The following is a 54,567-nucleotide window of genomic DNA, read 5'->3' as shown; positions in this document are numbered from 1 at the left end:
GAGCATCGACGTTGTCCGCGGCGATCTCCCCGGGCTCGCTGACTCCGAACAGGCCACCGTCGGGATCCTCGCGATCCATGGCTTCCTCTTCGAGATCGAGCTCTTCCTCGTTGTCGTTTTGATTGTTTCGGTCGTCCGTGCTGAGATCTTCATCAGATCTGTCATCGCGACGGCGCAAATCGGAGTCCGACATTATCGCAACCTAACTCCGGGACAATTGGCGGGCAATTGCCTTATGGGCCTTCAGCTCAGCCGTGCGGGAAGGCGCAAAGCCGTCAGCTCGGCTGGAGCCGGCCGTCCACGATCTCGAACTCGCGATGCCCGCCGCCGTCGGCGACGACCGCGCGAATGAGGTCGGCGACGCTGCCCGGCCGCAGCGGCTCGGCGGCCGGGCCGAGCGGATGGTTCAGCCACGGATCGGCGAACGGCACGCGCACGTCCGCCAGCGGCAGGCGCTCACCGGCCCGCCACAACCGCAGTCCCACCCGGAGTGCGTCGATCTGGCTGACCCGCCAGCGATAGGCGACGTCGTCCACCACGATGTGCCGGACGCGCACTGTGGACATCACCACTCCCGTCATCGCCTGGACGCTCAGATTACGACGCGACGTCGGTGATCTCGCACAGCGCCGCCAGGCTCCGCCGCAGCCGGCGCGCCTCGTCCCGGCCGAGATGCGCCTCCCACTCGGCTTCGATCCGGCGCACCACCGGCGTGCTGAGCTCGATCAGCTCCTCCCCCTTCGCCGTGATCGTGACGAGCCGGGCTCGCGCGTCGCGGGGATCCGGCGTCCGGCGCACGTAACCCGCCCGCTCGAGCTGGTCGACGATCGACCCGAGGGTCTGCTTGCTGAGCTGTGCGGCCTCGGCGAGCTCGGCCATCCGGGAGCCGCCCGGGGCGATGCGCTGAAACACCCGAGCCTGGTTGATCGGCAGGTCGTGGCCGTGCGCCCGCAACTCGGCCAGCACGGCCGACTCCATGAACCGGTAGGGGATGAACAACAGCAAACCGAGATTGAGTTCCGCCACCTCGCGATAATATAGTCCGAACATCGGACTATCGCGGAGGCGTGCCATGAACGACGAGGATTATTGGGCCGCCGTCCGGGAGCTGCGCCTGCGGATCGCCGATCTGCTTGAGTCGCTGACCCCGGCCGAGTGGGACGCGCCCTCGCTGTGCGCGGGCTGGATGGTCCGGGACGTGGCCGGCCACCTCGCGCTGGTGCCGACCATCACCACGTGGCAGATGGTGGCGGCCGCGCCGCGGGCCGGCTTCAATCCAAACCACATCAACACGTTGCTGGCCAAGCGAAACGGCGCCGCCGAGCCGACGGCGATCGTGGCCCGGATCCGCGAGCAGGCCGGCACCCGCAAGACCGCGAAGGCCCTCGACACGCGCAACGCGCTCTTCGACCTCGCGGTGCACAGCCAGGACATCGCTCTGCCGCTGGGCCGCGAGTTCGCGGTGCCCGCCGAGGTGAGCCGGGCCGGCCTCGAGCGGGTGTGGGAGATGGGCTGGCCGTTCCGGGCCCGCAAACGCCTGACCGGGCGCACGTTGCGGGCCACCGACATCGAGTGGACGGCCGGCAGCGGCCCCGAAACCTCCGGCCCCGCGCTGGCCCTGCTGCTCCTGCTCACCGGGCGCACCGCCCTGATGGCTTGACCTGGAGCGCGGTCCAGATCGTAGCTTCAGGGCCATGGAACACACTCGACTCGGTGCGGCCGGGCTACGGGTCAGCCGGCTGTGCCTGGGCACGATGACGTTCGGCCGGGAGATTGATGAGGCGCGGAGCCACCGGTTGCTGGATCGCTTCGCCGAGGCCGGCGGCACCTTCGTCGACACCGCCGATGCCTACAGCGAAGGGCGGTCCGAGGAGATCGTCGGCAGCTGGCTGGCGCAGCGGCCGCGGCAGGACGTGGTGGTCGCCTCCAAGGTGCGGTTCGGCAGCGGCGCGAACGGCCGGGGGCTGAGCCGCAAGCACATCATCGACGCGGTGGACGCCAGCCTGCGGCGACTGGGCACCGATCACCTGGATCTCTATCAGCTGCACATGTGGGACTACGGCACGCCGCTGGAGGAGACGCTGCGGGCGCTCGACGATGTCGTACGCGCGGGCAAGGTGCGTTATCTCGGGATCAGCAACTTCAGCGGCGCGCAGGTGCAGCGGGCCGCTGATTTGAGCCGTGCCGCGGGCTGGGAGCCGCTGGTGTCGTTGCAGCCGCTCTACAACCTGCTGGACCGCGACGCCGAGTGGGAACTGGTTCCGGTGTGCCTGCAGGAGGGCATCGGCATCGTGCCCTACAGCCCGTTGCGGGGTGGGTGGCTGACCGGCAAGTTCCGGCGCGGCGCCGAGCCGCTGGGTGACGACACCCGGATCGCGGCCACCAACCGCGCGGGCGAGCCGACCTGGACCGAGGCCTGGGGCAACTACGACAACGACCGGACCTGGGACGTGGTCGAGACGTTGGTCGCCGTCGCGCGCGAGGCCGGCTGCTCGCCGGCTCAGGCGGCGCTGAACTGGCTGCTGCACCGGCCCGGCGTCACCGCGCCGATCGTCGGTGCGCGCACGCCGGAGCAGCTCGACGAGAACCTCGGCGCGCTCGACGTCACCCTGGATCCGGCGCAGCGCGAGCGCCTCGACCGGGTGAGCGACCGGCCCGGGCCATACCCGTATCAACTCCTGGCCGATCTGCGCCACGTGTAGGCCCATAATCAGCGGATGGCTGTGACCCGCGACGACTCGTACCGGGATGTCGGGGTCTTTCTCGGCATTGTCTTCGCTCTGCCCTGGCTGATCTGGGTGGTGGAGCAGGTCACCGGGATCCGGGTGCTGTTCTTCGCGGCGATGTTGTGTGTGGCGATCGCGACTCTGGTGGCGGTGCGGTGGGTGTGGCGCCCGGCGAACATCGCGCAGGCGACCGCGCTGGTGCCGGTGCGGCCGGTCGGCCGGCTCGTTCGCTACTGCCTGCTCGCCATCGGGATCTTTCTGGTGATGGCAGTGCTGGCGGTGACGCTCAATGCCGTGACCGGTGTCTTTCCGGCCGACCTGACCGGCTTCTCGGCGTTGCGCGATGCCTATGCGCCGGACACCGCCGGGCAGACCGGCTTTCCGTGGGATGTCGCGTTGCGGGCGCTGGCGGCCAACCTCGTCCAGTTCGTGCTGATCCTGCCGCTGGCCTTCTGCGAGGAGTGGGGCTGGCGTGGCTATCTGCTGAACCGGCTGCGCGACCGGCTCGGCACCTGGCCCGCGATGATCGCGATCGGGGTCGTCTGCGGGGTGTGGCACCTGCCGTTCTACGTCGGGCCGTGGTTCTCGATGGGTCCGGACGAGCGGCAGTCGATCATCCCGTTCATCATCTTCACCACGCTGTTCGGGGTGCTGCTCAGCCTGCTGCGGCTGGCGCACGGCTCGATCTGGCCGGCGGTGGCCGCGCACGCCGTGAACAACACGGTCGTGTTCGGGTTCGTGCACGTGGTCACCGCGGATCAGGCCGAGGTGCCGTCGATCAACGCCTGGCTCACCGGGTTGAGCGGCTGGCAGGGGTGGCTGATCATGCTGGTCACGATCGCGATCCTCGCGTACACGGGCGTGGTCCGCCGCGCCGTCGCGCGGCCGGCCACGGCGGTGCGCGCCTAGCGAGTGCGCGCGGCGACCATAATCAGCGGATGTCGCGATACACCGCGCTGCTGCGGCGGCTCGGCAACCAGCGTTGGTTCGCCCTCGGCGGCCGCCTGCTGACGCCGCTGGACCGCCGGATCCAGAAGCTCAGCCGCGGCCGCTGGACGGTGGTCGGCCGGCACACGCTGCCGTCGCTGCTGATCACCACGACCGGCCGCAAGTCGGGTCTCCCCCGCACCCAGCCGCTGCTCTATGCCACCGACGGCGACGCGCTCGTGGTGATCGGCTCCAACTGGGGTCAGGCTCACCACCCGGCGTGGTCGGCGAATCTGATCGCCCACCCGGCCGCCCGGGTGGCGATCGGCGCCCGCGAGTTCGGCGTGCACGCGACCCTGACCAGCGGCGCCGAGCGGGACCGGCTGTGGCGGCTGGTGCGGGAGATCTGGCCCGGCTACAACGGCTACGCCGCACGCGCCGGGGGCCGCGAGCTCCGCATCTTCCGGCTGACACCCGACGACGAGTAGGTTCAGACCCGTGATCCCCGCTGCCGCCTTCGCTTGCTGGATCACCCCTGCTCTGCCGCTCTACGGCAACGACCACGACCGTGGTGACTTCGCTCCCTGACCCGCAGCCGTTTCTGAGAAGCCATCTCCGAAATCGCACGGGAGCGATGCCTCATGTCCGCTGTCTCCGTCCTGCGCGCCCCACGGGTCGCCGTCCTGCTCCTCTCCAGCCAGATCGGCCGCCTGCCCCTCGGCGCGGCGCCGCTGGCTCTGCTCCTGCACGCCCGCCAAACCCAGAGCCTGTCCGCCGCCGCCCTGCTGGTCGCCGTCTACACGGCCACGATGGCCGCCGGCACCCCGGTTCTGGCGCGCGCCATCGACAAATGGCGACAACCCCCCATCCTGTACGCGTCGGCAGCCCTGTCCGGCGTCGGCTTCCTGCTGGTGGCGGCCGGCCGCCCGCTGATCGGAGCGGCCCTGGCCGGCCTCGGCACCCCGCCCCTGGAAGCCTGCCTGCGAGCCCTGTGGCCGGACCTGGTCGCGCCGTCCGCGGTGCCCGCCGCCTACACCCTGGACATCGCCGCTCAGGAGATCATCTTCGTGGCGGGCCCCCTGGTCACGCTGGCCGCCGCCGCGCTGGCCGGCCCTTCGGCCGCGCTGATCACCATCGGTCTGCTGCAACTCGGCGGCGTCCTGGTCTTCGCCCGCGTCGAGCACACCCGCAACTGGCGCGGCGTCCCGGCGAAGAGACACTGGGCCGGCCCGCTGCGCGCGCCGGCGTTCGTCGCCCTGGTGGCGGGCGTGGTCTGCGTCGGCGCGGCGGTCGGCAGCATCCCGGTCGCCCTCACCGGATACGCCGAGGCCGCCGGCAACCGTTCGATCGCGGGCTGGCTGCTGGCCCTGCAAGCGGCCGGCGCTCTGCTCGGCGGCCTGCTCTACACGAGGGTGCGCGGCCGAACGATGCCCGTGCTGGCGGGCGCGTTCGTGGTCGGCTTCCTGCCGCTGCTGGCGACCCCGCGCCCGGCCGCCATGGCCGTGCTCGTCCTGATCAGCGGACTCCTGCTGCCGCCGGTGCTGACCGCGGTCTTCCTCGCCGCCGACCGGCTGGCGCCCACCGGAACGACGGTCGAGGCGTTCGCCTGGATCTTCACCGCGTTCGCGGTCGGCAGCGCCTCCGGATCGGCGCTCACCGGCCCGCTCACCGCCGCCGACCCCCGCTACGGCTTTGCCCTGGCGCCGGTCACGGCTCTGCTCTCCGTCGCCGCGCTCGCCCTGGCGGGCAGGCGCTTAAGGTGAGAAGCATGGGAGAACTCGACGGACTCACCGCCCTGGTCACCGGCGGCGCCTCGGGGATCGGGCTGGCCGTGGCCACCGCGTTCACCGCCGCGGGCGCCCGGGTCGTGGTGCTCGACCGTGCCAAGGACCGGCCGGGCAAGTTGCCCGGAGAGATCGGGTTCGTCAGCGCCGACGTCACCGACGACGCCGCCGTCCGGGCCGCCGTCGACCAGGCCGTGCGGACGCTCGGCGGCACGCTGGACGTGCTGGTCAACAACGCCGGGATCGGCGCGCAGGGCAGCGTGGAGAGCGCCACGGACGACGACTGGCACAGCGTGCTCGACGTGAACGTGGTCGGCACCGCGCGGGTGTCCCGGGCGGCCTGGCCGCACCTGCGGGCGTCCGCGCACGCGTCGGTGGTCAACACCGCGTCCATCGCGTCCACCGCCGGGCTCCCGCAGCGGGCGGTGTATTCGGCCAGCAAGGGCGCGGTGTCGGCGCTGACCCGGGCGATGGCCGCGGACGGCATGCCGGACGGCATCCGGGTCAACGCGGTCAGCCCCGGCACCGCGGACACGCCCTGGGTGGGCCGGTTGCTGGCCAGCGCCGACGATCCGGCCGCTGAACGGGCCGCGTTGGAGGCCCGCCAGCCGCACGGCCGGCTCGTCTCGGCCGACGAGGTGGCGCACGCCGCGGTCTATCTGGCGTCGCCGCGGGCCGGGTCGACCACCGGTGCGGAGATCGCGGTGGACGGCGGGATGGGCGGCCTGCGGCTCCGCCCCAGGTCATGACGAGTCCCCGCGCATGAGGATCGACGCCCACGTCCACATCTGGGATCTCGACCGGCATCCGCAGCCGTGGACCGACGAGCTGCCGGTGCTGCGGCGCTCGTTCCCGGTCGAGGAGCTGACCGCGACGCTGCGGGCCAACCAGGTGGACGCCGCCGTCGTGGTGCAGGCGCTCGACCTCCGCGCGGAGACGCTCGACCTGCTCGACACCGGGTTCGCCGTGGTCGGCTGGGTCGACCTCACCCGCGACGATGTCCCGGCCCAGCTGAAAGAGCTCAAGGAGCGCGGAAAGCTGGTCGGGGTCCGGCACAACCTGCAGGTCGAGCCGGACAAGCACTGGCTGCGCCGGCCGGAGGTGCGCCGCGGGCTGGCGGCGCTCGATGTGCCGTTCGACCTGGTGATCTCGCCGGAGCAGCTGCCGCTGGTCACCGAGACGGTCGCGGCGCTGCCGGAGACCCGGTTCGTGCTCGACCACGCCGGAAAGCCGCCGATCCGGTCCGGGGACCTGTCGGCCTGGCGGGTGGACGTCGCGGCGCTGGCCGCGTACCCGAATGTCGGGGTCAAGATCTCCGGCCTGGTCACCGAGGCGGATCACGCGCGGTGGGCGCAGGGAGACCTCGCGCCGATCATCGACCACGTGTACGCGAGCTTCGGCCCCGCCCGCACGATGCTCGGCTCGGACTGGCCGGTGTGCCTGCTGGCGGCCGACTACCCGCGAGTGCGAGAGACCACCGCCGCCCTGCGCAGCCGCCTGAGCGACACCGACCGGGCCCGGCTGGACGGCGGCACGGCAGTGGAGTGGTACCGATGAGAACCCGCCCGGTCGCCGGCCTGACCGTCACCGAACTCGGCCTCTCCGAGCGACGACTCGGCGCGACGCTCAACGCCAAGCCCCGCCACGAATACGTGCTGTCCACAAAGGTCGGATGGATCCTCGAACCCAACCCCGCGCCCACCGGCGTCGACCACAGCTTCCTGGTGCCGGACACCCTGACCCGCCGGGCCGACTTCAGCCGCGACGGCACCCACCTGCCGGACGCGGCCCTGCAGTTTCCGCTGCGCAGCCCCGAGGTGGCGTCCGTGGTGTGCGGCATGCGCACCGCGGCGCAAGTCCGGAATTCCTTGCAGCGCATGGCTTCGAAGATCGGCGAGTCGACCTGGAGGACCCTGGGATGATGGTGATCCGCTACGCGATCGGCGGCGAGGTGTTCGTCGGTGTCGAAACCGACGTCGGGGTGCACCGCGCCGAGCAGGGAACGATCGCCGAGCTGCTGGCTTCCGACTTTCGCAGCGCGGTGGAGGGCGCGCTGGACGGCCCGGTCGAAACAGCGGAGATCGAGCTGCTCGCGCCGGTCGACGGCCGCACCGAGGTCTGGGCGGCCGGCGTGACGTACGAGCGGTCCAGCGAGGCCCGTCAGGAGGAGAGCGAGGTCGCCGACGTCTACGCGCGGGTCTACGCCGCCGAGCGCCCCGAGCTGTTCTTCAAGAGCGTCGCCTGGCGCGTCGCCGGCCCGGGCGCTCCGATCGGCATCCGCACCGACTCCGCGATCGACGTGCCCGAACCCGAGATCGCCGTGGTCATCGACTCGACCGGCGCGATCGTCGGCTACACCGTCTGCGACGACGTCTCGTCCCGCAGCATCGAGGGCGAGAACCCGCTCTACCTGCCGCAGGCGAAGATCTACGCGGGCTCCTGCGCGCTCGGCCCGGGCATCCGCCCGGCCTGGGAGATCCCCGACTGCTACGACCTCGGCATCGCCTGCGAGGTGACCCGAGAGGGCCACGTGGCGTGGTCGGCGGCGACCTCGACCAAGATGCTGCACCGCACGTTCGACGACCTGGCCGGCTACCTGACCCGCCAGCTCACGATGCCGGAGGGCGCGATCCTCAGCACCGGCACCGGAATCGTCCCCGAACTCGACTTCACCCTCCGGCCCGGCGACACGGTGGCGATCACTGTGGACGGTGTCGGCACCCTTTCCAACCCCGTGGAGGTGGCTCTGCATGACGATTCTCGGTCATGACCCGCGCACCGGCGCACCCGTCGGCCAAGGCGTCACTCCGACCTCACCGGAGCGCCTCGAGTCACTGCTCGCCGCCGCTCAAAAGGCTTTCCGGACCACCACCCCTCGGGTACGCGCAGAGCTGCTGACCGTGCTGGCCGATCAGCTCGACCGCGCCGCCGACGACCTGATCCCGTTGGCGGCGGCCGAGTCCGGGCTGCCCGTGCCCCGGCTGACCGGCGAGCTGGCCCGCACCAGCGCCCAGCTGCGCCTGTTCGCCGACGTGGTCACCGAGGGCTCCTATCTGGAGGCCATCCTGGAGGACGCCGACCCGGCCGCCACCCCGCCCCGCCCAGTGCTGGCCCGCGTCCTCGAACCACTCGGCCCGGTCCTGGTCTACGCCGCCAGCAACTTCCCGTTCGCCTTCAGCGTGCTCGGCGGCGACACCGCCTCGGCGCTCGCGGCCGGCGCGCCGGTGCTGGTCAAGGCGCACGGCTCGCACCCAATGCTGTCCGCCGCGGTGGCCGACGTCGCCTCCGGGGTGGTCGCCGACCTCGGGCTGCCCGCCGGGGTGTTCGGCATCGTCTTCGGCGACGAGCAGGGCGTCACGGCGCTGCGCGACCCGCGGATCAAGGCGGCCGGCTTCACCGGCTCCACCGCGGGCGGCCGATTCCTGTACGACATCGCGAACGCCCGCCCCGATCCGATCCCGTTCTTCGGCGAACTGGGCAGCGTCAACCCGGCCGTGGTGACGCCCGCCGCGCTGGCCGCCCGCGCGGACGAGATCGTCTCCGGTTTCGTCGGTTCGTTCACGCTCGGCACCGGCCAGTTCTGCACCAAGCCGGGGCTGCTCTTCCTGCCCGCCGGCCACGGCCTCGGCCCGGCGCTGCGCTCGGCGGTCACCGCCGTGGCCCCGGCGCCGATGCTCAACGAGCGGATCGCCGGCCAGTTCGCGACCGGCGTGGACGCGCTCGCCGCGACGCCCGGGGTGACCGAGGTGGCGGCCGGCGACCCGCCACCGGCCGAGGGCTGGTGGGCGTCCCCGCGCCTGTTCGAGACGACCGCCGGCGAGCTCAATGCCGATCTCACCGCCGAGCACTTCGGCCCGGCCGCCCTGATCGTCGAGTACAAGGACGAGGACGACCTGCTGCGGGCCCTGGACACGGTGGAGGGCTCACTGACCGCGACCGTGCACGGCGAGGAGGACGACCCGTTCCCGCTCCCCCGCCTGCTCACCCTGCTGTCCGAGCGGGCCGGCCGGGTGATCTGGAACGGCTGGCCCACCGGCGTGGCGGTCTCCAGGGCGATGTCGCACGGCGGGCCGTGGCCGTCCACCACCAACTCGGCGCACACCTCGGTCGGCGCGACCGCGATCCGCCGCTGGCTGCGCCCGATCACCTACCAGTCGTTCCCGGACGACCTGCTCCCACCGCCGCTGCAGGCCGCGAATCCCTGGCAGATCCCCCGCCGGTCGTAGCGCCCGCTCAGACCCGCACGACGGTCTCGGTCGCGTCGTTCCACCGCCACGGCACGTGGTCCCCGCTCAGGTGCACGCCGCCGATCCACCGGTCGATGCCGTTGAGCGTCACGTGGTCCGCGTCGCCCGCGAGCACCCGCGCTCCGGTCTCGGTGAGGAGCAGCGTGGATCCGCGGTCCACCCGCAGCAACGGGTCCCGGGCGTGTGCCATCCGGTCCATCATCAGGAACGCCCAGCTGTCCCCCAGATAAGGACGCGTCTCCCGGGCGGACGCGTGGACGAACGCCGAGCCGGCATCCGGCGCGCCGTCCGCGACCGCGGCCAGGATCCGCCGTTCGGTGAGCGACAGCCCGTCGCGGGTCGACGGGTACTCCCGGCTGAGCCGGTCGAACGCCTCCCCCAGGAAGCGCAGCTCACCGGATCGAGTCGCGGCGATGACGGGCAGGCCGTCGGCGGCCGACGCGCGGAAGGCGGCCCACGCGTCCGTGGCGAGTTCAGGGCCGCGGGGGTCAGCCGGGCGCACGCGTTCGTGGCGGGCAGCTCGCGCAGCTGCGCGGCGGTCAGTTCACCCAGACCGCCGAACCGGGCGATGCCGGCGTGTTCACCGATGCAGATCAGCGTGATGCGCTGCGCCGGGACGCCGAGTTCGGCGAGACGGGCGAGGATCTGGATGATCTGCAGCTGGTCGTACAGGTCCGCCTCGAACCACAGCACGTATTCACCGTCGCGATTGGCTTCCAGGGTGCGATCCCGCTCGGCGAACATGGCCGAGCCCTCTGCCCGGTCGTCCACCTGTAACGCGACCAGGAAGGTGGCTCGGATCCGGCGCAGTTCCGCGGGTTCCACGTCCGGCACCGGCCCCTCGTGAAGCCTCGGCCAGGATACGGCCTCACTCGAGCTCGACCCGTATGTCGTCGCCGAGTCGGGTCAGCGGATGGCGTTGAGCAGCGGCCAGGTCTTCGCGCCGGCCTGGCCGAGGCCTTTGAGGCCACGGCGGCGCTGGAAGTCCTGAAGCACCAGCCCGGTGCGCGGGCCGAAGTCGCCGTCCACGGTCAACGCCCGCCCGTCGAGGACGGCATGCTTGTTGGCGGCCGCGAAATTGAGCCGCGCCTGGATCCACTTGATGGCGGCGTGCTCGCGGCTGCCCGGCCCGATCGGACGACCGGGATAGGGCATGTCGAGCACACCGATCGCGAGCGGTCGGGCGAAGTCGGGTCGGCCGACCGCCACGATGCGGGACGAACGCACCTTGCGCAACACGTTGCCGCCGGAGCGGGAACCCGGTTGGTTGGTGTTGCCCTCGATGGTCTGCAGCCGGCCCTGGCCGAGATTCTTCTCGACGATGCCGACGTGCGAGACCGGCTTGACCGCGGAACTGAAGTCGAACCAGACGACGTCACCGGGCTCGGCGTCGCGCACGGCCACGAGTTCGCGGTGAAGGCGATACCACGGGTACGCCACCCGCGCCGCCGCCGTCTTCGGCATCTCATCGCCGAGCCCGGCCTGGCGGAACACCCACCACACGAATTGCTGGCCCCAGGCGATGTGGTTCACGCCGTAGGCGCGGCCATACTTGTTGTCTTTCCCGGAGCCTTCCTGGTAGCCGATCTGCGAACAGGCGATCCGGAGGACTGCGGCCGCGGTCCCGGTCGCCTGCGTGCGGCCTTCATCCGTACCGGATTGCCGGGCCTCTTCGTCCTTGATCTCGGGTTCGCCGTCGTCGGCGGGGAACTCGTCGGGCTGTTCCGGCGTGAGTGCTGTCTTCTCGCCGGTCAGAGCCTCGACCTCCGCACCGGTCAGGAACTCGTCGGTCGCTTGTGCGTCTTCGGAAACGGGCAGTGGTGTGCGTGCGATGTAGAGGTCGCCGCGCGTGCCGAACTCCCACTTGCTCGGGGTCTGCTTGGGCGTGCGCTGCCGCACCTGCGAGTAGACGTAGTCGTAGAGCTCGCGGATCGAGACCCAGCCGTCCCCGTCGTGATCGGCGTCGCCGCTGCGGATGCCCTCGACCAGCGCGCCGGTGAACACGGACGGGGACGGGTCGCCACCGTCCCTTAGTCGCGGGCCCTCGAAGGCGTACTCCATGGCGGTGGACGCGGTGATCACCACCCGGCCCCGGCCGTCGCCGAGCTGCGGGCGGAATTGGTCGCCGACGTCGACGCCGCCGGCGGCGCGGGCGACCATGCCGCGCTCGAACGCCCCGCCATAACAGCAGTCCAGGAGCAGAACCACGCTTCCGGCGCGGCTGCGCTGGATGAATCGGTTGATCCAGAAGGAGTCGACGGCCGTGGAACCCAGCCGGTCGGGCCGGGTGTCGGTGGCGGCGAGATGCAGCTCGCCGGTGTCGTCCTTGATGCCGTGACACGAGAAGTGCAGCAGCACCAGATCGGTCCGGTCGCGGTCGGCGAGCAGCCCTTCCACTTCCTGGCGGGTGGTCGAGGACGTGGGATTGTGCAGCACCTGAACGTCGAAGCCGCCAAGCTCGGCGTCACCGAGCGCACCGGCCAGCGCTTCGGCGTCGGCCGCGGGAGCGGCGAGCCGGTGCAGCGCGGGATCGTCGTAGCGGTCCACCGCGACGATGAGGGCCAGCCGCCGATCGCCCATACGACTCAGCCTGTCACCTCGGCGGGTGGACACGCCAGGCTCAGCTAGCGCGGTCGTTGATCGCTCTCTGAGCCGCCTCGAGCACGACCGGGTCCGTGCACCCGCGGGCGTATCCCGCGATCCGCCGGCGCATCTCCCAGCCGAGCACCCGGCGGCCCACCAGCTCGGCGATCGGCCGCAGCACGGCCGGCCGGCACCGGAACGAGTATCGCCAGGTGGCGACGCTGTGGCCCGGCCGGTCGGGGGCCGGCGCGAATCGCCACCCACCGGCAAACATCGCGAAGAACCACGGCCCGCGCACCATCTTCATGCCGACGTTGGAGGGCGGCTGGAACGAGACGTACTCACTGATCATCGAGAAGCCGAACCGCTGCCGGGTGAAGGTCCGCACGCCCTTGTCCGGGTGGACGGCGCCGTCCACGAAGTGCTGGTTCCGCACGAACGGATCCCATCGATAACGGACCGGCGCCGTCGTCTGCGACACGGCAAAGGCCAGGTCCGGGGGTACGGGGACGACGACGGACGCTTCCACGACGGGCATCCCGCCATTATCAACCGAGCCGGTAAACCGGTGGACCCGCGCCTTTCGGGGCCGCAGGCTGCGGGGATGAGTCGACCACCTCATCGGCACCGATGGGCGCAGGCCGGACGAGGTGGCCGAGGAGATCTGGCAGATCAGTCGCCGACGGTCTTGAAGAGCGCGGCGATCTCGCCGTTGTTGAGGCGGCGGAAGCCGCCCGGGCGCATGTCGCCCAGCCGGATCGGGCCGACCGCCGTGCGGATCAGGCGCAGCACCGGGTGGCCGACCTCGTCCATCATCCGGCGGACGATGTGCTTGCGGCCCTCGTGCAGCACGATCTCGATCTGCGCGACCTTGCCCAGCGTGTCCACCAGCCGGAAGCTGTCGACCTTGGCGGGCCCGTCGTCGAGCTCCACGCCGGACTGCAACCGGCGGCCGACCGACCGCGGCAGCGGGCCCTCGACCTCGGCCAGATAGGTCTTCGAGACACCGAACGAGGGGTGCATCAGCTTGTGCGCGAGCGCCCCGTCGTTGGTGAGCAGCAGCAGGCCCTCGCTGTCCGCGTCGAGCCGGCCGACGTGGAAGATCCGCTGCTCGAACGTGCCGAGGAAGTCGGCCAGCTCGTTGCGGCCCTTCTCGTCGTCCATCGAGGCCACCACGCCGCGGGGCTTGTTCATGGCCAGATAGACCAGCTTGGTGTCGGTGATCACCCGCTGGCCGTCGACGTGGATCTCGGCGGTCGAGGGATCGACCTTGTCGCCGAGCTTGGCGATCTTTCCGTTCACGGTGACGCGCCTGCGGAAGATCAAGTCTTCGCAGGCGCGACGGGATCCTAGACCGGCGGTCGCCAGCACCTTTTGCAGGCGCTCAGCGGTCACCGGATCAGCCTGAGGCATCGAGCACTTCTTCCACATCGTCGGGCAGGAACGGGGCCAGCGGGGGCAGCTGGTCGACCGAGTCGAGGCCCAGTTTCTCGAGGAACAGCCCGGTGGTCCGGTAGAGATGAGCCCCGGTTTCGGGCTCGGTGCCGCACTCCTCGATCAGGCCGCGCGTAGCAAGCGTACGCATCACGCCGTCACAGTTGACACCCCGGATGGCCGAGATGCGCGAGCGGGTGACCGGCTGCTTGTAGGCGACCACGGCCAGTGTCTCGAGCGCCGCCTGCGTGAGCCGCACCGATTGCCCGTCGAGCACGAACTTCTCCACGTACGGCGCGTATTCCGGCCGGGTGTAGAGACGCCAGCCACCGGCGGCCCGGCGCAGGTCGAAGCCGTGCCCGGCGGCCGTGAATCGCGCCGAGATGTCCTCGAGCATCGACCCGACGCGCTCCACCGGCTGCTCGACGATCTGGGCGAGCTGCAGCTCCGCCACCGGTTCGTCCACCACGAGCAGAATGGCCTCCAGGGCGGCCCGCAGCTCCCCGTCGTCCATCGGGATGACCTGGGACGGGATCGCGGCGACCGCGGAGGCCGGCTCTTCCGGAGCAGCGGCGGGTTCTTCGGGAGCGATGGCCGGCTCTTCAAGAGCAGCGGCCGGCTCCTCGGGAGCGATGGCCGGCTCCTCGGGAGAGGCGACCGGCTCCTCGTAGAACGGCAGGTCGACTTCGTCGTCGTCGCTCACGTCGTCGTCGGCGGCCAGGTCGAAAACGTCGCCGGCGTCGTCACCGTCCGGCGGCAGCGGCGCATCGACCGGCGAGCCGTCGACGTCGTCCTCGTCCTCCGCCTCGACCGCCTCGGAGATCGCCGGCGGCACCTCGAGATCGGGCTCCAGGTCGACGTCGTCGTCCGGCACGTCGACCGCGCTGTCCACCGTGCCCGGCTCGTCGGACTCCCCCGGCAGCGGATCGAGACCCTGCTCCTCGTCGGCCTCGTGCTCGGCCATCGCCTGCGCCTGATATTCCCGGTCGGGCTCTCGCGGCGCCCGCTCCCACGGCGGCACCCACGACGCCGCCTGCGAGGCCAGGGAATCGGATCGCTCGTCGGTCACGCTTCTTCTCCGTCCGGGTCTTCCGAAAGTGCGGCGAGGGCGGCGATGTCCGCGTCGGTCACCGACTCCGCGGCCGGCGCCTCCGGCTCGGCCACCGGCGGACTGCCCTCGTAGTCGTCGATGTCCAGGTCACCGCCCGCGTCGTCGCCGCCGACCCAGCGCACCGTCAGCTCGTCCAGCGACACCGGCTGCTCGAACTCGACCAGCCCCTCGCGATAGAGCTCGAGCAGCGCCAGGAACCGGGCCACCACCTCGAGGGTGTTCTCGCAGTCGGCGATCAGCAGCCCGAACGTCGCCGACCCGGCGCGCCGCAGCCGGTCACGCAACAGCGCCGCGTGCTCGCGCACGCTGACCCGCACCTGATGGATGTGCGCGATCGACACCTCGGGCGGGCCGGGCTTGGGCTGGAACTGCTTCAGGGCCAGTTTGAAGAGGCGTTCCGCCCCGATCCCCAGGACCAGATCGGGGAGCGCTTCGGCGTACCGCGGCTCCATCGAGACCGCGCGCGGCCACCGCCGCGCACCGGTCCCCTCCAGATCGGCCAGGTGCGAGGCCGCCTCTTTGAAGGCCTTGTATTGCAGCAGCCGGGCGAAGAGCAGGTCGCGTGCCTCCAGCAGCGCCAGGTCCTCCTCGTCCTCGACGTCCGCGGCGGGCAGCAGCCGGGCCGCCTTGAGGTCGAGCAGGGTGGCCGCGACCAGCAGGAACTCGCTGACCTCGCCGAGATCCCAGTCGTCGCCCATGGCGCGGATGTAGGCGATGAAGTCGTCGGTGACCGTGTGCAGCGCCACCTCGGTGACGTCCAGCTTGTGCTTGCCGATCAGCTGCAGCAGCAGGTCGAAGGGCCCGGTGAAGTTGTCCAGCCGCACGGTGAACCGGCCGTCAGCGGCGGAGTCGTCCACCTCGGTCGGCGTGGCGGGGGAATCTGATGGCACGTGCTGACCGTAGACCACGGGTCCGATCGCCTGATCAACGCTCATGTGCCCTCCCCTCAACGCAGTGCCCCTCACCGCCTTAACGGGACAAAAGGGTCAAGGAAACGCTATTCCCAGATGAACAGGAAGATCGCGCCGAGCAGATCGACCGGCCAAAGCAGCAGCGGGTAGCTGAGCGGGAAGAAGCAGCAGGCCAGCAGGATCACCACGCCGAGGTTCTTCTCCTGGAACCAGAGGCGGTAGCCCTGCATGCCGGACCCGGGCCGGCGCTGTGCCGACCAGAGCAGCCCGAACCCGTCCAGCGGCGGGATCGGCAGCAGCGCGAGCAGCCCGAAGGCGAGCAGCCCGACCGCGATGCCGAGCACGATCTGCACGTCGAATCCCGCCTCGAACTGCCCGCGCAGCACGTCCGACGGCCGCAGGAAGCTCAGCCCGAACGCGTCCGGGAAGGCCAGCCGGTAGCCCAGGAAGACCAGCTGCGAGGCCAGCACGCAGAAGATCGGCCCGGCCGCGAAGACGAGCGCCGCCCGCCCACGGCCATGGGTGCGCGGCACCTCGTCGACGTCGACGATCTTGCCCCAGCCGGCGCCGCCGACCGCCGCCGCGACCGCACCGAACGGATCGATGTCCTCACGCAGGTGTGGCCGCAGCGAGGACTGTCGATCGGTGATGCCCACCCAGCGGCCCATCAGCCGGATCGCGACGGCACGCAGCAGCAACGCCAGCAGGAAGCCGATGAGAAGCCCGGCGAACGCCGCCGGCTGGCCGAGCGCGAACAGCAACTACCGCTCGTCCTTCGCCGCGATGACCTCACGCGCCAGCTGACGGTAGTTGCGCGCGCCGGACGACGCCGGGTCGAGCGACGTGATCGGCGCGCCGGCCACCGTGCTCTCCGGGAACTTGACCGTCTTGGTGATCACGGTCTGGTAGACCTTGTCGCCGAACGCCTCCACCACCCGCTGCAGCACCTGGCGGCAGTGCGTGGTGCGGCTGTCGTACATGGTCGCCAGGATGCCCTCGAGCTCGAGGTCGAAGTTGAGCCGCTCGCGCACCTTGTCGATGGTGTCGAGCAGCAGGGCGACGCCGCGCAGCGAGAAGAACTCGCACTCCAGCGGGATCAGCACGCCGTGCGCGACGGTGAGCGCGTTGATCGCCAGCAGGCCCAGCGAGGGCTGGCAGTCGATCAGGATGAAGTCGTATTCCTTGCGGACCGTGCGGAGCACCCGGGCCAGCGCCATCTCGCGCGCGACCTCGTTGACCAGCTGGATCTCGGCCGCGGACAGGTCGATGTTGGCGGGCAGCAGGTGCAGACCGGCCACATCGGTCTTGATGATCACGTCCTCGGCGGTCACATCGTCCTGCATCAGCAGGTTGTAGATGCTCAGGTCGAGGTTGTGCGGGTTGACGCCGAGGCCGACCGAGCAGGCGCCCTGCGGGTCGAAGTCGACGAGAAGCACCTTGCGGCCGTACTCCGCCAGGGCGGCGCCCAGGTTGATCGTCGTCGTGGTCTTGCCGACGCCGCCCTTCTGGTTCGCCAGGGCGATGATGCGGGCCGGGCCGTGCCGGTCGGTGGGCATCGGCTCGGGGATCGGGCGGCGCACCGTGTATGCCGTCGGGTCGGCGGGACCCAGGTCGGCACCGAGGTCCATCGAGCTCTGCTGCTCGCGGAGCGCCGAGGTCCAGGCTTCCGCCTGATTACTGCCGTGCCCCATGCCGCTCGCCCCCTCCCGACCCGCGCCGAGCCGATGCCCGACTGTACGCCAAGGACACCTCACGTCCCGGCTGCCTGCCCGGCGTGTCGCGCCTACGGATGCCTATGTCCTAACGAGCCCGCGGATGGGAAGTCGCGTACACCTCACGCAGCCGGTCCACGGTGACCAGTGTGTATATCTGCGTCGTGGTGACCGAGGCGTGCCCGAGCAGCTCCTGCACCACCCGGACGTCCGCGCCGCCGTCCAGCAGATGGGTCGCATAGGAGTGCCGCAGGGTGTGCGGAGACACCGCGTGCGGACCCTCGGTGGGCAGGCCGGCGGTGGCCGCCGCGCGGTGCAGGATGGTCCAGGCGCTCTGCCGGCTCAGCCCGCCGCCGCGGGAGTTGAGGAAGACTGCCGGCGCGCGGGGCACGAGCGCCGGACGCGCCCGAACCAGATAGGCGTCCAGCGCATTGCGGGCGTATCGCCCCAGCGGCACCAGGCGCGTCCGCCCGCCCTTGCCGTGCAGCACCACGGCGTCGGTCTCGAAGGAAAGGTCGTCCACGGCCAGCCCGACCGCCTCGGAGATCCGCGCGCCGGTGCCGTAGAGGAACTCCAGCAGCGCCCGGTCGCGCAGCACGAGCAGGTCGTCGCCGGCGGGCGCGGCCAGCAGCCGCTCCACCTGGTCCAGGTCGAGGGCCTTGGGCAGCCGCTTCGGGGTCGCGGGCGGCTTGACGTCGCGGCTCACGTCCTCGGCGGCCAGGCCCTCGCGGGTGGCGAAACGGTGCAGTCCGCGTACCGCGCTCATCGCTCTTGCGGCGCTCGCCGCCGACAAGCCGCCGGCGCGCAACGCGGCCAGGTGCGCAGTGAGATCGGCGCCCGACACCGCGGCGAGATCGTCTATGCCGATCTCCCGGAGGAAGTCGACATAGCGATCCAGGTCCCGCTGATAGGACGACAGCGTGTTGCGCGACAGCCCCCGCTCGACGCTGAGGTGGTCGAGATAGGTGCGGACGGCCTTACTTGAGGACGTCATTCAGGCTGAGGGTCGACATGCCGTGCGCCTCGGCGACCGGGCCGTAGACCACGTGGCCGTCGTGCGTGTTGACGCCCAGGGCCAGCGCCGGGTCGCGCCGCACGGCGTCCCGCCAGCCCCGGTTGGCCAGCTCCAGCGCATAGGGCAGGGTCACGTTGGTCAGCGCATAGGTGCTGGTGTGCGGCACCGCGCCGGGCATGTTCGCGACGCAGTAGAACATCGAGTTGTGCACCCGATAGACCGGGTCGGCGTGCGTGGTCGGCCGCGAGTCCTCGAAGCAGCCGCCCTGGTCGATCGAGATGTCCACCAGCACGCTGCCCGGCTTCATGCGGCTGACCAGCTCGTTCGGCACCAGGTTGGGCGCCTTCGCGCCGGGCACCAGCACGGCCCCGATCACCAGGTCGGCGTCGAGCACGGCCTTCTCGATCTCGTAGGCGTTCGACGCGATGGTCTGCAGGTGGCCGCGGTAGTCCGCGTCGGCGGCCCGCAGCCGGGCGATGTTCTTGTCCAGAACCAGCACCTCGGCCTGCATGCCGAGCGCGATGGCGGCGGCGTTCATGCCGGAGACGCCGGCGCCGATGACCACGGTCTTCGCCGCGTAGACGCCGGGGACGCCGCCCATCAGCACGCCGCGGCCGCCGCCGGAGGCCATCAGGTGGTAGGCGCCGACCTGCGGGGCGAGCCGGCCGGCCACCTCGGACATCGGGGCGAGCAGCGGCAGCGAGCGGTCCGGCAGCTCGACGGTCTCATAGGCGATGCCGGTCACCTTGCGGTCGACCAGCGCGTCCGTGCACTCCTTGGAGGCGGCGAGGTGCAGGTAGGTGAAGAGCACCTGGCCGGCGCGCATCCGCCCGTACTCCTCGGCGATCGGCTCCTTGACCTTGAGAATCAGGTCGGCCGTGCCCCACACGTCGTCGGCGGTCTGCCGAATGATCGCCCCGGCCGCGACGAAGTCGGCGTCCGTGATCGAAGAGCCGTCCCCGGCGCCCGCCTGCACGAAGACCTCGTGCCCGGCGCGCGTGAACTCGAAGACCCCCGCGGGCGTGATCGCCACCCGGAACTCGTTGTTCTTGACCTCGCTGGGAATGCCGACCTTCACGAGCGATACCGTCCTCTCCGTCTCGCCGAGCGCCATTGCACGGCCAGGATGCTCGCAATATAGCTTCCCAACCAGCGGGACCGGTTTCCGGCGAACGGGTGGAAGATCACAAACCCGTTTCCGGGTACGCCCACAGCCGGTGCACGCCATCCACCCGACAGCGGCCCACGGCCGGCGCCCCCTCTCCACGCCGGCGCCGCTTTTGTGCCGGCGCCCCGTTTGTGCCGGCGCCCCGTTTGTGCCGGCGCCCCGTTTGTGCCGGCGCCCCGTTTGTGCCGGCGCTTTTGTGTCGGCGTCCCGCTTCAGGGTTTGCGGCCGACCGCTCCCCAGACGTTTATGTCACGGCGGGCCGGCACCTCGACGCCCGCCTCGGGCCGCCACTCGGTGATCGGCACGATGCCCGGCTCGACCAGCTCGAGCCCGGTGAAGAAGGCCGCGAACTCGTCCTCGCGCCGGGTCCAGAACTCGGCTTTCCCGGACCGCTGCAGGCTCTCGTAGCCGGCCCGCTCCTGCGGGGAGTTGAAGTCCAGCGTGGCGTGCGTGACGGTCAGGAAGCTCCCCGACGGCAGCGCCTCGACCAGTTCCGCGACCAGCGGCTGGGCCGCGCCGTCACCCGGGATGAAGTGCAGCACCGCGAACAGCATCAGGCCGATCGGCTGGGTGAAGTCGAGGGTCTCGCGCGCCTGGCGCAGGATCCGGCCCGGCTCGCGGAGGTCCGCCTCGAGATAGGCGGTCTCCCCCTCCGGCGTGCTGGTCAGCAGCGCCCGGGCGTGGGTCATCACGAGCGGGTCGTTGTCCACATAGACGACCTTGGCGTCCGGCGCGACGCGCTGCGCGACCTCGTGGGTGTTGTCCGCGGTGGGCAGCCCGGTGCCGATGTCCAGGAACTGCCGGATGCCGGCCTCTTTGGCCAGGAAGGTGGTGGAGCGCTGGAGCATGGCCCGGTTGGCGCGGGCGGCGGTGCGCACCGCCGGGAACGTCTCGGCGATCCGGTCACCGGAGGCCCGGTCGGCGGCGAAGTTGTCCTTGCCGCCCAGCCAGTAGTTGTACCGTCGCGCCGGGTGCGCCACCGAGGCGTCGATGGCGGGGTGCGGCGGGCGGTCGTCAGTGGTCACCGGTGCACTATAAGTGCAGTGAGCGACGCGGGTCGATCCGGATGATCAATGATCTTCCGCCCTGCTCCGCGGTCAGGATTTGCGGCCGACCGCACCCCAGATCGCGATGTCACGGCGGTCCGGCAGATCGGTGCCCGGCTCGGGCCGCCACTCGCTGACCGGCACGATGCCCGGCTCCTCGATGGCCAGTCCGTCGAAGATCGCCTCGAACTCCGCCCGCCCCCGCAGCCACACATCGGACCGCCCGGACCGCCGCATCTGGTCGTGCGTGGCCCGGTCCTGCGGCGCGGCGAAGTCCATCGTGGCGTGCGTGGCGGTCAGATAGCTGCCGGCCGGCAGCGCTTCGAGCAACTTCCTGACCAGCGGCAACGCGGCGCCGTCACCCGGGATGAAGTGCAGCACCGCGACCAGCATCAACGCGACCGGCTGCCCGAAGTCGAGCGTGTCCTTGGCGGCGTCCAGGATCCGCGCCGGATCCCGCAGATCCGCCTCGAGATAGGCGGTCTCGCCCTCCGGCGTGCTGGTCAGCAGCGCCTGCGCGTGGGCCATGACCAGCGGATCGTTGTCCACATAGACGACCCGCGTCTCGGGCGCGACGGCCTGCGCGACCTCGTGCGTGTTGTCCGCCGTGGGCAGGCCGGTGCCGATGTCGAGGAACTGCCGGATGCCGCGCTCGGCGGTGAGGAACCGGGTGGCCCGCTGCAGCATCGCCCGGTTGGCCCGCGCGCCGATCTTGACACCCGGGAAGTGCCGGACGAACTCGTCCCCCGACTCCCGATCCGCGGCGAAGTTGTCCTTGCCGCCGAGCCAGTAGTTGTATCGCCGGGCCGGATGCGGCACGGAAGTGTCGATGGGCGGAGGCGGCGCGTCCAGTTCGTCCGTCACCGGATCATCGTCACACGCATCCATAGTGGATGGAAGCCCCCTCTTGATCTTCAGGTCACCGCCCTTGGAGACCGTTCCGGAGGGCGATGTCGCTTTCGGCAGGTCTTGTCACAATCGATGGTTCTCATTCGGTCGCCACGCGGGAAACATGGCGTTCATGGCGGCGTAACAATCTGCTTCTGTGCGGCCACCCGCCGCTACCTACCGAACCTCACGCCGCCAGGACGATGGGAGGCAACGATGCCAGCCAATCGCGCTGTGGTTTACCAGGGCCCGGGCCAGGTCGAGATCCGGGACATCGACTACCCGACGTACGAGATGAAGGACGGACCCGGCGTCAACAAGGAGAATGTCGGCCGACGGACCCCGCACGGAGCCATCCTGAAGACCGTCGCCAGCAACATCTGCGGCAGCGACCAGCACATGGTGCGCGGGCGCACGACCGCGCCGGCCGGGCTCGTGCTGGGTCACGAGATCACCGGCGAAGTGGTCGACGTCGGGTCGGACGTGGAGTTCGTCAAGGTCGGCGACATCTGCTCGGTGCCCTTCAACATCGCCTGCGGACGGTGCCGCAACTGCAAGGAGGGCAAGACCGGCGTCTGCCTGCACGTCAACCCCGATCGGCCCGGCTCGGCGTATGGCTATGTCGACATGGGCGGCTGGGTCGGTGGGCAGGCGGATTACGTGCTGGTCCCGTACGCCGATTGGAACCTGCTCCCGTTCCCGGACCGGGACCAGGCGCTCGAGAAGATCCTTGATCTCGCCATGCTCACCGATATCTTCCCGACCGGCTATCACGGCTGCGTGAGCGCGGGCGTGACCACCGGCTCGACCGTCTACATCGCCGGCGCCGGCCCGGTCGGCCTGGCCGCGGCCACCTCCGCGTGGCTGCTCGGCGCCGCCGTGGTGATCGTCGGCGACCTGAACGAGGAACGGCTCGCGCAGGCCCGCAGCTTCGGCTGCGAGACGGTGAACGTGGCCGACGGCGACCCCGCGGAGCAGGTGCACCAGATCCTCGGCCGGGACGCGCCCGCGATCGGCCAGCCGCTGGTCGACTCCGCGGTGGACGCGGTCGGCTTCGAGGCCCGCGGGCACGGCGCCGACTCCGAAACCGAGATGCCGGCCACCGTGCTGAACTCGCTGATGGAGGTGACCCGGGCCGGCGGCGCGATCGGCATTCCCGGCCTCTATGTCACCGGCGACCCGGGCGGCGTGGACGAGGCGGCGAAGGTCGGCTCGCTCTCGCTGCGGCTCGGCCTGGGCTGGGCGAAGTCGCACTCGTTCGTCACCGGCCAGTGCCCGGTGATGAAGTACAACCGCGGGCTGATGATGGCGATCCTGCACGACCGCGTGCAGATCGCGAAGAACGTCAATGCCACGCCGATTCCCCTGGATCAGGCCCCGCAGGGCTACCAGGACTTCGACCAGGGCGCCGCCCGCAAGTACGTGCTGGACCCGCACGGCATCGTGGGCAAGCGGTCCGCCTGACCGGACCGCCGCACGGGCGCGGCCGGGATCGCAATCTCGGCTGCGCCCGGGACCGTTGATGGGCACACTCTCGGTGTGAAGATGACCGTCTGGGTCGACGACTGGCAGCTGCAGTGCTGCGGTGACCCGTTCGACGTGGGCGGGTCGGTGTCGTGGACGACGCGTGACAGGTGCCCGGCACCGGCGAGCGCACCTCGGTCCAGCGGGCGGACGGCTGGGTCTCCGACCGCGACGGCCTGGTCTTCGCCGGATATCTGGCCCATCTGGAGATCCCGGAGGTGCGGCGATGACCGAGCAGCAGTGGCGTGATCCGGCGTGGCTGAGCGAGGCGCACGACTGGATCGCCGAACGGCTCAGCGAGCTGGGTCTCGAGCGGACCGGCCCGATCGAGCAGCCACACGTGCGGCCGTGGTCGACCGTGCTGCGCATCCCGACGCTTCGCGGCGACGTGTGGTTCAAGGCCAATGCCGGTTCGCTGGCCCACGAGGCGGGCGTCGTCGAGCGTCTGGCCGCCCGCCGGCCCGGCGTGGTGCCACCGCCGCTGGCCACCGACGTCGGGCGCGGCTGGATGCTGATGACCGACGGCGGCGAGACGCTGCGCGTGGTCACCGCCCGCGAGCGCAGCCTCGATCGGTGGCTCGACGTGCTGCCGCGTTATGCGAGTGTGCAGCTGGACTCGGTCACCGACGTGGCGGACCTGCTCGCGCTCGGCGTGCCGGACCGCCGGCTGCCCGCCCTGCCGGAGGCCTATGCCAGGCTGCTGGACGAGATCGGCGCCGAGCCGCGCTTCCACGCCGCGGCGCCGATGGTGGCCGAGCTCTGCGAGACGCTGGCCGGCTGGGACCTGCCGGCCACCATCCAGCACGACGACCTGCACGACGGCCAGGTCTTCGTGCGCGACGGACGCCATCTGATCCTCGACTGGGGCGATGCCTGCGTCTCGCACCCGTTCTTCACGCTGGCCGTGACGCTGCAGGGCCAGCTGGCGTGGGGCCTGGACGACATCGAGGACTCGGTCGACCTGACCCCTTTCCAGGACGCCTATCTGAAACCCTTCACCGAGCACTACCCGGGCGACCTGGCCGCCGCGGTGCCGCCCGCGCTGCGCCTGGGATGGGCCTGCCGAGCGATCAACGGCCACCTCCCCGGCGACAACGCCTCCACGATCACCCGCCTGCGCATGTTCCTCGACGGCCACCCCTGAACCTCCTCCCGTGAGCCGTTGCCGGCCCGGAAAGCCTCCCACCGATCGCCTAGATCCACTGTGGAATTCAAGGCTATTCCGCAGGGCCGGAAGGCGATTTGATGCGCGACCTTGGTCGCTGGCGGGCAGACTCTCGGCGTGGACCTGATGGTGTGGGTGGACGACTGGCAGCTGCGGTGTGAATGCACCGTGCCGTTCGCCGTGGGGACCGACGTGTCGTGGCTGGTGAGTGAACCTCTCCGGGTCTGGCTTCCGGATCTGTTCGGCGACGGCGCGCCGGTCATCGATGTCGACGACGACCACCACGGGGACGACGCGCGGCCGCTGGCCGGCACGATCGTCGCCATTGAAGAGGTGTACAGCGACCCGGGCTTCAGGACGGCCGTGACGGTGGCGGACGGACGACCCGACGTTCCCGACGGCCAGACCTTCGACGGCTATCTGGTGCGGCTCCGGGTCCGCGATCAGCCGACGGCAGCAGTCCGGGGTTTCTGACTACAGGTTCGCCTCCAGGGTGGGGCGGAACGTCTCGATCGAGTTGGCGTGCCCGCGCACCGGCGAGCGGTCGTCGTTGCCACCGATGTTGACGCCGATCACCTGGCCCAGCGCGTTCACCACCGGCGCACCGCTGGTGGCCTGGAGTTCGATCGGGTCGTCGTACTCGAACTGCAGGTAAGGCACGGTGTCCGCGTCCTGCTCGACGGCGGGGAACAGCCGCTCCGGGCTCGAGTCGCCGTCCTCCGCCAGCAGGAAGACCCGATCGCCCGGCTCCGGCGGGTCGGCGGCCAGGTCCAGCACCGTGACGCCGGGCGCGGCGGTGACCTCGAAGGCGGTCAGATCACGCCGGATGTCGGTGGTCGAGGAGACGGCGTCCGGGATGTCGACCATCGCCGTCGAGGTCACCACCACGCTCTCGTCGTCCACGCTGGTCGCCGTGACACCGGTGACGACGTCGTTCAGCTCGGCGCCGGTGTACTCGCGGCTCATCCCGCCGGACTCCCCGAGCAGGTGGTGCGCGGTGAGCATCAGCAGGCGGCCGTCACTCCAGCGCACGATGAACGCGGTGCCCGCCGCGATCCGTCCCTCGGTCGTGTCGAAGACCGGCCGGAGCACCGCGTTACGCCCGATCGTCGGCGGATCCGGCTCGGCGGGGGCGGCAGCCGGGTCCGTCGCGCCGTCCGCGTCGGCGTCGTCACGACCGATCGAGGGCAGCAGGCCGCACCCCGCGACCATGGTCGCAGCCAGGATCACGGCCAGCGAAAACGACTTCTCTCGACGCATGGTCGCCGACGATAGCGACCCCGCGCCAACAGCTCATCGGGCCGCTGCCGAGGACCTTGGTCGATGCCCCACTTCCGTCTACATGGACGAAAGTTACTACCAAAGACATCTATCTTCGGTACGGCGATGCGATTAGCGTTTGCAGCACGTAACAGACCCGACACACACCGGTGAGGTGCCTCTCGTGTCCGCCGCCCGCCTCAGCGCAGTCGCGCTCGCCGCCGTTCTGACCGTCACACTCGCACCGGCCCAGCCCGCCACCGCTGCCGGCGGTCCACAGCCCACGGTCACCGGCCCGATCCGCGCCACCTCACCCGTCGGCGACCCCGCGCACGGTTATCCGTTCCTCGCCACCGACGTGGACTTGGCCGCGGCCGGCTATGTCGAGCAGGAGTTCTTCCTGTCCGGCGAGGCCACCCGCTATGCGATCACCGGCACCGGCACGGCCACCGAGATCAGCGCCGGACATGCCTATGCCACCAGGGTCGTCGTGCGCCGGCCGGTGAGCGCGCGCAAGTTCAACGGCGTGGTGATCGCCGAGTGGCTCAACGTCAGCAACCAGTGGGACCAGGAGGTCGACTGGTTCCAGACGCACGAGCACCTGATCCGGTCCGGCTATGCCTGGGTCGGCGTGTCCGCCCAGCGTGCGGGCGTGCACTCGGCGACCGGGCTCAAGGCGTGGGGCCCGGACCGCTATGGATCGCTCGACGTCACGGCGGGCGGCACGATCGTGGACGACTCGCTGTCCTACGACATCTTCAGCCAGGCTGTGGGCGCGGTGCGCCGGCCGGGTGCCACCGATCCGCTGGGCTCGTTGCCGCCGCCGCGGTTCGTCATCGCCACCGGTCACTCGCAGTCCGCGGGCCGGTTGGCGAGCTATTACAACGGCGTCCAGCCGCTGTCCAGCGCTGTCGACGCGGTGGTCCTGCACGGTGGCGGCGGGGTGTTGCGCACCGATCTGGACACCGAGGTGTTCCGCATCAACTCCGAGGGGGACGTGGCCAGCGGCATCCTGTCCCCCGCCGCCCGCGCCCAGCCGGATTCGCCGGTGCTGCGCGCCTGGGAGGTGGCCGGCGCCTCACACGGCGACTGGAAGCTGATCACCGACTACGGCCCGCTGCGCAAGCGCGACATCGGCTCCTACCCCGGCGGCTACCCGGGCGAGCCGCAGACGTGCGCGCTCCCGTCGCTGTCCCGCATCCCGCAGCACATGGCGCAGAACGCGGTCTACGACCACACCGTCGCCTGGATCAGCCGGGGAATTCAGCCGCCGACGGCGCCCAAGATCGAGACCACGGGCACGATCATCGCCCGCGACGAGCTGGGACTGGCGCTCGGCGGCATCCGGCTGGCCCAGCACGAAGCGCCGCTGCGGGTGAACTCCGGCTCGAACACCGGCCCCGGCTTCTGTTTCCTGGACGGCAGCTCGGTCCCGCTGACCGACGCCCAGCTGGCCGCCCTCTACCCACACGTGCCGGCCTACGTGACCGAGGTGGCCCGCACCACGAGGGCCAACGCCCGAGCCGGCTACCTGGCGCGCTCCTACCAGCAGGACCCGGCATGGTATTCCGACATCCGCGACCTGATCAACGAATACGCGGCCGCCGACCGCATCCCCGCTCCGATCGCCGCCGCCCTCCGAGACCGCCTGGCCGCCGCCGAACGCTCCACAACCGACCTGGCCGCCATCGCCCACCTGACGCTGCTGACCGCCCAGGCCCAGCGCATCACCGACCCGCCCACCCGCGCCGCCGTCACCCGGGTCGGCACCGCCTTGATAGCCGTCCTGGCAGCCCCCTGACCGGTGCCGGACGCTCCAGCGAAACCGCAACATCAGCCCGACCGACTGCTCCAGCGAAACCGCAACATCAGCCTCGGCCGACTGCTCCGGCGGAGCCGCGACGTCAGCCTCGGCGGAGCACCAGCGTCGCGAAGCCGAGGATGTTGCGGTAGCCGCGCAGCCACTGGTCGCGGTGTTCGCGGGCGACGATCAGCGCCTCCTTGGCGTCTGGGTGGCCTGGGTTGTCCAACGCCCACTCGGTCAGCGAACCCACCCACGACCACTCGTAGTTGTCCCACTCGGACTCGTCGCTGACGTGGGCGTAGATGGACGTCCAGCCCTCGGTCTCGGCTCTGTCCACCAGGCCGGCCAGGTCGGTGAAGTCGTCGGGCGTCGCGTCGAGCGCGGCCAGCGCCGGGGGCGTCGGCGGCACCTGCCAGAAACCCTCCCCGACCATCAGCACGCCGTCCGGCCGCACGTGTCGCCCGGCCAGCCGCAGCGTCTCGGCGAAGCCTCCGAACGCGTGCGTCGAACCTATGCAGAACACCAGGTCGTAGTCGCCGTCCGGGACGTAGTCGCGGGCGTCGCGCTCGTGCAGCGTCAGGCGGTCGGCGAGGCCACGTTCGGTGGCTGCGAGTTCGGCGCGCTCGAGCGCGTAGGCGCTCAGGTCGACGCCGTCGGCGTGGCCGTCGGGATAGTGCGCGAGCGCCTGCATCGCCCACGCCGCCTCGCCGCAACCAAGGTCGAGGACGCGCGCGTTGGGCCGCCGGTCGGCCCGGTGCAGGAGCCGGTTGACGTTGACACCGAAGATCGGCGCCGCGATCGGGTGATGCGAATGCGCGATGCTGCTCAGCCGTTGCCTGTCCACGGCTGCATTCAACACGACCGCGGCGCTGGCCCCGCCGCCCGGCGCGGGCAGCCAGGAGAGGTGCCGCATGCAGAAAGGGTGCGCGGTGACTCTTTCGTGAATCAGGTCTACAGCGCCCGCAGAGGTCACCACGAGCGGCCACGGGTGCCGCAGCGTGCCACGGAATGCCCCAGGTGCCGCGGCGCGCCGCGGAATGCCGCCGGGTCAGGCCGGTGGGGTGTCCGCCGGACGCAGCGTCGCCCATCCGTCGTCGCGGGCCCGGCTCGCCGCCAGCAATCCCGCCACCGTCGACGAGTTGGTGATCTCGCCGCGCAGGATCATCGCTACCGCCTCGTCCAGGTCGAACCAGACGATCTCCAGGTCCGCTTCCTCGTCGGTGCGTTCGTGCCGCTCCTCCTCCGGCACCGGCGTCAGGTCGCGGGCCAGGAACATCCGGATCGTCTCGTTGCTGAAGCCCGGCGACGTCTCCAGATCGACCAGCAGGTCGAAGCGGGCGGCCGTGTAGTCCGTCTCCTCGGCCAGCTCGCGCCGGGCGGTGAGCAGCATCTCCTCGCCCGCCACGTCGCGCAGGCCGGCCGGCACCTCCCACAGGCGCCGGCGCACCGGGTGCCGGTATTGCCTGATCAGCACCACCCGGCCGATGTCGTCCAGGGCGACGACGCCGACCGCTCCCCTGTTCTCCACCACGTCGCGGGCCGCCGTGCCGCCACCGGACATGGTGACCTGCTCGGTGTGCACGCTGAAGATCGGGCCGGCGTATCGCTCGACCCGCGACAGGGTCTCGTGCTCGAAGGCGGTCACGACGCTGTGCTGCTACCGGCCGGGGTGCCTACGGCCCTGGCGGAGAACCCGGGCCCCTCCGGGGCCGTGCTGCCGGCGCCGTCGAGGGCGGCGGCCTCGGCCAGCGGGCCGACCGGCAGCTCGTCGGCCGCCGCGTATTCCACCGCGGCCCGGACGAACGCGGTGAACAGCGGGTGCGCCCGGGTCGGGCGGCTCTTCAGCTCGGGGTGCGCCTGGGTGGCCACGAAGAACGGGTGCGTCTCGCGGTCGAGCTCGATGAACTCGACCAGCCGGCCGTCCGGCGAGGTGCCGGAGATGCGCAGCCCGGCCTTGGTCAACTTGTCGCGGTAGTCGTTGTTGACCTCGTAGCGGTGGCGGTGCCGCTCGGAGATCTCGGTGCTCTCGTAAGCGTCCGCGACCACCGAGCCGGGGGTCAGCGCCGCCGGATAGGCACCCAGGCGCATCGTGCCTCCGAGGTCGCCCTTGCCGGCCACGATGTCCTGCTGGTCGGCCATCGTCGAGATGACCGGGTGCTTGGTGAGCTCGTCGAACTCCAGCGAGTTGGCGCCCTCGAGCCCGGCCATGTTGCGGGCCGCGTCGATCGTCATGCACTGCAGGCCGAGGCACAGACCCAGGATCGGGATGCCGTTCTCCCGGGCGTACCGGGAAGTGTTGATTTTGCCCTCGATGCCCCGGATGCCGAAGCCGCCGGGGATGACGATGCCGTCGACGCCCTTGAGGGCGGAGGCGGCCCCGGCCGCGGTGTCGCACTCGTCGCTGGGCACCCAGCGCAACTGCACCTTCGCGGTGTTGGCGAAGCCGGCCGCGCGGATCGCCTCGCTCACCGAGAGATAGGCGTCCGGCAGGTCCACATATTTGCCGACCAGCGCGACCGTGATGGTGCGCCGCGGGTGGTGCACGCGCTGCAGCAGGTCGTCCCAGCTCGACCAGTCCACATCGCGGAAGGACAAACCGAGCCGGCGCACCACATAGGCGTCCAGGCCCTCGCGGTGCAGCACCTTCGGGATGTCGTAGATGCTCGGCGCGTCCGGGCAGGCCACCACGGCCTCGCGGTCCACGTCGCAGTAGAGCGACAGCTTGTGCTTGAGCTTCTCGGGGATCTCGCGGTCGCTGCGGCAGACCAGCGCGTCCGGCTGGATGCCGATGTTGCGCAGCGTGGCGACCGAGTGCTGGGTCGGCTTGGTCTTCAGCTCGCCCGACGGCGCCAGATAGGGCACCAGCGAGACGTGCAGGTAGAACACGTGGTCACGGCCGATCTCGTGGCGCACCTGGCGGATCGCCTCGAGGAACGGCAGCGACTCCATGTCGCCGACCGTGCCGCCGACCTCGGTGATCACCACGTCGGGGGTGCGGCCGAACTCGTCCGGGTCGGCCATCGCGAAGATGCGCTCTTTGATCTCGTTGGTGACGTGCGGGATCACCTGCACGGTGTCGCCGAGGTATTCGCCGCGGCGCTCCTTGGCGATCACCGCGGAGTAGATCTGGCCGGTGGTGACGTTCGCCTTCTGCGACAGCGACCGGTCGAGGAAGCGCTCGTAGTGGCCGACGTCGAGGTCGGTCTCGGCGCCGTCCTCGGTGACGAAGACCTCACCGTGCTGGAACGGGTTCATCGTGCCGGGGTCGACGTTCAGATAGGGGTCGAGCTTCTGCATCACAACCCGGAGCCCGCGCGCGGTCAGAAGATTGCCGAGGCTGGAGGCGGTGAGGCCTTTGCCCAGCGAGGAGGCGACGCCCCCGGTGACGAAGATGTGTCGGGTGTCGCGCGCTGTAACGGCCAAAGCCTGCTCCCGTGGTCGGTCTTAAAGCGGTCTTGCAGACCGGCGCGGCAAGCGCCATCCACGGGATTCCACGGTAACACCTCCGGCCCGGGAAGCGCGTTCGGGCTGCTCGTTCAGCGTGTCTGCGGCGGGACGAGCCAAACTGGGCCCGCCCGGGCCATCCGACTCGCCGTCCGGCCGGGTGCGGTCCGCCGCATGATCGAGAACACGCAGCGTGGTCAGCACGGCCGTCGGCACGGCCGCCGCGGCCGCCGCCCCGGCCACGGTCAGCGCCGTGCCGCCGAGCGCGCCCGCGATCAGCGCCGCCACGGTGATGCCCGCGCCGGCCGCCCGCAGCGCCGGGTGCAAGCCGAACAGGCGGTTGAGTCCGCCCCACGGGGAGAACTGGCAGAACGCGAGCATCAGCGCGCCGACCACCGCGAGCACGGTGAGTGGGCTGTCCACCAGGGACAGACCGTTGGCGGTGGCGGCGCGCTGCATCGCCGGGCCGGCCGTGCCGTCGCCCAGCGCGGTCAGGAACCGGCCCAGACTGCCCTGCTCGGGGGCGGGCCGGCGCAGGTCCATCGCGGCGAACCCGATGGTCACCGCGAGCCCGGCCAGGGTGGCCCAGGCGAACCGCGGGAAGGTGAGCCAGCCGCCGGCGCTGATCGCCGCCGCCACGCACACCCCGGCGGTCACCGCGATCGCGCCCGCCGGGTCGGCGCCCAGATAGGGGCTGCCGACGATGACCACGGCCAGGCCGCCGATCAGCGTCACGATCACCGGGCGCCAGGGTTTGCGGATCCACTGCGCGAGGCAGCCGGCCACCACCAGCATGCCGGTGACGAACACGCCGAGGCCGACGCTGCCGACACCCGCGTAGCGGCCGCCCTGCGCCGCCGAATAGCCGGCCACGCCGTTGAGCTGCAGGCGTGCGCCGCTGATCAGGTCGGCGCCGACCACCACCGCGCCGATCAGCGCGACCGCGGCCATCGGCCACAGCGTGCGCCGGAAGCGGGGTGCGACCCGGACGACGGCGGTGCCGATCGCGGTCAGGCCGACCGTGATGGCGCCGAAGGCCAGCCCCGGATGGGACGAGCGCCACCACGGTGTCGCGTCCGCCAGCAGCGCCGCCGGCAGGAACAGCGCGGCCGCGATCAGGGCGACCTCGACGGCGGCGACCAGGGGTCGCGGCGGGGCCGCCGGGCCGCGTGGGCCGGCGTGCCGCCGGGCCCGCACCATAAGTGGCACGACCAGCAGGAACAGCACCAGTTGGGTGGCCGCGAGGGCGGTGAAGAACAGGTCGGTGACGCCGCGCTGGGCGGTGGCCCGGCCGTCCGCGTCGTGCGCGCCCCGGACCGCGTCCTCCAGGTCGGCGGGACGGCCCGGCACGGTGGTCGCGGACCGGCCGCCGAACACCTTCTCCGGCTCGACGCGGCCCACCGCGGCGAGCACGGTCGGCGCCAGGTCGACCAGTTGCAGGTAGCCGTCGCGGCCGGTGCCGGCCGAGGTGAGCCAGCCGCCGTCCCAGCCCTCGCCCTCGGCCATCGCCACGTGCAGGCGGGAGCTGGTGGACGTGTCGGACAGCCCGGCCACCACCACCAGGGAGCGGTTCGGGCGCCCGGCCACCACCCGGCCGAGCAGCGCGTCGGCGCGGGCCACCGCGGTCTGCCGGGCGGTGCCGGAGCCGGCGACCGTGCCCAGGTCGACGATGCTGAGCACGCAGTCGTCGAGCAGTTCCTTGGGGTCGGCCGGCAGCTCGGCCTCGTAGCGGTCGACGCGGCCGAACGGGCGGGCCGCCGCGATCGCCGCGCCGGTGCCGACCGCGACCGTGCAGCGCACCGACTCGGCCAGCGCGCCGGGCACCGCGCCATAGGGCAGCGTGTCCTGGTTGGTTCGCACGATGCCGCGCTGCTGGCCGATGTTCGCGCCCAGGTTGTCCGGCTCGGTCAGGTCGGGCGCCATCACCGGGCACTGGCCGCGCACGGTGGCGGTGTCCCAGGCGGCGTAGTTGCCCGCGCCCAGCGTGAGCCAGCCGTCGGCCGGGCAAGTGACCCGGTGCGCCGAGCGGACCGACAGCCAGCCGACCGAGCCGCGGCCGGCCAGTGCCCACATGTTCGGGGTGCGTTGCGGGTCGAGGTCGTCCCAGCGCAGGCCCGCCGCGCCGGCCACCACCACATAGTCCAGGGGCTCCTTCGCCGGGCCGGTCGCCGGGCGGATGGCCAGCGCCATCAGGCTGGCCGCGGCGGCGAGGACGACCAGCGCGTACGGCAGCCAGGCCCGGACCCGGCGCGCCGGGATGCCGGTGCGGCGCACCCGGCGGATCCGATCGAGGAAGCTCTTCACCCCTGGGTCACTTCGGCGTATGCCGCCAGCACATCCGCGACCGTGCCCTCCTCGGTGGGCCACTCGGCGGCGCGCTTCGGACCGCGGGCCGCGTATTCCGCGCGCAGCTGCGGGTCGGCGAGCATCCGCTTCATCGCCGCGTCGAGAGCGTCCACGTCGGACGGAGGGATCAGCACCGCGGCCTCGCCGACCAGCCCGGGCAGCCCGCCGACCGAGGTGCAGATCAGCGGCACGCCGGCTCGCAGCGCCTCCTGGGCGAACAGCTGCCGCGCCTCCCAGTCGCTGGTCACCACCGCGAGGTCGGCGCCGGAGAGCAGGTCGGGCACGTCGTCGCGGTGCCCGAGCAGGAAGAACCGGGCGCGTTTCTCGCTGGCTCGCTGCGCCAGCGACATGTAGCTCGGACCGGAGCCGGCCACCACGGTGATCGGCGCGGGCATCAGGTCACGCCATCGGGCCGACGCGTCGACCAGCAGGTCGTAACGCTTCTGCGGGTGCAGCCGACCGACCGACAGGATCAGTGGCACGTCCGGCGCCAGGCGGAACTCGGCCCGGATCGCCGCGCGGGTGCGTTTCGGCGGCGCCATCGCGGGCGCCGACACGGCGCCCAGGCGGGCCCGCCCGCCCAGCTCCTGAGCCCGCTCCACGAGGTCTTCCGAGGCGCCCAGAACCAATGCCGCGGTGCGCGCGACAACCCGCTCCACCAGCGCCGACGCCTGCGCCCGCAGCCCCTTGCCGAGCACCGCGTTGTGCAGCGTGACGACCAGCGGCGCGGCCGGCCGGGCCAGCGCCGCGACGAACCCGGCCCGCAGCCCGTGCGCGTGCACCACGTCGAGGGTGTGCGCGGCGAGCGTCCGCTTCAGGGCGCGGACCACGGCGGAGTCCTGCGGCCCGGGGCTGGCCGGGATCTCCATCGGCACGAACTCGGCGCCCGCAGCGGCGAAGCCGAACAGCTCGTCGGTCGCGGCCGGCCCGCAGACCAGCACCGTGCACCCACCGGCGATCAGGCCGCGGACCAGCGAGGAGACGTGCTGCCCGACACCACCGGTGCTGGACCCCAGCACCAGCGCCACCGAACCGCGCCACGGGCCTCGCGCGTAACTCACGCCGACTCCTTCCGCCTCCGTCTGATCAATCCGCGGACCTTGCGCACATCCCGGGCGTCGAGCGCGAAGGCCACCAGCGCGAACGCCACCAGGACCACGACGCCGCCCAGCATGCCCTGGATCAGGCTGCGCACCGCCCCCGGGGTGTCGCCGGCCAGCTGCCCCACGCCGGTGACCGTGGCCCACCCGGCGAACGCGGCGACGACGGCCGCCACGATACCGGCCGCGGACGCCCGGCCGAGCCCGGCGAGCGCATCCGGGCCCGCGTGGCGGCGCACCGCGGACACCAGCAGCAGTCCGATCGCCGACATGCCGAGCGCGTTCGCCAGGCCCAGGGCCAGCACCTGCCGCTGCTCCCCCAGCAGCGCCGACAGCGTCACCGCGGCCACGGCGGCCACTCCCCAGCCGGTCGCCGTCGCGGCCGCCGCGGCCACGGTGGCGCCCCGTGCGTAGAGCGCCCGGGACAGCAGCGCGAACAGCGCGTACCCGAACAACCCGGCGGCGAATCCGGCGATCCCCGGACCCGCCTCCGTGGCGCCGATCAGATAGGCGGCCGGCTCGGCCAGCGCGGCGAGCGCGGCCGCGCCGAGCCCGGCGAGCAGCATCACCGAGCGCGCGGTCGGCGCCAGCGCCGCGCGGAAACCGGGCAGGTCGGCCGCGGAAAGTGTCGGATAGACGGCAGTGGCGAGCGGCACCGCGAGCACCGCCCAAGGCAGCAGAAACACCGTCTGCGCGGCGTTGAACGCGGTCAGCCCGCCGCCCACCGCCAGCGCGATGACCACTGCCAGCATCACCTGCTGCGCGCCGACCGTGACCGCGCCCGCCCAGCCCAGCCGGATCGCCTGGCGGCCCTCGTCGCCGGGGAACGCGAACCGCGGCCGCAGCGAGAGCCGCAGCCGGCTCAGCGGGATCAGCAGGCACAGGGCCAGCACCACGACGCCGAGCGTGGTGCCCACCGCGAGGACCCGCTCGCCGGTGTCGCTGAGCCCGGCGAAGTCGGTACGCGCGCCGTCCACCGCGGCATAAGTCAGGTATGCCGCCATCACCGTCACGCTGGACAGCAGCGGCGCGATCACCGGCCAGGCGAACCGGTGGTGCGCCTGCAGCACGCCGGTGAGCACGATCCCGATGCCGTAGAGCGGAAGCTGCGGCGCGAACACCCGCAGCATGCTCGCGGCCACCTCACGGTGTTCCGCGGGCACCCCGGGCAGCAGCCCCGAGATCGGCCCGGCCAGCAGCGCGACCAGCAGCGCGAGCGGCACCAGCACGGCCAGCACCCAGGTGAGCAGCGCGGACGCCACCGCGTTCACCCGGTCGCGGTCGCCGGCGGCCACGTGCGCGGCCAGCAGCGGCACCACGAGCGACGCCAGCGCACCGCCGGCGACCAGCTCGAAGACGATGTTCGGGATGGTGTTGGCGGCGTTGTAGATGTTGCCGAGCGGGCCGGAACCGACGGTGTGCAGGAAGACGAACGTGCGGCCGAACCCGGCGATCCGGGCGACCACGGTGAGGACGGCGATGACCGCGGCGGCACCGGCCAGCCGGCCGGCCCTCACGCCTTCAGCCGGCCCAGCTCGTCGACCCGGCGCAGCCACGGGGTGTCCTGGATGACCTGGGTGAAGCTGACCTTCTCGCTGGCCATGGTGAGGCCGGCCAGCACGGTCAGCGCGAGCGCCCGCCCGGCCGGCCCGGTGCGCGCGGCCAGCGCCACGCCGAGCAGCGCGCCCAGCGCGTTCGCCCCGGCGTCGCCGAGCATGATCTCCTCGCCCAGGTCGGCGGGCAGCAGCGCGGCGCCGGCGCCGACCGCACCGGCCGCGACGCCGCCGCCCCGGCCCAGGGCGAGCGGCGCGCCGATCGCGACGCCGGCCTTGAGCGCCCGGCCGGGCCGCAGGTCGAGCAGGTTCAGCAGGTTGGCGGTGCCCGCGATGACGCCCGCGCCGAGCAGCACGTCGATCGTGGAGGTGCGGCGGAGCAACGCCGACGCGACGAGCGCGCCCGCGCCCACCCCGGCGATCTTCACCAGGCCGGAGGTCACCCGGCCCTCGCGCAGCGCGCCGAGGTGCCCGGCGAAGCCCTTGGCGGCCTTCTGCTCGGGCCGGTTGCCGGCGACGTCGTCATAGAAGCCGACCGCGCCGGACGCGGCGCCCGCGGCCAGGGCGGCGAACGCCACCGCGGGGGTCGACGCGCCGGCGGCCGCGCCGAGGGTGGCGCCGGCAGCCAGTGCCGGACCGCCGGCCAGGGTGACCGTGCGGCCGTGGAAGTTGGTGCGCTCCAGCGCCGAGGCCCGCGGATCCTGCCGAATCCAGCCGAGCGCCGCGCGGGCGGTGAGCGCGCCGATGCCGATCGCGCGGAGGAAGGCCATGGGCGAAGAGTCTAGGGACCGGGCGCTATGCCGCGGCCTTGGGCACCAGCGAGGCGGCGCCCGGAGCCACGCCGTACTGGCCGGTCTTGCCCTGCGCGACCCGCTCGATGGTGGCCAGCGCGGTGGCCAGCTGACCCTGGGTGGAGCTGGCGTTGTCCACCGTGGAGATGTATTGCACCAGGGTCGGGTCGGCCCGCACCTCGGCCACCAGGGTGCCGTCGACCGCGCCGTCGCCGGCCACCACCGTGGGCCGGTCGGCGCTCGCGAACTGGCTGGTCAGCGTCACCGCGGCCGCGCTCTTCTTGGCCGCGTTGGTGTCCGTGGCGGGCAGCGCGGAGATGATCACGGTGGCCTCGGCGCCGCCGGCCGCCTTGTCGTCGACGGTGATGTAACCGGGCTCGGAGAACGCCGTCAGCACCGCGGTCAGGTCGGCCGCGGTGACCGGGCTGGGCTGCTGCTGCAGGGCCAGGGCCAGCAGCGCGCTGGAGGTCTCCACACCGTTGCTGTTGTTCGGCAGCCCGGCGGCCGGCACGGTCGGCTGCGACGCCTGCTCGGCCAGGTCGAGCAGCTCGACGTCGTTCAGCGGGTCGAAGAACTTCTCCTGCACGTCCACCTTCGCGGTGATCGTGGCGCCGGCCACGGTCAGCATCGCGATCACCTGATCGGCGTACTTCTGCGTGTTCGGCAGCGCCAGCACCAGCAGCTTGCGCCCGGTCAGCTTGCCGTTGAGCAGCGCCGGGGACACCTCGGTCGCGAAGTCCTGCGCCCGGTTGAGCTCCTCGCGATATTGATTTTGCTGGTCGCGGAGGTTGCTGTTGTCCCGGCCGACGGACTGCACCTGTTCCTGCAGGCTGTCCGCGACCGGGCCGTTGAGCGCCGCGGTGCCGACCACCAGGCCGATGGCCAGGGCCAGGAAGACCGCCGTCAACGACACCACGTGGTAACGGAAGTTGATCACGGCTGCAGGATCCCCAAAACTAGAGCTAGAAGAGGTGGCCGAGCTGGAACACGAGATTGTCCCACCACTCGGACACCACGGCGAGGTAGGCCTTCGCGACCGTGGACACCGCCACCGCGGAGGCCATCGCCGCGATCGCGGCCAGCACGAGCAGCAGCAGCGACGAGCCGCTGATGTTCTGCCGGTAGAGCCGGCTCACGCCCTTGGCGTCGACCAGCTTGCCGCCGACCTTGAGCCGGGTGAGGAAGGTCGAGGCCATGCCGCCGCGACCCTTGTCGAGGAACTCGACCAGGTTGGCGTGCGTGCCGACGGCGACGATCAGCGACGCGCCCTTCTCGTCGGCCAGCAGCATCGCGAGATCCTCGCTGGTGGCCGCGGCCGGGAAGGTCAGGGCCGCCACGTCGAGCTGGCGGACCCGCTCCAGGCCGGGGGCGCGACCGTCCGGATATGCGTGCACCACGACTTCGGCGCCGCAGCGCAGCACGTCGTCGGTGACCGAGTCCATGTCCCCGATGATCATGTCGGGGCTGTAGCCGTTTTCCACCAGCGCGTCGGCGCCGCCGTCCACGCCGATCAGCACCGGCTTGAACTCGCGGATGTAGGGCCGCAGCACCTCGAGGTCGGCCTTGTAGTCATAGCCCCGCACCACGATCAGCACGTGCCGGCCGGCGATGCTGGTCTGCACGTTGGGCACGCCGACACCGTCGAGCAGCAGGTCGCGCTCCTGCTTCAGATAATCCATGGTGTTCGCCGCGAACGCCTCGAGCTGCACCGACAGACCCTCGCGCGCGTCGGCCATGGCGGCCGCGACGGTCTCCTTGTCCTGCCGGATGCCGGTGGCCACCACCTCGCCGTCGATCAGCACGGTGTCGCCGTCGATGCTGACCAGATCACCCTCGTGCACCCGGTCGAGCAGCTCCTCGCCCAGGTCGTCGATCAGCGTGATGCCGGCGCCGACGAGCACCTCCGGACCGAGGTTCGGATAACGCCCCGAGATCGACGGCTTGGCGTTGAGCACCACCAGCACCCCGACGGCGACCAGCGAGTCGGCGGCCACCCGGTCGATGTCGACGTGGTCGATGACCGCGATCTCCCCGGGGCGCAGCCGCCCGACCAGGCGTTTGGTCCGGCGGTCAACGCGGGCGGTGCCGGAAAGGGCTCCCGGTTCGACCGTCCGGGTCCGGCGCAAGGTGGGAAGTCGCATCGTTAACCATCTTGACACGCGACATCACCTCGCCTCTGTCCGACATGCGCGATCTCACCCCCAAAAGGGGTAAATCGCCTCAGCTGCGTTTCTCCTTGCCCGCCACCGCCAGCAGCTCCTCCGCGTGCGCGATGCCCAGGTCCGAGTCGGGCAACCCGGCGAGCATCCGGGACAGCTCGCGCGCCCTCTCAGTCTCCTCCACCACCCGCACACCGCTCGTGGTGATCGCGCCACCGGTGTCCTTCGCGACCACGAGATGGCGATCCGCGAATGCCGCGACCTGCGGCAGGTGGGTCACCACCAAAACCTGATGGGTACGCGCCAAGCGCGCGAGCCGCCGCCCGATCTCCACCGCCGCCTGTCCGCCCACCCCGGCATCCACCTCGTCGAACACCAGCGTCGGCGGACCACCCGCCCCGGCGAACACCACCTCGATGGCCAGCATCACCCGGGACAGCTCGCCACCGGAGGCGCCCTTCTGCAGCGGCAGCGCGGGCGCGCCCGGGTGGGCCAGCAGCCGCAGCTCCACCTCGTCGGCGCCGTCCGGCCCCGGGCCCTCGCCCCGCGCCGCGACCACCACCTGCACCTTGGAATGCGGCATGGCCAGCCCGGCCAGCTCGACGCTGACCTGGTCGGAGAAGCGCCCGGCGGCCTCGGCCCGAGCCGAGGTGAGCCGCCCGGCCAGGTCGAGCACTTGCGCCTCGAGCCGCTGACGCTCGCGGTCGAGCTCCTCGAGCAGCTCGTCGGAGGTGTCCAGCAGGGACAGCCGCTCGCGGGCATGGTCGGCCCAGGCGATCACGCCGTCCACGTCGTCCGCGTATTTCCGCATCAGCCCGCGCAGCGCCGCGCGGCGCTCATAGATCACCTCGAGCCGGGCCGGATCGGCGTCCAGCGCGCTCAGATAGGCCGACAACTCGGCGGAGACATCGCCCACCAGGGTCGCCGCCTCCTCGATGCGCGCGGCCAGGTCGCCCAGCGCCGGGTCCACCGTGGCCTGCGCCTCCAGCGTGCGCCGGGCCGAGCCGAGCAGCTGAGCCGCGTCCGGCGCGTCCTCGGTCACCTCGACGCCGCCGGCCAGCGCGACCGACGCCAGCGCCGCGGCCGTCCGCAGGCCCTCGGCGTGCTCCAGCCGCTGCACCTCGGCGCGCAGCTCGTCGTCCTCACCCGGCTGCGGGTCGACCCGGGTGATCTCGTCCAGCCCGAGCTTGAGCAGCTCGGCCTCCTGGGTGAGCTCGCGGGCGTTGCGCCGGCGGTCGGCCAGGTCGTCGACCGCGGCGCGCCACCGCAGATAGGCCTCGCGATAGGTCTCCAGCAGCTTCTCGTGCTCGGCGCCGGCGAACCGGTCGAGCGCCGCCCGCTGCTCGGCCGGGCGCAGCAGCCGCAGCTGGTCGGACTGGCCGTGCACGGCGACCACCTGCTCGCCGACCTCGCTGAGCATCGCCACCGGCATGCTGCGTCCGCCGACGTGCGCGCGGGACCGCCCCTCGATGGTCACCGTGCGGCTGAGCAGCACGGTGCCGTCGTCGTCGATCTCGGCGCCCGCCTCGGTGATGCGGGTGGTGACCGCGCCGGCCAGCGGACCGGCCAGCCGCAGCCGGCCCTCGACGACCGCCCGGCCCGGGTCGGCGCGCACCCGCCCGGCGTCGGCCCGGCCGCCGAACAACAGGCCGAGACCGGTCACCACCATGGTCTTGCCCGCGCCGGTCTCACCGGTGATGACGTTCATCCCCGTCGTCAGGTGCAGGGTCGTGTCGTCGATGACGCCGAGCCCGGTGATCCGCAGTTCCTCCAGCACAGGGCAGAGGGTAGTGGTGGCATGTGACAAATGCCCACCGGGCCGGTCTATCAGCGTCGATTTCCGCGCCAGCCGTCCACCGGCAGGGCGAACTTGGCCACCAGGGTGTCGGTGAACGGCCGCGGGGCCAGCCGGACCAGGCGTACCGGCAGGTCACCGCGCTCGACCGTGACCCGGGCGCCGGGCGGCAGGTCCCAGGTGCGGCGGCCGTCGCAGCAGAGCACCGCGAACGACGTGTAGGGATCCACCGTGATCGAGAACGTCGAGCTCGGCGCGGTCACCAGCGGCCGGCTGAACAGGGCGTGCGCGCTGATCGGCACCAGCAGCAGCGCTTCGACCTCGGGCCAGACCACCGGGCCGCCGGCCGAGAACGCATAGGCCGTCGAGCCGGTCGGCGTGGCGCACACCACGCCGTCGCAGCCGTAGCGGGACAGCGGCCGCCCGTCCACGTCGACGAGCAGCTCGAGCATCTGCGCGCGCTGTCCCTTCTCGACGCTGACCTCGTTGAGCGCGAACGACTCGGCGATCAGCCGCCCGTCGTACTCCGCGCGCACGTCCAGCGTCAGCCGTTCGTGCACCGTGTACGTGCCCTCGACCACCTCGCGCACGGCCCGGTCGATGTCCCCCGTCTCGGCCACCGCCAGGAAGCCGACCTTGCCCAGGTTGATGCCGAGCATCGGCGCCTTGGCCGGCCGGGCCAGCTCGGCCGCCCGCAGGAACGTCCCGTCCCCGCCCAGCGCGAAGACGATCTCGACGCCCTCGGCCGCGGCCGGATCGTCGGTCGGGGTGACCCCGGCCGGCAGCTCCAGATCGGCGACCTCCTCGGCCACCACCCGCACCTCGAAGCCCGCGGCGAGCAGGTCCCGGGCCACGGCCTGGGCGTGCGCCGCGCTCTGCCGGCGTCCCGTGTGGGTCACCAGCAAGGCTGCACGGGTCATGGAAGATCCTCCACGGAAGGCGACAGTGCTTGTCCCCCGGCGCCTGGTCCTTCGGACGGCGCGGAGAACCCGGGCTTCGGAGAAGCAGAAGCTATCCTGCCCGACGGCCCGGCGGCGACCACGGCCCGTATCCGCTCGGGGTCGGCCGGTGACGCGCCCTGGCGGAACCACACGAAGAACTCCACGTTGCCGCTCGGCCCCGGCAGCGGGCTGGCGGTCACGTCGGCGACGCCCAGGCCGAGACCCGCGGCGACCGCGCACACGTCCAGAACCGCCTCGGCGCGCAGCTCCGGCTCCCGCACCACGCCGCCGGTGCCGACGCGATCCCGGCCGACCTCGAACTGCGGCTTGACCATCAGCGCCAGATCGCCGTCCGGCAGCGTGCACGCCGCCAGCGCGGGCAGCACCAGCCGCAGCGAGATGAAGGACAGGTCGGCCACGGTCAGCTCGACCGGGCCGCCGATCGCGTCCGGAGTGAGCGTGCGGACGTTGGTGCGCTCCAGCACCACCACCCGGTCGTCGGTGCGGATCGGCCAGGCGAGCTGGCCGTAGCCGACGTCGACCGCCACCACCTGCGCCGCGCCGGCCCGCAGCAGCACGTCGGTGAAACCGCCGGTGGAGGCGCCCGCGTCGAGGCAGCGGCGGCCGGTCACGGTAAGCCCGCCGGCGGCGAACGCGGCCAGCGCGCCGGCCAGCTTGTGGGCGCCGCGGGACACGTAGTCGTCGCCCGGCTGCTCGCCGGTGACCAGCACCGGGTCGGCCGGGTCGACCATCGCGGCGACCTTGCGCGCCACCGTGCCGCGCACCTGCACGCGGCCGGCCTCGACGAGTTCGGCGGCCTGCTCGCGGGAGCGGGCCAGCTTGCGGCGGACCAACTCGGCGTCGAGCCGGGCACGACGGGCCATCGGTCCTACCCGTCGATGCTCGCGAGGGTCTCCCGCAGGACCTCGTGCGCCGCTTCGTATTCCGCGATCTGCTCGGCCGGCGGCAGCTGCGCGGCGTTCTCCAACGCGCGCAGCATGCCGTCCACCGCCGGGTGACCCGTTTCGCCGTCCGACGGCTGCAGCGGCGCCGCATGACCAGGCGGCAGTCCAGGCATTCCCGGCCGCGGGCCGGGCTGCGGGTGGGGGAAGGTCACTGTCCGGCCTCCGGTGCGGTCTTCTTGGCTGCGGTGGTCTTCTTCGCCGGCGCCGCCTTCTTCGCGGCCGCCTTCTTCACCGGCGCGGCTTTCTTCGCAGCCGTGGCCTTCTTGGTGGGCGGCAGCTCGGTGGCGGCGGCAACCTCCTTGATCGCGGCGACCGGCGACTCGGCCGTGCCCACGGGCGCCGGCGGCGACGACTTCGCCACCGTCTTCTTGACGGCCTTCTTGGCCACCGCCTTCTTGGCCGGCCCGGGCGCCGCCCCCGCCTTCTTCGCCGGCCCGGGCGCCGGCGCGGTCGCCGCGGCCGGCATCTGGTTGGGCGGCGCCTTCTTCGCGACCTTCTTGGCCGGCAGCGGCGCGGGCTTGTTCAGCCGCTCACCCGCCGTGTTCTCGATCGCGCCGCCCTCGGCCGCCGAGGCGCGCGCCTGCGCCGCCTTCAGCTGCTTCTCCAGGTCACGGACCCGGGCGTTGAGGTCGTGCACCTCGTCGGAGGTGGCCAGCCCGACCACGCCCAGCGCGCGGTCCACCTCGTAGCGCACGATGTTGGTCAGCGCCTCGCGGTTGGCCATGCCCGTGCTCATCAGATCCTCGACCAGGCCCTGCAACTGGGCGGCGGTCGCGCCACCCCGGTTGACGAGCTCGCCGGCCACCTTTTGCGCCCGCTTGCGCGGCGCCTCCGTCAGTCCGAGCGCCATCTCCAGATACGCCCGCCATGCGTCCTGCATGATCGCCCTCCTTCGCGTCAGGTGTCACGCTACCGGGCGGCCCGTCCGAGGTCGTGCGGTACCGTGCGGACAGCCCGGGTGTCGCGGATCATGGGACCCGGACGACGACTCGGGAGGAACAGCGCGATGGCCACCGTGGACGAGTGCCGGCAGGCTCTGCACGACCTTGCCACCCGGCTCGACACGAATGCGGAGACCCGCGGGAAGCTCGACTTCGACCGCACGCTCGCCTGCCGGGTCACCGACCCGCAGACCGCGTTCCACGCCCGCCTGTCCGACGGCCGGCTGGTGGACATCGCGGACGGCGACGACCCCAAGGCGAAGATCGCGCTGATCGCCACCGGCGACGACCTGATCGCCCTGGTGGCCGGCAAGCTCGACGTCACCCGCGCGGTCGCGTCGCGTCAGGTGGTCATCAAGGCCAACCCGTTCGATCTGCTCAAGCTGCGCAAGCTGCTGTAAGTACGTCTGCCGACGTAGGCGGAAAGCCGCGCGGGGGCGGACGCCGGCGGACCGCCCGGCGACCAGTCTCGAAGGCATGACAACTCCCGTCGAGACTCATCAGCTGACCAAGCGCTACGGGAACCTGACCGCGGTCGACGCGCTCGACCTCGAGGTGCGGGCCGGCGAGGTCTACGGGTTCCTCGGCCCGAACGGCGCCGGCAAGACCACCACGCTGCGGATGCTGCTCGGGCTGATCCGGCCCACCTCGGGCACCGTGCACCTGTTCGGCGCCGCGCCGGGCCGGCCCGGACATCTGGCCCGGGTCGGTTCCCTGGTCGAGGGGCCGGCCTTCTACCCGTACCTGTCGGGGCGGGACAACCTGCGGGCGATGGCGCGGCACGCCGGCGTGGGTGACGACCGGGTCGCGCCGGTCCTCGACCAGGTCGAGCTCACCACCCGCGCCAAGGACCGATACGCCACCTATTCGCTCGGCATGAAGCAGCGGCTCGGCGTGGCCGCCGCCCTGCTCAAGGACCCGCGGCTGGTGGTGCTCGACGAGCCGACCAACGGCCTGGACCCGGCCGGCATGGCGGACATGCGGCTGCTGGTGCGGCGGCTCGGCGCGGCCGGCTGCACGGTGCTGCTGTCCAGCCATCTGATGACCGAGGTGCAGGAGCTCTGCGACCGGGTCGGGGTGATCGCGAACGGACGGCTGGTCGCCGAGAGCACGGTGGCGGATCTGCGCGGTGAACGTACCCTCCGGATCGTCGCCGACCCGCTCGAAGCCGCCGCCGATCGGCTGCGCGGCCTGCTCGGACCGGACGCGGTCCGGGTCCGCGACGGCGGCCTGGACCTGGCCGTCGCGCCGGAGCGGGCCGCCGCGATCAACGCCGAACTGGTCCGCGCCGGCCTCGCCGTGCGCGAGCTGACCACCCGCGAACGCAGCCTGGAACAGGCCTTCTTCGACCTCACCACGGAGCCCACCCATGTCTGACCACATCCGCGCCGAAGGGCGCAAACTGCTGCGCCGGCCCGCGATCTGGACGCTCTTGGGCGTCGCCCTCGCGCTCAGCCTCGTCTTCACCTACCTCGTCCCGTACGCCGGGTACGCCGCCGGCACCACAGGACCCACCGCCGACCGCGGCCTGACGGCGATGCTGCCCGCCAACCTGGTCGGCAACTCGGTCGGCGGCCTGCCCGTCTTCCTCGGCGCGCTGATGCTGATCCTGGGCGTGCTGACGGTCGGCAGCGAATACGCGTGGGGCACCTGGAAGACCGTCCTCACCCAGGACCCGTCCCGGCTGCGGGTGTACGCCGCGAAGCTGATCGTCGCCGTGCTGGCCGCCCTGGCCGGGGTCCTCGCGGTGTTCGCCGCCGGCGCCGTCCCGAGCGGGCTCATCGCGGCCGCGGAGAACGCGCCGATCGCCTGGCCCGGCGTCGGAGAACTGCTCGTCGGCATCGGCGGCGGCTGGCTGATCGCGGCGATGTGGACGGTCCTCGGCGCCCTGCTCGGGATCGCGCTGCGCGGCGTCGCCCTGCCGGTCGGGCTCGGCCTGGTCTGGATGCTGGCCGTGCAGAACCTGCTCGCCCTGATCGCCGCGCCGCTGCTGGACTGGGTGGCCGACCTGCAGAAGGCGCTGCCCGGCCCGAACGCCGGCTCGATGGTCGCCGCGCTCGGCGCCGGGCCCGACACCCCCGGCGTCGAGGCGCTGGTCGGCGGTGGCCAGGCGGCCGTGGTGCTGGTCGCGTACCTGCTGACCTTCGCCGCACTGGGCGGCGCGCTGCTCCGGCGGCGTGACATCCTGTGAGCACCATGGGCCGGATCCGCGTCTCGCTGCTCGACGGGTCGGCGGCGCTGGTGCTGCTGCTGGCCGGAGTGGTCGGCACGGCGCCCGCCGCCCGCAACGTCGGGCTGACCGTGGACGGCTGGTGGGTCTATCTGCCGGTGGTGGCGGCGGCCCTCGCGGTGGCGGTGCGCCGGCTGTTCCCGCTGCCCGTGCTGACCGTCTCGGTGGCCGCGGTCTGCGCCTACATGCTGCTCGGCCTGTTCTACGGTCCGATCTTGTTCAGCCTGGCGTTCGTGCTCTACACGGTGGCGGCGCACCGGCCGCTGCGGGTGTCGGCGTCCGCCACGGCGGCGGCGTCGGTGCTGATGGTGGTCGCCGGGCTGATCGGCACGGACCTCGGGCCGGTCGGCGTGACGCCGGTGGTGACCTGGGCGGTGGCGCCGCTGGCCGTCGGCGTGACCGTGCGGGTGACCCGCGAGCAGCGCACCCAGAACCGCCGGGACGAGGCACGCCGGCAGGCGGACGCGGAACGGCTGCGGGTCGCGCAGGAGGTGCACGACGTGGTCGGGCACGGGCTGGCGGCGATCACCATGCAGGCGGACATCGCGTTGCACCTGCTCGCCAAGCAGCCCGGCGACGCGGCGCAGGCCGCAGCGGCGCTCACGGCGATCAGCCGGACCAGCCGGGAATCGCTGGACGAGTTGCGGGCGACGCTCGGGGCGGTGCGCAGTGGGCCGGCCTCCGAGGATCGGGCGCCGGCGCCCGGGCTGGCCCGGCTGGACGCGCTGATCGACCGGACCCGGGCGGTGGGGGTGCCGGTGTCGGTGTCGGTTTCCGGGCCGGTGGGCGGGCTGCCGGCCGCGGTCGATCTGGCGGCCTACCGGATCGTCCAGGAGTCCCTCACGAACGTGCTGCGGCACGCGGGCTCGGCGACGGCCTCGGTGCGGGTCGTCGCGGCCGGGGGCGAGCTGACGGTCGAGGTGGTCGACACCGGCCGCGGCGTGCCGATCGGCGGGCATCGCGCGCCGGGCGCGGCCGACCGGTCCGGCACGGCTGATCGGCATGGCGGGCCGGGTGCTGCCGGTGGGCACGGCCTGACCGGCATGCGTGAGCGGGTGACGGCTCTGGGCGGGCGGCTCGAGGCCGGTCCGCGCGCCGGAGGCGGCTTCGCCGTAACCGCGACAATCCCCGTCCCACCCGCTTCTCCCACCCACCCCTCACCCGGCCAGCCATCCGGCGCCCAGCCCTCGCCCGCCCAGCCCTCACCCGCCCAGCCCTCTCCTGCCCAGCCCTCATCTGCCGCGCCGTCCGGAGGTTCTGATGTCTGAGTCTGAGCCTGAGCCCGAGATCCGCGTCGTCGTGGCGGACGACCAGGACCTGGTGCGGATCGGCCTGCGCGCCCTGCTGGACAGCGAGGACGGCATGACCGTCGCGGGCGAGGCGGCGGACGGCCTGGCCGCGGTCGACCAGGCCCGCACCCACCACCCCGACGTGGTCCTGATGGACGTCCGCATGCCCGGCATCGACGGCATCGAGGCCACCCGCCGGATCGCCGCCGACCCGGCCCTCTCGGGCACCCGCGTGATCGTCCTGACCACGTTCGAGATCGACGCCTACGTCTTCGACGCCCTCCGCCACGGCGCGAGTGGTTTCCTCACCAAGGACACCAAACCCGCCGATCTGGTACGCGCGATCCGCCTGGTCGCGGCCGGCGAGGCCCTCCTCTCCCCCTCGGTGACCCGCAAGGTGGTGCGCGAATTCGCGTCGAGGCCGTCCCGGGTCCTCAAGCCGCATCCCCAGCTGGACGCCCTGACCGACCGCGAGCGCGAGATCGTCGGCCTGGTCGGCGAGGGCCTGAGCAACGAGGAGATCGCGGCCCGCCTGGTGGTCAGCCCGGCCACCGCCCGCACCCACGTCAGCCGGGCCATGATCAAGCTGTCCGCCCGGGATCGCGCCCAGCTGGTCGTCTTCGCGTACCAATCCGGCCTGGTCGACTGAGCCGTGCCGCCGCGGGCCGGACAGGCCGGGTGCGATGCTTGCGCACATGCGGGATCTGCCACACGTCGACGAGCACCGGGTGGTCGTGGCCGCGCCGGCGGAGGTCGTGTGGCGTGCGCTGCTGGACACTGTGGACCGTTCCTTCGCTCCGGCCGCGTCGGCTGTCTATGCCCGCGCGGTGGGCTGCGTGCCGGTCGGATCGTCCGGTCCGCGCCCGCTCACCACCGGCTCGACGGTCCCGGGCTTCGAGGTGACCGGCGCGGCCCCGCCCGCCGAGCTGATCCTCGAGGGCAGCCACCGCTTCTCCCGCTATGCCCTGATCTTCCGCCTGGACCGGCCGTCCGCCACCACGACGATCGTGCGAGCGGAGACCCGAGCCGCCTTCCCGGGCAGGCTGGGCGCCGTCTACCGCACCGCGGTGATCACCTCCGGAGGCCACGCCATCGGTGTCCGCCGTCTGCTCACCAGCGTCGAGCGCCGGTCCGGACACCATCGGTGACCGTCCCTTCGGCGTTGCCCACGGCGAGCTTCTCCGCGGCCACGCCCCTTCTCCGCGGCCACGCCCCTTCTCCGTGGCCTCACCCTCTCCGTGGCCTCACCCTTCTCCGTGCCGAGCGATTCGCGGATCGCGGTCGGCGCCGGCGGCGGGCACCCGCCCGGGAGAATCGCCTCGCCGCCCGCTACGGTCGCGGGAGTTCCCGCATTTGCGCACCTAGTGGAAAGTAGGTTTCCGCCATGGCTTCCCGGATCAGTGAGCTCGTGCTCGGTTGCCGCGACCCCGAGGTGCTCGCGCGCTTCTGGTGCGAGGTGCTCGACTTCGTGGTCCTCGACCGCGAGGACGACGGCAGCATCGAGGTCGGGCCGCGCGAGGGTTTCGGCGGCGCGCAGCCGACGCTCATCCTGAGCCGCCGCGACAAGCCGGAGCCCGGCAAGCCGCGGCTGCACATCGACGTCAACGCCACCGACCGCGACCAGGACGCCGAGCTCGAACGGCTCCTGCGGCTCGGCGCCCGCCCGGCCGACATCGGCCAGACCGGAAACGAGTCCTGGCACGTCCTCGCCGACCCCGAAGGCAACGAGTTCTGCCTGCTCAAGACCCGCCTCAAGCCCCTCTGACCCGAGCCACGGCCTCAGACCCGAGCCGCAGCCTCAAACCCGAGGCGCGGCCTCAAACCCGAGGCGCGGCCGGAAGCGGCCGCGGGCGCCGGCCCGGAGGCCGGCGGCGTTAGGGTGAGGCGTGCGGGGGAAGCACCGATGGCGGCTGGCGTTCGGGGTGCTGGCGGCTGCCCAGATGATCGTCTTCGTGACGGTGGCCGGCCTGGTCCGCACGGGCTACGACCCGCACCGCAACTGGGTGAGCCAGCTCTCGCTCGGTCCCGGCGGGTGGCTCAACGACCTCAATCTGGCCACCTGCGGTGTCTGGCTGGTCATCTGCGCGGACGGGTTGCGGCGGCGGCTGATGCCCACCCCGGTGGCGCGCCGGGCTGTCGGTCTCGTCGTCTGCTGCGGCGTCTGCCTGGTGCTGATCGCGGTGATCCGCACCGATCCGGGGCTCGGCTTCCCGCCGGGGGTGCCACCCGCGCGGACCACTGGCGGCACCGTCCATCAGATGATCTCGATGGTGCTCGGCGCCGGCGGCATCGCGGCCGCGGCGTTGCTCGGGCGTGCGGTCCAGGCCGCCCGCGCCGGGCTGCTGGTCGCGTTGTCGATGGCGGTGACGTTCGCGGCCGCCACCGTGCTGGTGCTGCTGGACGCCTGGGCTGTGCTGCCGGGCAACCCGAGTGGCCTGCTGGAACGCGTCGCGCTCTTCGGCGGGCTGTGCTGGATCGGCGTGATCTGCGTGACCCTGCTGCGCGACGACCGCCGAATCACCCGGATCGCCCAGCCCGACATGACCCGCGAGCGCGAGACCATCTGACACCGGCCACGTGGTCAGGTCGGTTCCAGCGGCAGCATCGGGTTCTTGCGGCCTCGCACCGTTCGCAGCGCCCGGGCAGTCGACACTCCGCCGGCGCGGCCCTGGTGCACCGCGTGCAGCAGATGCAGCGGCGGCCACAGCGCCATCAGCAGGCGGGCGGTCAGCCAGGCGCGACGATACGACGCGGCGTCGACCAGCTCCGCGTGCCGGCGATAGCCCGCCTCGGTCATCACCAGATAGTCGCGATAGGCGCCGAACCGGTCCGCGATGCGCCGCGCCGACGTGCCCGCCCACAACCCGCTGTCATATCGGATGCGCAGCCCGGCGGCGTGCAGGTGAATGCCCAGGTCGAGGTCTTCGTGCACGTCGGCGGCGGTGCACAGCCCGGCGCGTACGCGGCGCCACGCGGTGGCCCGGACCGCCATGTTCGCGCCGAGGATCCAGTCCATCCGGGTGGACCAGACCGCCCGGATCGCGGCGTCGCCGACGTTGGTCAGGGGCGCGAGCGCGACGTCGTAGTAGCGCGCCGGACCGGTCAGCGCCTGCACCGACGGATCCGCGAACCCCGCACGCACCCGGGCCGCCCAGTCCGGTGGCAGCCGGGTGTCCGCGTCGATCCGGCCGATCACCTCGCCGGAAGCGGCGTCCATGCCGGTGTCCCGCGCGTGCTGCACGCCCTGCCGGGCCGAGGCCAGCACCGTGATCCGGCCGGCATAGGCGGCGAGCACGCGCCGGGTGCCGTCGGTGGAGTTGTTGTCCACCACGATGATCTCGTCGACCGGCTCCCGCTGGGACAGCACCGCGTCGAGGCACGGACCGATGAACGCCTCTTCGTTGTAGACCGGAACAACCACCGAGAGCACAGTGGACCTTAGCCATGCGAAGCCTCCGGCGGTGACCGCCATCGTGACGGACGCGAACAGGCCCGAGATCAGGCGCCGGTCGTCACGCCCCAGGCGGTCATCAGTTCGGACGGGCCGCTGACCTTCGCGCCGTCCCAGGCGGCCGGGCACAGCAGACGCAACGCATCCACCGGGTCGCCATCGCCCGAAAGGGTCGCCGTGCCGCCGGTGACGGACACGCTCCATCCGCCGAGCCGCGACGTGCCGGGTTCCGGGATGCGCACCGCCGACGGGTCCGCGAAGAGCCCGGACAGGTCCGCCGCGACATAGACCGGCCGGCGCGACGGCGGCGCGGCCAGCAGGTCGGCCGGACCGCTCACGCCGGTCAGCACCAGCAGGCTGTCCATGCCGGCCCGGACCGCGCCCTCGATGTCGGTGTCCAGCCGGTCGCCCACGGTCAGCGGGCGCTCGGACTTGGACAGGGCCGCGGCGGTCTCGAAGAGCGCCGGCTCGGGCTTGCCGACCACCACGTCCGGATCACGATCCAGAGCGGTACGCAGGACGGAAACCAAAGACCCGTTCCCCGGCAGCGGCCCCCGCGGGCTGGGCAGCGTCCGGTCCGTGTTGGTGGCCACCCATCGGGCGCCCGCCCGCACGGCCAGCGCCGCCTCGGCGAGCAGCCGCCAGCCGACGTCCGGCCCGAAGCCCTGCACGACCGCGGCCGGCTCGTCCTCGAGTGACTCGACCGGCGTCAGCCCGGCATCGCGCACGTCCTGCCGGAGCGCCTCGGCCCCGACCACCAGCACCGCCGCGCCGGCCGGCAGGTCCCGGGCCAGCAGGGCGGCCGCGGCGCCGGCCGACGTCAGCACCTCGTGCGTGGCGGCCGGCACCCCCATCCCGGTGAGCAGGTCGGCGACGTCCGCGGCGCGACGCGAGGCGTTGTTCGTCGCGTACGCCACCGCGGTCCCGTCCGCCCGCAGCCGTTCGACGGCCTCAGCCGCACCGTCGATCGGCTTGTCGATCAGGTAGATGACGCCGTCCAGGTCGAAGATGACCAGGTCGTAGGCGTCGACCAGCCGGCTCACCGCTCGCGCGGCTTATCGTCGTCCGGCTCACCGGCGACGAACTCGTCCCCGGCCACCTTCTCCTCCTCCACGGAATCCACAGAGGCGTCGATCCCGGCGTCGACCAGATCGTCCTCGGCCTCCGCCTTGACCAGGTCGGCGCGCGCCTGCTCGGCGGCCGCGTGGATCTTGGCGTCGTCGGCCGGGTCGATCGGACCGTCGGTCAGCGGATCGTCGGTGTCCTCGGACTCGTCCAGCTCCTCGTCGGTGCCGTCGTCGTCCACGAACGCGTCCGACTGGAACTGCGCCTCGTCCCGCTCGTCGACCATCTCCGAGGTGGCCGTCGCCGCGGCGTCCGCGACCCGGGTCTCGTCGTCGAGGTCGTCCTCGCCGTCGAGGTCGTCCTCCTCGTCGGTGTCCGCGTCGTCGTCGTTCCAGCGACCGGCGTCCGGGCCCGAATACCGCCCGTCCGCGTCCTCGTCGTCGGTGTCGGTGTCGGTGTCGGTGCCGTTGTCGTCCGCGCGAGCCTCGGCGTCCTCGCCGGACTCGTCCTCGCCGGCCTCGTCATCATCGTCCTCGGGCTCGTCACCCTCGATGGTCACCCCGTCCAGCTCGAGCAGCCGCTCGGTGGCGTCGGTGACCTCGTCGGTGTCGGCGGCCGCGGCCCGCGAGAACCACTCCCGTGCTTCCTCACGGCGGTCCGCCGCGAGCAGGGCATCGGCGTACGCGTAACGCAGCCGCGCCGCCCACTCGGCGTCCTCGTCCGTGGTCAGCTCACGCACCTGCAGCATCGCCACCGCCGCCTCGTGCTGACCCAGGTCGCCACGGGCGCCGGCGGCCACGATCAGCAGCTCGATCGCGCCGCCCTTGTCGAGGGAGTCCTTGTCCGCGCCGCGGAACAGGTCGATCGCCCGCTCCGGCCGGCCCAGCGCCCGCTCGCAGTCGGCGATCTCCGCCAGGTGCGTCTGCTTGCCGGACATCCGGTGGTAGGTCCGCAGCTCCGCGATCGCGGTCGCCCAGTCCCCCGCGGCATATGCGGCCAGCCCGACGGCCTCCCGCACCACAGCGATCCGGGAGGCGATGCGGCGCGCCGCGATGGCGTGCTGCATCGCCAGGTCGGCGTCCTCGTCGATGATCTGCCCGGCCGCGACCAGGTGCCGCGCCACGGTGTCGGCCATGTCCCGCGACAGGCTCAGCAGCTCCTTGCGCACGTCCTGGTCGAGGTCCGACGGCTGGATCTCGTCGGGGATCGCCGGCGCCTGGAAGGCAGGCAGGCGGGGGTCCTCCTCGCGGTCCCGCTGAGGTCCGCGATCATTCGGCCCACGATCTTCCCGGTACGCGTCCCGCGGCGCACTGCGGGCCCCACGGTCACCGGCGCTCTGCGGGCGCTCACGGTCGCCACGGAAGCCGCCACGGTCGTCCCGCGCCGGCGGCCGGTCACGGTCGCCACCACGGTCGTCGCGCGGCGGCCGGTCACGGTCGCCACCACGGAAGCCACCGCGGTCGTCCCGGTCGCGGAAGCCGCCGCCCTGCGGACGGTCCCCACCCCGGAAGCCGCCGCCCTGCGGACGGTCCCCGCCCCGGTAGCCGCCGCCGCTGCTCTGCGGACGGTCACGGTCTCCGCCGCCACCCTGCGGACGGTCGCTACGGAAGCCGGGACGGTCGTCCCGGTCACCCTGGAAGCTCTGCCGGGGGCCGCCACGGTCGTCGCGCGGCGGCCGGTCACGGTCGCCACCACGGAATCCACCGCGGTCACCGCCACCCTGATAGCCACCGCTGCTCTGCGGCCGGTCACGGTCGCCGCCCCGGAAGCCCCCGCCCTGGGGACGGTCGCCACCACGGAAACCACCGCTCTGGGGACGGTCGCCGCCACCCTGATAGCCGCCACGGTCACGGTCGCCGCCCCGGAAGCCGCCACCCTGGGGACGGTCACCCTGCGGACGATCGCGGAAGCCGCCGCCCTGCGGACGGTCACCGCCCCGATAGCCGCCACCACCGCCCTGCGGACGGTCCCGGTCTCCGCCGCGATAGCCGCCGCGGTCGCCGCCACCCTGATAGCCGCCACGGTCCCGGTCGCCACCACGGAAGCCGCCGCGGTCGTCACGGTTGCCCTGGTAGCCGCCGCCACCGCCCTGCGGACGGTCACGGTTGCCCTGGTAGCCGCCGCTGCTCTGTGGACGGTCACCACCCCGGTAACCACCACGGTCGCCGCCACCCTGGTATCCACCACGGTCGCCGCCACCCTGATAGCCGCCACGGTCCCGGTCGCCGCCACGGAACCCGCCGCGGTCGCCGCCACCCTGATAGCCGCCGCCACCCTGGGGGCGGTCACGATTGCCCTGATAGCCGCCGCCCTGGGGACGGTCGCGATTGCCCTGGTAGCCGCCACTGCTCTGCGGACGGTCGCCGCCTCGGTAGCCGCCGCCACCGCCCTGCGGCCGGTCCCGGTCTCCGCCGCGATAGCCGCCGCGGTCGCCGCCACCCTGGTAGCCGCCACGGTCGCGGTCGCCGCCACGGAACCCGCCGCGGTCGTCACGGTTGCCCTGGTAACCGCCGCCACCGACCTGCGGACGGTCACGGTTGCCCTGATAGCCGCCGCCCTGGGGACGGTCGCCACCCCGGTAGCCGCCGCCACCACCGCCCTGCGGACGGTCACCGCCTCGGAAGCCGCCACGGTCGCCGCCCTGCGGACGGTCACCGCCTCGGAAGCCACCGCGGTCGCCGCCACCCTGGTAACCGCCACGGTCGCGGTCTCCGCGCGGAGCTCCGCCCTGATAGCCACCACGGTCACGGTCGCCACCGCCACGGAAGCCACCGCCCTGGGGCCGGTCGCCACCTCGGAAGCCGCCGCGATCGCCGCCGCGGTCGCTCCCGCGGGAGCCACCGCGGTCGCCGGATGGACGACTGCCCCGGTCACCACGGGGTGCGTCGCCGCCTCGGTCGCGACCGCGGCCGGCGCGGCCTTCGTCGTCGCGGGCGCCGGCGTCGCCGTCCTGCGGTCCTGTCGTCACGGGTCAATCCTTCCGATCCGGCGAGCACCCTCTGGACGGGCAAACGCCTCGATGTTCCAAGCTACAAGCAGACGTGCATACAAAAGCAGCCGAGGGCCGCCCCCATAGTGGGGGTGGCCCTCGGCTGTCACGTTGAGTCCGGCGGCGTCCTACTCTCCCACACCCTCCCGAGTGCAGTACCATCGGCGCTGGTGGGCTTAGCTTCCGGGTTCGGAATGAGACCG

General features: G+C 72.2%; 57 protein-coding genes, 1 rRNA gene and 1 pseudogene (1 of these 59 only partly in view). 25 read left to right on the top strand and 34 right to left on the bottom strand.

Annotation, left to right across the window (positions count from 1 at the left end; translation table 11 throughout):
- The 3 genes from ACZ6TI_RS43120 to ACZ6TI_RS43110 all read right to left on the bottom strand — a co-directional run.
- Nucleotides 1-193, bottom strand: the 5' portion of a protein-coding gene (locus tag ACZ6TI_RS43120; RefSeq protein WP_465351081.1) for a hypothetical protein. 29 nt of this gene lie to the left of the window's left edge; 193 of the gene's 222 nt are visible here — the first part of the coding sequence; the start codon lies at nucleotides 191-193; its stop codon lies beyond the left edge, outside the window.
- An 82-nt stretch (nucleotides 194-275) separates the two neighbouring features.
- Entirely contained in the window at nucleotides 276-581 is a 306-nt protein-coding gene (locus ACZ6TI_RS43115; RefSeq protein WP_465351080.1) for a hypothetical protein, read from the bottom strand.
- A gap of 16 nt (nucleotides 582-597) precedes the next feature.
- Nucleotides 598-1,026, bottom strand: coding sequence for a MarR family winged helix-turn-helix transcriptional regulator (locus ACZ6TI_RS43110; protein WP_465351079.1), 429 nt, complete (start codon nucleotides 1,024-1,026; stop codon nucleotides 598-600).
- Between the two features lie 46 nt (nucleotides 1,027-1,072).
- On the opposite strand from ACZ6TI_RS43110, the gene ACZ6TI_RS43105 reads away from it, so the two are divergent.
- From ACZ6TI_RS43105 to ACZ6TI_RS43060, 10 genes are all read left to right on the top strand, one after another.
- Entirely contained in the window at nucleotides 1,073-1,660 is a 588-nt protein-coding gene (locus ACZ6TI_RS43105; RefSeq protein ID WP_465351078.1) for a maleylpyruvate isomerase family mycothiol-dependent enzyme, read from the top strand.
- A gap of 34 nt (nucleotides 1,661-1,694) precedes the next feature.
- Nucleotides 1,695-2,702: an aldo/keto reductase gene (locus tag ACZ6TI_RS43100; RefSeq protein ID WP_465351077.1), complete on the top strand. Its 1,008-nt coding sequence runs from the start codon at nucleotides 1,695-1,697 to the stop codon at nucleotides 2,700-2,702.
- A 15-nt stretch (nucleotides 2,703-2,717) separates the two neighbouring features.
- Nucleotides 2,718-3,635 (top strand): lysostaphin resistance A-like protein, encoded by a 918-nt coding sequence (locus ACZ6TI_RS43095; protein WP_465351076.1) that lies wholly within the window; start codon nucleotides 2,718-2,720, stop codon nucleotides 3,633-3,635.
- A gap of 29 nt (nucleotides 3,636-3,664) precedes the next feature.
- On the top strand, nucleotides 3,665-4,141 hold the full coding sequence (locus ACZ6TI_RS43090) for a nitroreductase family deazaflavin-dependent oxidoreductase (RefSeq protein WP_465351075.1): 477 nt from the start codon (nucleotides 3,665-3,667) through the stop codon (nucleotides 4,139-4,141).
- Nucleotides 4,142-4,294: 153 nt separating this feature from the next.
- Nucleotides 4,295-5,416, top strand: a complete 1,122-nt coding sequence (locus ACZ6TI_RS43085) for an MFS transporter (protein WP_465351074.1) — start codon at nucleotides 4,295-4,297, stop codon at nucleotides 5,414-5,416.
- 5 nt (nucleotides 5,417-5,421) lie between these two features.
- On the top strand, nucleotides 5,422-6,186 hold the full coding sequence (locus ACZ6TI_RS43080) for an SDR family NAD(P)-dependent oxidoreductase (RefSeq protein ID WP_465351073.1): 765 nt from the start codon (nucleotides 5,422-5,424) through the stop codon (nucleotides 6,184-6,186).
- Nucleotides 6,187-6,199: 13 nt separating this feature from the next.
- Nucleotides 6,200-6,994, top strand: coding sequence for an amidohydrolase family protein (locus ACZ6TI_RS43075; protein WP_465351072.1), 795 nt, complete (start codon nucleotides 6,200-6,202; stop codon nucleotides 6,992-6,994).
- Nucleotides 6,991-7,359, top strand: coding sequence for a hypothetical protein (locus tag ACZ6TI_RS43070; protein WP_465351071.1), 369 nt, complete (start codon nucleotides 6,991-6,993; stop codon nucleotides 7,357-7,359). The genes ACZ6TI_RS43075 and ACZ6TI_RS43070 overlap by 4 nt, the downstream gene beginning before the upstream one ends.
- A complete protein-coding gene (locus ACZ6TI_RS43065; RefSeq protein ID WP_465351070.1) occupies nucleotides 7,356-8,207 on the top strand; it encodes a fumarylacetoacetate hydrolase family protein in 852 nt (283 codons plus the stop codon). Before ACZ6TI_RS43070 ends, ACZ6TI_RS43065 begins: the two co-directional genes overlap by 4 nt.
- A complete protein-coding gene (locus ACZ6TI_RS43060) occupies nucleotides 8,188-9,663 on the top strand; it encodes an aldehyde dehydrogenase (NADP(+)) (protein WP_465351069.1) in 1,476 nt (491 codons plus the stop codon). Before ACZ6TI_RS43065 ends, ACZ6TI_RS43060 begins: the two co-directional genes overlap by 20 nt.
- 7 nt (nucleotides 9,664-9,670) lie before the next feature.
- On the opposite strand, the gene ACZ6TI_RS43055 is transcribed toward ACZ6TI_RS43060, so the two are convergent.
- Complete coding sequence (locus ACZ6TI_RS43055; RefSeq protein ID WP_465351068.1) at nucleotides 9,671-10,186, bottom strand: hypothetical protein; 516 nt, start codon at nucleotides 10,184-10,186, stop codon at nucleotides 9,671-9,673.
- 74 nt (nucleotides 10,187-10,260) lie between these two features.
- Here ACZ6TI_RS43055 and ACZ6TI_RS43050 point away from each other — a divergent pair, with 74 nt between their 5' ends.
- Nucleotides 10,261-10,461 (top strand): hypothetical protein, encoded by a 201-nt coding sequence (locus ACZ6TI_RS43050; protein WP_465351067.1) that lies wholly within the window; start codon nucleotides 10,261-10,263, stop codon nucleotides 10,459-10,461.
- A 129-nt stretch (nucleotides 10,462-10,590) separates the two neighbouring features.
- On the opposite strand, the gene ACZ6TI_RS43045 is transcribed toward ACZ6TI_RS43050, so the two are convergent.
- The 11 genes from ACZ6TI_RS43045 to ACZ6TI_RS42995 form a co-directional block, all read right to left on the bottom strand.
- Nucleotides 10,591-12,264 carry a caspase, EACC1-associated type gene (locus ACZ6TI_RS43045; protein ID WP_465351066.1) on the bottom strand — a complete coding sequence of 558 codons (1,674 nt, stop codon included), beginning with the start codon at nucleotides 12,262-12,264 and terminating at the stop codon, nucleotides 10,591-10,593.
- Between the two features lie 40 nt (nucleotides 12,265-12,304).
- Complete coding sequence (locus tag ACZ6TI_RS43040; RefSeq protein ID WP_465351065.1) at nucleotides 12,305-12,805, bottom strand: SRPBCC family protein; 501 nt, start codon at nucleotides 12,803-12,805, stop codon at nucleotides 12,305-12,307.
- A 134-nt stretch (nucleotides 12,806-12,939) separates the two neighbouring features.
- A complete protein-coding gene (locus tag ACZ6TI_RS43035) occupies nucleotides 12,940-13,698 on the bottom strand; it encodes a pseudouridine synthase (protein ID WP_465351064.1) in 759 nt (252 codons plus the stop codon).
- Nucleotides 13,667-14,422, bottom strand: coding sequence for an SMC-Scp complex subunit ScpB (gene scpB / locus ACZ6TI_RS43030; RefSeq protein WP_465351134.1), 756 nt, complete (start codon nucleotides 14,420-14,422; stop codon nucleotides 13,667-13,669). The genes ACZ6TI_RS43035 and scpB overlap by 32 nt, the downstream gene beginning before the upstream one ends.
- Before the next feature lie 344 nt (nucleotides 14,423-14,766).
- Nucleotides 14,767-15,747: a segregation and condensation protein A gene (locus ACZ6TI_RS43025; protein ID WP_465351063.1), complete on the bottom strand. Its 981-nt coding sequence runs from the start codon at nucleotides 15,745-15,747 to the stop codon at nucleotides 14,767-14,769.
- A 62-nt stretch (nucleotides 15,748-15,809) separates the two neighbouring features.
- On the bottom strand, nucleotides 15,810-16,484 hold the full coding sequence (locus tag ACZ6TI_RS43020; protein WP_465351062.1) for a zinc metalloprotease: 675 nt from the start codon (nucleotides 16,482-16,484) through the stop codon (nucleotides 15,810-15,812).
- Nucleotides 16,485-17,414 (bottom strand): ParA family protein, encoded by a 930-nt coding sequence (locus tag ACZ6TI_RS43015; protein WP_465351061.1) that lies wholly within the window; start codon nucleotides 17,412-17,414, stop codon nucleotides 16,485-16,487.
- 109 nt (nucleotides 17,415-17,523) lie between these two features.
- On the bottom strand, nucleotides 17,524-18,429 hold the full coding sequence (xerD, locus tag ACZ6TI_RS43010; protein ID WP_465351060.1) for a site-specific tyrosine recombinase XerD: 906 nt from the start codon (nucleotides 18,427-18,429) through the stop codon (nucleotides 17,524-17,526).
- Nucleotides 18,413-19,528 (bottom strand): alanine dehydrogenase, encoded by a 1,116-nt coding sequence (ald, locus tag ACZ6TI_RS43005; protein WP_465351059.1) that lies wholly within the window; start codon nucleotides 19,526-19,528, stop codon nucleotides 18,413-18,415. The genes xerD and ald overlap by 17 nt, the downstream gene beginning before the upstream one ends.
- Nucleotides 19,529-19,830: 302 nt before the next feature.
- The gene (locus ACZ6TI_RS43000; protein WP_465351058.1) at nucleotides 19,831-20,643 is read right to left on the bottom strand and encodes an SAM-dependent methyltransferase; all 813 of its coding nucleotides are present in this window, start codon (nucleotides 20,641-20,643) and stop codon (nucleotides 19,831-19,833) included.
- 72 nt (nucleotides 20,644-20,715) lie between these two features.
- Nucleotides 20,716-21,552, bottom strand: coding sequence for an SAM-dependent methyltransferase (locus ACZ6TI_RS42995; protein WP_465351057.1), 837 nt, complete (start codon nucleotides 21,550-21,552; stop codon nucleotides 20,716-20,718).
- 216 nt (nucleotides 21,553-21,768) lie between these two features.
- Here ACZ6TI_RS42995 and fdhA point away from each other — a divergent pair, with 216 nt between their 5' ends.
- The 4 genes and pseudogenes from fdhA (at nucleotide 21,769) to ACZ6TI_RS42975 (ending at nucleotide 24,715) form a co-directional block, all read left to right on the top strand.
- Nucleotides 21,769-23,016, top strand: coding sequence for a formaldehyde dehydrogenase, glutathione-independent (gene fdhA, locus ACZ6TI_RS42990; protein ID WP_465351056.1), 1,248 nt, complete (start codon nucleotides 21,769-21,771; stop codon nucleotides 23,014-23,016).
- An 81-nt stretch (nucleotides 23,017-23,097) separates the two neighbouring features.
- Nucleotides 23,098-23,172: pseudogene (locus tag ACZ6TI_RS42985) on the top strand (DUF6578 domain-containing protein); the annotation flags it as partial.
- Between the two features lie 130 nt (nucleotides 23,173-23,302).
- Nucleotides 23,303-24,220, top strand: a complete 918-nt coding sequence (locus ACZ6TI_RS42980; RefSeq protein ID WP_465351055.1) for an aminoglycoside phosphotransferase family protein — start codon at nucleotides 23,303-23,305, stop codon at nucleotides 24,218-24,220.
- Between the two features lie 156 nt (nucleotides 24,221-24,376).
- Complete coding sequence (locus ACZ6TI_RS42975) at nucleotides 24,377-24,715, top strand: DUF6578 domain-containing protein (RefSeq protein ID WP_465351054.1); 339 nt, start codon at nucleotides 24,377-24,379, stop codon at nucleotides 24,713-24,715.
- On the opposite strand, the gene ACZ6TI_RS42970 is transcribed toward ACZ6TI_RS42975, so the two are convergent.
- A complete protein-coding gene (locus ACZ6TI_RS42970; protein WP_465351053.1) occupies nucleotides 24,716-25,501 on the bottom strand; it encodes a trypsin-like peptidase domain-containing protein in 786 nt (261 codons plus the stop codon).
- A gap of 184 nt (nucleotides 25,502-25,685) precedes the next feature.
- Here ACZ6TI_RS42970 and ACZ6TI_RS42965 point away from each other — a divergent pair, with 184 nt between their 5' ends.
- A complete protein-coding gene (locus ACZ6TI_RS42965) occupies nucleotides 25,686-27,302 on the top strand; it encodes an alpha/beta hydrolase domain-containing protein (RefSeq protein WP_465351052.1) in 1,617 nt (538 codons plus the stop codon).
- A 103-nt stretch (nucleotides 27,303-27,405) separates the two neighbouring features.
- Here the strand turns inward: ACZ6TI_RS42965 and ACZ6TI_RS42960 are convergent, their stop codons facing one another.
- From ACZ6TI_RS42960 to ACZ6TI_RS42895, 14 genes are all read right to left on the bottom strand, one after another.
- On the bottom strand, nucleotides 27,406-28,218 hold the full coding sequence (locus tag ACZ6TI_RS42960) for an SAM-dependent methyltransferase (RefSeq protein ID WP_465351051.1): 813 nt from the start codon (nucleotides 28,216-28,218) through the stop codon (nucleotides 27,406-27,408).
- A gap of 135 nt (nucleotides 28,219-28,353) precedes the next feature.
- On the bottom strand, nucleotides 28,354-28,950 hold the full coding sequence (locus tag ACZ6TI_RS42955; RefSeq protein ID WP_465351050.1) for an NUDIX domain-containing protein: 597 nt from the start codon (nucleotides 28,948-28,950) through the stop codon (nucleotides 28,354-28,356).
- Nucleotides 28,947-30,728, bottom strand: a complete 1,782-nt coding sequence (locus ACZ6TI_RS42950; protein ID WP_465351049.1) for a CTP synthase — start codon at nucleotides 30,726-30,728, stop codon at nucleotides 28,947-28,949. Before ACZ6TI_RS42950 ends, ACZ6TI_RS42955 begins: the two co-directional genes overlap by 4 nt.
- A 21-nt stretch (nucleotides 30,729-30,749) precedes the next feature.
- On the bottom strand, nucleotides 30,750-33,053 hold the full coding sequence (locus tag ACZ6TI_RS42945; protein WP_465351048.1) for a hypothetical protein: 2,304 nt from the start codon (nucleotides 33,051-33,053) through the stop codon (nucleotides 30,750-30,752).
- Nucleotides 33,050-34,156 carry a glycosyltransferase family 4 protein gene (locus ACZ6TI_RS42940; protein WP_465351047.1) on the bottom strand — a complete coding sequence of 369 codons (1,107 nt, stop codon included), beginning with the start codon at nucleotides 34,154-34,156 and terminating at the stop codon, nucleotides 33,050-33,052. The genes ACZ6TI_RS42945 and ACZ6TI_RS42940 overlap by 4 nt, the downstream gene beginning before the upstream one ends.
- Nucleotides 34,153-35,712, bottom strand: a complete 1,560-nt coding sequence (gene murJ, locus ACZ6TI_RS42935) for a murein biosynthesis integral membrane protein MurJ (RefSeq protein ID WP_465351046.1) — start codon at nucleotides 35,710-35,712, stop codon at nucleotides 34,153-34,155. The genes ACZ6TI_RS42940 and murJ overlap by 4 nt, the downstream gene beginning before the upstream one ends.
- Nucleotides 35,709-36,518: a hypothetical protein gene (locus ACZ6TI_RS42930; protein ID WP_465351045.1), complete on the bottom strand. Its 810-nt coding sequence runs from the start codon at nucleotides 36,516-36,518 to the stop codon at nucleotides 35,709-35,711. The genes murJ and ACZ6TI_RS42930 overlap by 4 nt, the downstream gene beginning before the upstream one ends.
- Before the next feature lie 25 nt (nucleotides 36,519-36,543).
- Nucleotides 36,544-37,476: a copper transporter gene (locus tag ACZ6TI_RS42925; protein WP_465351044.1), complete on the bottom strand. Its 933-nt coding sequence runs from the start codon at nucleotides 37,474-37,476 to the stop codon at nucleotides 36,544-36,546.
- Nucleotides 37,477-37,501: 25 nt separating this feature from the next.
- Nucleotides 37,502-38,680, bottom strand: a complete 1,179-nt coding sequence (steA, locus tag ACZ6TI_RS42920) for a putative cytokinetic ring protein SteA (RefSeq protein ID WP_465351043.1) — start codon at nucleotides 38,678-38,680, stop codon at nucleotides 37,502-37,504.
- 79 nt (nucleotides 38,681-38,759) lie between these two features.
- Nucleotides 38,760-40,475 carry a DNA repair protein RecN gene (gene recN / locus ACZ6TI_RS42915; RefSeq protein ID WP_465351042.1) on the bottom strand — a complete coding sequence of 572 codons (1,716 nt, stop codon included), beginning with the start codon at nucleotides 40,473-40,475 and terminating at the stop codon, nucleotides 38,760-38,762.
- Nucleotides 40,476-40,525: 50 nt separating this feature from the next.
- The gene (locus ACZ6TI_RS42910; RefSeq protein ID WP_465351041.1) at nucleotides 40,526-41,413 is read right to left on the bottom strand and encodes an NAD kinase; all 888 of its coding nucleotides are present in this window, start codon (nucleotides 41,411-41,413) and stop codon (nucleotides 40,526-40,528) included.
- Nucleotides 41,410-42,318: a TlyA family RNA methyltransferase gene (locus ACZ6TI_RS42905; RefSeq protein ID WP_465351040.1), complete on the bottom strand. Its 909-nt coding sequence runs from the start codon at nucleotides 42,316-42,318 to the stop codon at nucleotides 41,410-41,412. The genes ACZ6TI_RS42910 and ACZ6TI_RS42905 overlap by 4 nt, the downstream gene beginning before the upstream one ends.
- A 5-nt stretch (nucleotides 42,319-42,323) precedes the next feature.
- Entirely contained in the window at nucleotides 42,324-42,512 is a 189-nt protein-coding gene (locus ACZ6TI_RS42900; protein ID WP_465351133.1) for a hypothetical protein, read from the bottom strand.
- 35 nt (nucleotides 42,513-42,547) lie between these two features.
- Nucleotides 42,548-43,279, bottom strand: a complete 732-nt coding sequence (locus ACZ6TI_RS42895; protein WP_465351039.1) for a phasin family protein — start codon at nucleotides 43,277-43,279, stop codon at nucleotides 42,548-42,550.
- A gap of 126 nt (nucleotides 43,280-43,405) precedes the next feature.
- On the opposite strand from ACZ6TI_RS42895, the gene ACZ6TI_RS42890 reads away from it, so the two are divergent.
- The 8 genes from ACZ6TI_RS42890 to ACZ6TI_RS42855 all read left to right on the top strand — a co-directional run bounded on the left by ACZ6TI_RS42890 (nucleotide 43,406) and on the right by ACZ6TI_RS42855 (nucleotide 49,426).
- Nucleotides 43,406-43,741 (top strand): SCP2 sterol-binding domain-containing protein, encoded by a 336-nt coding sequence (locus ACZ6TI_RS42890; RefSeq protein WP_465351038.1) that lies wholly within the window; start codon nucleotides 43,406-43,408, stop codon nucleotides 43,739-43,741.
- 76 nt (nucleotides 43,742-43,817) lie between these two features.
- Nucleotides 43,818-44,717, top strand: coding sequence for an ABC transporter ATP-binding protein (locus ACZ6TI_RS42885; RefSeq protein ID WP_465351037.1), 900 nt, complete (start codon nucleotides 43,818-43,820; stop codon nucleotides 44,715-44,717).
- Complete coding sequence (locus tag ACZ6TI_RS42880; protein WP_465351036.1) at nucleotides 44,710-45,531, top strand: ABC transporter permease; 822 nt, start codon at nucleotides 44,710-44,712, stop codon at nucleotides 45,529-45,531. The genes ACZ6TI_RS42885 and ACZ6TI_RS42880 overlap by 8 nt, the downstream gene beginning before the upstream one ends.
- Before the next feature lie 5 nt (nucleotides 45,532-45,536).
- Nucleotides 45,537-46,838 carry a sensor histidine kinase gene (locus ACZ6TI_RS42875; RefSeq protein ID WP_465351035.1) on the top strand — a complete coding sequence of 434 codons (1,302 nt, stop codon included), beginning with the start codon at nucleotides 45,537-45,539 and terminating at the stop codon, nucleotides 46,836-46,838.
- Nucleotides 46,831-47,508, top strand: a complete 678-nt coding sequence (locus ACZ6TI_RS42870) for a response regulator transcription factor (RefSeq protein WP_465351034.1) — start codon at nucleotides 46,831-46,833, stop codon at nucleotides 47,506-47,508. Before ACZ6TI_RS42875 ends, ACZ6TI_RS42870 begins: the two co-directional genes overlap by 8 nt.
- 46 nt (nucleotides 47,509-47,554) lie before the next feature.
- Complete coding sequence (locus tag ACZ6TI_RS42865; protein WP_465351033.1) at nucleotides 47,555-48,007, top strand: hypothetical protein; 453 nt, start codon at nucleotides 47,555-47,557, stop codon at nucleotides 48,005-48,007.
- Between the two features lie 236 nt (nucleotides 48,008-48,243).
- Nucleotides 48,244-48,624, top strand: a complete 381-nt coding sequence (locus ACZ6TI_RS42860) for a VOC family protein (protein ID WP_465351032.1) — start codon at nucleotides 48,244-48,246, stop codon at nucleotides 48,622-48,624.
- A 121-nt stretch (nucleotides 48,625-48,745) separates the two neighbouring features.
- Entirely contained in the window at nucleotides 48,746-49,426 is a 681-nt protein-coding gene (locus ACZ6TI_RS42855; RefSeq protein WP_465351031.1) for a DUF998 domain-containing protein, read from the top strand.
- A 14-nt stretch (nucleotides 49,427-49,440) separates the two neighbouring features.
- Here ACZ6TI_RS42855 and ACZ6TI_RS42850 read toward each other — a convergent pair whose 3' ends face one another.
- The 3 genes from ACZ6TI_RS42850 to ACZ6TI_RS42840 form a co-directional block, all read right to left on the bottom strand.
- Nucleotides 49,441-50,280, bottom strand: coding sequence for a glycosyltransferase family 2 protein (locus tag ACZ6TI_RS42850; RefSeq protein ID WP_465351030.1), 840 nt, complete (start codon nucleotides 50,278-50,280; stop codon nucleotides 49,441-49,443).
- 77 nt (nucleotides 50,281-50,357) lie between these two features.
- Nucleotides 50,358-51,353, bottom strand: coding sequence for an HAD-IIA family hydrolase (locus ACZ6TI_RS42845; RefSeq protein ID WP_465351029.1), 996 nt, complete (start codon nucleotides 51,351-51,353; stop codon nucleotides 50,358-50,360).
- The gene (locus tag ACZ6TI_RS42840; protein WP_465351028.1) at nucleotides 51,350-52,510 is read right to left on the bottom strand and encodes a tetratricopeptide repeat protein; all 1,161 of its coding nucleotides are present in this window, start codon (nucleotides 52,508-52,510) and stop codon (nucleotides 51,350-51,352) included. The genes ACZ6TI_RS42845 and ACZ6TI_RS42840 overlap by 4 nt, the downstream gene beginning before the upstream one ends.
- Between ACZ6TI_RS42840 and ACZ6TI_RS42835 the strand changes: the two genes are divergently transcribed.
- Nucleotides 52,433-54,451 (top strand): hypothetical protein, encoded by a 2,019-nt coding sequence (locus tag ACZ6TI_RS42835; protein ID WP_465351027.1) that lies wholly within the window; start codon nucleotides 52,433-52,435, stop codon nucleotides 54,449-54,451. The two genes, ACZ6TI_RS42840 and ACZ6TI_RS42835, sit on opposite strands and share 78 nt — an antisense overlap.
- Before the next feature lie 28 nt (nucleotides 54,452-54,479).
- On the opposite strand, the gene rrf is transcribed toward ACZ6TI_RS42835, so the two are convergent.
- Nucleotides 54,480-54,567 (bottom strand): 5S ribosomal RNA (rrf, locus tag ACZ6TI_RS42830); the annotation flags it as partial.

The sequence above is a fragment of the Actinoplanes sp. NPDC051388 genome (assembly GCF_055586225.1).
The sequence above is the reverse complement of the archived record's forward strand: the minus strand, read 5'-3'. Positions and strand labels throughout refer to the sequence as shown.

What these genes read in the sequence shown, in the direction of transcription:
- ACZ6TI_RS43115 (WP_465351080.1), bottom strand. Translation starts at nt 581, where the DNA reads ATGACGGGAGTGGTGATGTCCACAGTGCGCGTCCGGCACATCGTGGTG.
- ACZ6TI_RS43105 (WP_465351078.1), top strand. Translation starts at nt 1,073, where the DNA reads ATGAACGACGAGGATTATTGGGCCGCCGTCCGGGAGCTGCGCCTGCGG.
- ACZ6TI_RS43100 (WP_465351077.1), top strand. Translation starts at nt 1,695, where the DNA reads ATGGAACACACTCGACTCGGTGCGGCCGGGCTACGGGTCAGCCGGCTG.
- ACZ6TI_RS43095 (WP_465351076.1), top strand. Translation starts at nt 2,718, where the DNA reads ATGGCTGTGACCCGCGACGACTCGTACCGGGATGTCGGGGTCTTTCTC.
- ACZ6TI_RS43090 (WP_465351075.1), top strand. Translation starts at nt 3,665, where the DNA reads ATGTCGCGATACACCGCGCTGCTGCGGCGGCTCGGCAACCAGCGTTGG.
- ACZ6TI_RS43085 (WP_465351074.1), top strand. Translation starts at nt 4,295, where the DNA reads ATGTCCGCTGTCTCCGTCCTGCGCGCCCCACGGGTCGCCGTCCTGCTC.
- ACZ6TI_RS43080 (WP_465351073.1), top strand. Translation starts at nt 5,422, where the DNA reads ATGGGAGAACTCGACGGACTCACCGCCCTGGTCACCGGCGGCGCCTCG.
- ACZ6TI_RS43075 (WP_465351072.1), top strand. Translation starts at nt 6,200, where the DNA reads ATGAGGATCGACGCCCACGTCCACATCTGGGATCTCGACCGGCATCCG.
- ACZ6TI_RS43070 (WP_465351071.1), top strand. Translation starts at nt 6,991, where the DNA reads ATGAGAACCCGCCCGGTCGCCGGCCTGACCGTCACCGAACTCGGCCTC.
- ACZ6TI_RS43065 (WP_465351070.1), top strand. Translation starts at nt 7,356, where the DNA reads ATGATGGTGATCCGCTACGCGATCGGCGGCGAGGTGTTCGTCGGTGTC.
- ACZ6TI_RS43060 (WP_465351069.1), top strand. Translation starts at nt 8,188, where the DNA reads ATGACGATTCTCGGTCATGACCCGCGCACCGGCGCACCCGTCGGCCAA.
- ACZ6TI_RS43045 (WP_465351066.1), bottom strand. Translation starts at nt 12,264, where the DNA reads ATGGGCGATCGGCGGCTGGCCCTCATCGTCGCGGTGGACCGCTACGAC.
- ACZ6TI_RS43040 (WP_465351065.1), bottom strand. Translation starts at nt 12,805, where the DNA reads ATGCCCGTCGTGGAAGCGTCCGTCGTCGTCCCCGTACCCCCGGACCTG.
- ACZ6TI_RS43035 (WP_465351064.1), bottom strand. Translation starts at nt 13,698, where the DNA reads ATGTGGAAGAAGTGCTCGATGCCTCAGGCTGATCCGGTGACCGCTGAG.
- ACZ6TI_RS43025 (WP_465351063.1), bottom strand. Translation starts at nt 15,747, where the DNA reads ATGAGCGTTGATCAGGCGATCGGACCCGTGGTCTACGGTCAGCACGTG.
- ACZ6TI_RS43015 (WP_465351061.1), bottom strand. Translation starts at nt 17,414, where the DNA reads ATGGGGCACGGCAGTAATCAGGCGGAAGCCTGGACCTCGGCGCTCCGC.
- xerD (WP_465351060.1), bottom strand. Translation starts at nt 18,429, where the DNA reads ATGACGTCCTCAAGTAAGGCCGTCCGCACCTATCTCGACCACCTCAGC.
- ACZ6TI_RS42995 (WP_465351057.1), bottom strand. Translation starts at nt 21,552, where the DNA reads ATGGATGCGTGTGACGATGATCCGGTGACGGACGAACTGGACGCGCCG.
- fdhA (WP_465351056.1), top strand. Translation starts at nt 21,769, where the DNA reads ATGCCAGCCAATCGCGCTGTGGTTTACCAGGGCCCGGGCCAGGTCGAG.
- ACZ6TI_RS42980 (WP_465351055.1), top strand. Translation starts at nt 23,303, where the DNA reads ATGACCGAGCAGCAGTGGCGTGATCCGGCGTGGCTGAGCGAGGCGCAC.
- ACZ6TI_RS42970 (WP_465351053.1), bottom strand. Translation starts at nt 25,501, where the DNA reads ATGCGTCGAGAGAAGTCGTTTTCGCTGGCCGTGATCCTGGCTGCGACC.
- ACZ6TI_RS42960 (WP_465351051.1), bottom strand. Translation starts at nt 28,218, where the DNA reads ATGCGGCACCTCTCCTGGCTGCCCGCGCCGGGCGGCGGGGCCAGCGCC.
- ACZ6TI_RS42930 (WP_465351045.1), bottom strand. Translation starts at nt 36,518, where the DNA reads ATGGCCTTCCTCCGCGCGATCGGCATCGGCGCGCTCACCGCCCGCGCG.
- steA (WP_465351043.1), bottom strand. Translation starts at nt 38,680, where the DNA reads ATGCGACTTCCCACCTTGCGCCGGACCCGGACGGTCGAACCGGGAGCC.
- ACZ6TI_RS42910 (WP_465351041.1), bottom strand. Translation starts at nt 41,413, where the DNA reads ATGACCCGTGCAGCCTTGCTGGTGACCCACACGGGACGCCGGCAGAGC.
- ACZ6TI_RS42905 (WP_465351040.1), bottom strand. Translation starts at nt 42,318, where the DNA reads ATGGCCCGTCGTGCCCGGCTCGACGCCGAGTTGGTCCGCCGCAAGCTG.
- ACZ6TI_RS42900 (WP_465351133.1), bottom strand. Translation starts at nt 42,512, where the DNA reads ATGCCTGGACTGCCGCCTGGTCATGCGGCGCCGCTGCAGCCGTCGGAC.
- ACZ6TI_RS42895 (WP_465351039.1), bottom strand. Translation starts at nt 43,279, where the DNA reads ATGCAGGACGCATGGCGGGCGTATCTGGAGATGGCGCTCGGACTGACG.
- ACZ6TI_RS42890 (WP_465351038.1), top strand. Translation starts at nt 43,406, where the DNA reads ATGGCCACCGTGGACGAGTGCCGGCAGGCTCTGCACGACCTTGCCACC.
- ACZ6TI_RS42885 (WP_465351037.1), top strand. Translation starts at nt 43,818, where the DNA reads ATGACAACTCCCGTCGAGACTCATCAGCTGACCAAGCGCTACGGGAAC.
- ACZ6TI_RS42880 (WP_465351036.1), top strand. Translation starts at nt 44,710, where the DNA reads ATGTCTGACCACATCCGCGCCGAAGGGCGCAAACTGCTGCGCCGGCCC.
- ACZ6TI_RS42875 (WP_465351035.1), top strand. Translation starts at nt 45,537, where the DNA reads ATGGGCCGGATCCGCGTCTCGCTGCTCGACGGGTCGGCGGCGCTGGTG.
- ACZ6TI_RS42870 (WP_465351034.1), top strand. Translation starts at nt 46,831, where the DNA reads ATGTCTGAGTCTGAGCCTGAGCCCGAGATCCGCGTCGTCGTGGCGGAC.
- ACZ6TI_RS42865 (WP_465351033.1), top strand. Translation starts at nt 47,555, where the DNA reads ATGCGGGATCTGCCACACGTCGACGAGCACCGGGTGGTCGTGGCCGCG.
- ACZ6TI_RS42860 (WP_465351032.1), top strand. Translation starts at nt 48,244, where the DNA reads ATGGCTTCCCGGATCAGTGAGCTCGTGCTCGGTTGCCGCGACCCCGAG.
- ACZ6TI_RS42840 (WP_465351028.1), bottom strand. Translation starts at nt 52,510, where the DNA reads ATGGCCGACACCGTGGCGCGGCACCTGGTCGCGGCCGGGCAGATCATC.